We start from the raw sequence: 51,341 nt of genomic DNA, 5'->3' as shown, positions 1-51,341 counted from the left end.
AAAGGCGAGGGGTGGGTAAATTACTTTTTAGTACAGACTGGTATAAAAACGAAGATTTATTTACATCTGATTCAAATCAATTGTCTTGGAAATTGTTAAGCAAAGGCAATATTGAAGGTTCAACTAACAAAAATTATGTTGAAGAAACAAGATTTTTCAGAGAATATCTGAGACAAAATAACTTAGCAACTGCTGATGAATTGAATGAATGCAGTGATGCGAAACTAGCAGAACTAACTCAACTAATGGTGACAGATTGGAAAAAAGCAGCTAAGCAACTATCTGAATTAAAAATTAATCAAAAATACAGGATTAATCCGTTAGAAGTAATTTTTATTCACGCTGTCAATAAAAGCGCTTTAACAGGTGTTTATGCGAGGACTGCAAAGCGCTCGTCTGTTGGGAGGTTGGTTAGTGCTGGCGGCTGTGGTGCTGTTGGTGCGGATGTGAGTAGATGGAGGCCTGAGCCGGCCTATGACTTTGTGGGCGTTTCTTTCTCCCGCTAGTGCGGACGATTGGACTCTTGGTTCTTGAGTTCTTGGACACTTGGAATTTTTAAACCTTAAGATATTAATGATGTGGTTACAAAAAAATACCGAAAAATAATTTCGGTATTTTTAATCCTCTTTTGTCCTGTCGGACTCCCGAGGATGAATTATTTTTAGTTTTTTTTATTTTTAAAACTATTCTGCTTTGATTTTTTCTGCAAAAGATTGAACAGTATCTCCGCCGCCGACTTTGATTCTTGGTAATTTTAGTAATTGGCTGGTTTTGTGGACATTGCCATCTTCGGTTGTAAAAGCTGCTTTATATTTATTTTTTTTGATAACATTCAAAACATTATCATTATAGCTACCATATGGATAGGCGAAATAGTCAATTTTTGTATCCAGTCCTTCTTCTAAAGATGCTTTGTTAATCACGATCTCTTGTTCTAATTGTTCAGGAGTTACTTCAGTTAATTTCATATGATTTAAAGTATGTCCGCCAATAAAAACTCGGCCAGATGCAACCATGTATTTTAGGTGATACCAATCTAGATATTTTTCTCGGCCTAAAAAATTGGAAATGATAAAATTAGTAGCTGTTAAATGATTGTCGCGAAGTACTGGAAAAACTTCTTCAAAAAAATCTAAATAGCCATCATCAAATGTTAACATGATTGGTTTTGGTGGTAGAGGAGTCCCATATTTCAAATATTGATAAAGGTCATTAGGAGTAATAGTTGTATAATTTTCTTTTACTAAATATTCCATTTGTTGTTGAAATGTAGATGGAGGTACAGAAAGACCCCAGCCTAAATTGTCTGGTTGTGGAGCAATGTTTCTTACATAATGATAGAGAATAATTGGAACTCTTGTTTCTCGTTCAATAATTTCTGGATCAATTTTTAGATGTTTGATCAAAGCTCCGCTTGCATTTTGTGAATTTGTTTTGTTTGGCTTTTTCTGAGAGTAGGAGGTATAAATGACTGTTGCAAAAACAATTATTAAGCCAAAAATAATGAGGAATTTTTTCATTGTAAATTTAGTATAGCATTTTACTTAGAAATATGAAAATATAAAAAATAATTAAGAATAGGGAAGGGAATAGAGGTTAAAAATTTCCTGCACTTCCCTATTGCTGATTTTTTTATTTTCCGAATAAAATAATTTATTGATAAATATAGCTTAAATTCTTAATTTCTAATTCTAATTTTTAATAAATTTTAAATTTTTAATTTCTAAAAAATCTTTGTGGTTTTTTTGCGGTTTATATTTTTTGGTTTTTACAAAAAATTAAGAATTGTTTCCCATTTTGGTAGGTAGACATGGGTAAGGTAGAAATGACCTTAAAATTTGACAAAATCGTTATTATGTTATATACTTAAACAATTATGAAAAAGGCCTCAATTTTGACAATTTTAGTGATTTTCTTGGCAAGCGTGTTTTTGCCTGGTTTTGGCTTGGCTAAGGTAAATCCTATTCCATATAAAGATAGGGTCGGTTTGAATGTACATTGGGCTTTGGGTGGAGATGGCGATGGTTTAGATACTGATTATCAAACAAGATTAAAAGATAGCAAAACAAAGGTTGTAAGAGAGCATTTTCAGATGGAAACATTATGGGGTAATGATATTAATGCTTGGTTGAGACGTTACGATTTGATAATGGAAAATTATAAAAAACAAAATATTAAGGTGGTAGGCATGTTAGCTTATAATAAAGATCATGATGATTTTAGAGTGCCTAATCCAGTAATTTGGAGAGAATTTGTGGCATTAGTTGCGGATCGTTATAAAGATGATGTTGATGTTTGGGAAATTTGGAATGAACCAGACTCGCCTACTTATTTAACACCAAACAATCCAAAGGCTTATGGAATGATTTTGAAGCCAGCATATTCTGTAATTAAAATGATTGATCCAGAGGCAACTGTAATTACTGGCGGTTTGTCATGGCCAAATCCACATTTTATTGAACAAATGTATCAAAAATATGGAAATTATTTTGATGGGTTAGGCATTCATTTATATTATGCTGACCAATATTTTGCTGAAGGTGGAAGTTTGAATGCATTATTATCTGATTTAGATCGAGCAAGAAGAATTCAAGAAAAATATAAAAAGAATCAAAAAATTTGGATTACTGAAATGGGCGCATCAACTGGTGGAACTGGAATTACAGACGATATGCAAAAAGAATATTTTGAAAATGCAATTCCAGAAATGTTGAGACGTAAATATGTTGAAACAATTTTGCTTTATAATATTAGAGATTATGATTATCGCGGATTGTATGAAAATAATTTTGGTTTATTAAAAGATAATATGCAGAAGAAACCAGCATGGGGTTGGTATGCAAATATTAAAATTGGACCGTATGGAAAGAAAAAGATTGCGAAAGCAGAACAAAAAGTTCTAGTTGCTGAATTAACTAAAAATTTAAAGAAAGAATATTTTAAGACTAAAGAAGATCGCGCAAAATATTTGCCAGGAACATATACATGGAAATGGATTAATCTAAAAAATGCTTACATTTATGGAGGCTATAAAACTAAACAAATTGCATATTCTTTGAAATATGGAAAAGCTGTCAGCTATACAATTCCATTTAGATTATGGAAGGAAACCAAAGATTATAAAGAAGTCATGAAGAATACGTTTGGCGTGAATAAGGCGAGCGTGTCTGTGAAAAAGGCAAAAGTCAAAATTAAAAAGGAAAAAGCTGCAAGCAAAAAATCAAAAGTAACGAAGGAACACTTAAACACTAAAACACCTAAACACTAAAATAAACTGTTTTATTTTGTTGCAGTAGTTTGTTTTAGTGTTTTTTTGTTCGAGTGTTTTGTTGTTTGGCTTGGACTGCGAGGCGTGAAAGAGTAGTGCCTGGAGGCCAGCAGGTTAGAAGAGTAATTATTTTATTATTTGTTTGATTGAAAATTTCAAGATCTGATGGGCTGATGTAAAAAGTTTGAAAAGTTTTGTATTTATATAATTTATTTTTAAAGGCGATAAAGATTAGATCGTCTTTTTTTATTTGGTTTAAATTGGAAAAAATGGAATTGTATTCTCCCCTGTTCCATAAATAATTTGAGGAATGACCGATGTAGACTGAATTGCCAATTTTGTTTGGTTTGGCTGTATAAGGAAAATGAACAATCCCCTTTTTTAGATTTTCTAAAATTATATTTTCATTCTGATTTTTAATAAATTTTATTGGGACAGAAATTCCTAAGTTTGGAATGATTAAAGTATTATTTTCGTAGCTTTTATGATTTAAAATTTTGGTGACTTTTTTTATTTTTGTTTTTTTGTTAATTAAAAAATCAGTTTGTGATATTAGGGTTGGCGTGTTGAATAGGAGATAGGTTGCTATAAATATAGCTAAGATGATGAAGATGTGTTTCGTTGTTTTCATTATAAAAACTCTAAATTCTAAATCCGTTAAAAGCTTCTAAGGTCGCTTTTAACTCCTAAACAAATTTAAATCATCAAAATTCAAATAGCAATAGGTCTTTTATCATTTGGTAATTCTTATTTTGGATTTGTTTAGAATTTAGAAATTAGGATTTTTAATTTTAGTTCATTTCTATTATAATACATTTGGGGAGAGTATTCTTGTCCCTTGAAAAAAAGTCCACCTTCGCTTTCGGCTACGGTGGACAAGGAGGACTGAATGAGAAAGAAAATGGGAGGTTTTTTTATTGGGACAATTTTTTTGTTTGTGAGTTGTGTTGATAGTGTGATAAATGACGGAGTAATCCCAGAGGTTGAATTGCGAAATTATAATGCAAATGATACAAGTTTTGTTGAGCCAAAAAATGGTAATGAGGAATTAGAAAGTGACAATCTTAATGTGGACGTTGATGTTGAAAAAGATGATCCTTGGGATTATCAGAGAGTACAATATCAAATTAAAGATGCAGGATTCAGTTTTTCAAATTTGAATTATTGGAATATTTCTGAAATCAGTAATCTGGAATCAGAATATATTTTTATGATGGGTAATTTTGTTTTCGATGGTCTTGATCATCCAAAAGATGGTGAGATTGTTGTTGAAGGATTAAGTTTCTTGAATGATGAAAGATTGGATTTATGGCATTATGCGATTTTGAAACGTTCCGGTCTTCGTTGCAGAATAGTGGATTATGAAATGAATGATGAAAGTTTAAGATTATTGTTTGATTGTTTGGAAATTCCTGAAGGTTTTGAAGGAGGATGGATGACTGGATTTGTTGAAGATTATTATTTTGTAAAAGGAAATAAAGTTTACTTTTTTTCAGCTTCTGTTTTGAAAAATGATGAAAGTTTTTTGAGAGATTTTGATGACATGATGGAAAGCGTTGAAATTGATTCTTCTCCGTCTTCGGACTCTGACGGAAGAAGGGAGGCAGGGAATGAACGTTAAAAAAGTTGTTGTATTTTCTGGTTTGTTTGTTTTTGGAATTAGTCTTGATTCTTCGGCAGCGCCAATTGAGATTTGGGCTCCATGGGAAGTAGGACAGCGTTGGCAACTTGGTAATGCTGGAAGTTTTTATGGCGAAGGATATCATGTTGGAGCGAGCCATTTTTGTGTTGATGCAAATGCTGTTGATTCTGATGACATGGGGCAGGATCTTTTAGCAGCAGCTGATGGTACTGTTTCGCAAGCATTTTTTAATGATGGCTATGGTTGGATGGTTAGGATTGATCATGCAAATAATACGCAGACACTTTATGCGCATTTGTTGGAACAGCCTGTTGTTTTTGTCGGTCAAAGAGTATCGCATGGTGATGTCATTGGCAGATGTGATAATACGCCAGGCATGCCATTTTCAACTGGTTCTCATTTGCATTTTTGTTTATTTCAAAATGGAGTTTCTGTTCCGCCATCGCCAATGGAAGGACATGATATTTTTAATGGCATTATTATAACTTCACAAAACAGAAGCCAGCCAAGATATTCTTGCGAATATTATCGACAGGATCCTGAAGGATTGATTGAATTGAAACAAGGCGAGGAAAAGGATTTTGTTGTTGCTTTTAGAAATACTGGTTCAAATTCTTGGAGCAATGTGAGAGATAATAATAATTATATTGAGCTAAGGTCAGTAAATCATGATGGTCAATTAGCGCCTAGTTTTCTTTGTCATGAATCTTGGTTAGGAAATAATTGTCAACGCGTAACCAGTCAAACAGCAAATAGAGTTTCTTCTAGCGAGATTGCTTGGTTTAATTTTAAAGTTTTGGCTTCGGAAAATATTGAGCTTGATCATGAATACAAAGTCTATTTCAGAATTTGGCATAAATTAGCTGGATATTTGGATGATTGGGCAGAGATGCATTTTCGAGTAATTGTTAGAAGAATAATCGAATGCCAAGTTGGTCAAATTGAAACTAAGCCTTGTGATTTCTGCGGACAGCAGATTAGAAATTGTACTGATAGATTGTTATGGACTGAATGGAGTCAATGTGGATTATTGCCAGGATTAGAATGCGATCCAAATCAATTTGATATTCAGCCTTGCGGACATTGCGGATCAATGAGACGTGATTGCGATATCACATGCCATTATGGTCCTTGGGATATTTGCAGAGAGCAAGGTGTATGCGAGCCAAATCAAGTTGAAGAAATTGAATGTCCATTTAATATTGGAGAATGTAGAATTGGTCATGCTACAAGGACTTGTGGACCGACATGTCTTTGGGCTAGCATCTCTGATTGTGTTCCAGTCGGTCGAAGTCCAGAAGTATGTGATTTAAAAGATAATGATTGTAATGGATCAATTGATGATGGAGCGCATTGCAAGCAACAAGTTTTTCGGTATTATTATAATAATAATGGAGATGTGGCGCATCTGTATAGATTAGAAAACGATGGAGTTGATGGTTATCGATTTGAAGGCGCACAATTTAAAACCTATCGAGATAAAGTTGATGACAGATTGACAAAATTATTTAAATTAAGAAGAGAAAATCCAAGAGACCATTTTTATACGATTTCAGTAAATGAAAGAGACGGAGCTGTTGGTTATGAACGCAGAGGTGATATTGGCTATTGTTCAAGAGTAGAAGTGTCTGGATCAATACCGCTTTTTAGATTATATAATAATAATGCAACAGACCATTTTTATACAACAAGTAGAGATGAGCGAAATTATGCGAGTGAAAGTTTGGGATATAATAGAGAAGGTATTGAATGTTATGTGTGGGAGCCATAACGACAGATTTAACACAGATTTGTAACAGATGCTACAACAGATACACAGATATCCTAAAAATTAAAAAACGTTCTTTGTGAAGCTAACTGATGAAGTTAGCTTTTTTATTTGTTGATAACTTTTAAGTTAGAGACTCAGCCTTTTACTAAAAAGAAAGTGCAATGTTTTAAATTATGTTTGGTTTAAGAAAATGATTATATTGTTTAAGTAAAAGGCTGAGCCTCTTTGCGGATCTGTGGATATCTTCTTCTTCTTTTTCTTCTTCTTCGAAACTTGTGGTATAATATTGTTAACTAAATTTAATATATCCACTTTCGTTTAAGTTCGCTTAAGCTACGGTGGATCTTAATATAATAAAATAAAATAAAAACATGAAAAAATTGTATTTAATGCTGGCAATTTTAGGGTTGTTCTTTTTGCCTGCATTCGTATTTGCAGCGCCATTTGCATATATTGCAAATTCGATTGACAACACGGTCTCAGTAATTGATGAAGCTTCTTCTTCTGTAATTAAGACAATAGGAGTTGGTACTGCACCGCATGGTGTGGCAATCAATCCTGCTGGAACAAAAGCATACATCAGTAATTATGAAAGCAGCAATGTTTCAGTAATTGATGTTGCGTCTCAAACGCTCATTAATAATATAACAGTTGGCACTCATCCAGATTATTTAGCAAGCAATAGCGCTGGCACTCGGCTATATGTTGGCAACAGGGACAGCGATAATGTATATGTAATTGATATGACTAGCGATGCAGTCATTAGCATAATTTCAATAGGCGGTGAAGTTGGAGGAATTGCAATTTCTTTGGATAACAGCAAAGCATACGTTGTTGATAGTACAAATGATAGAGTGAGAATAGCTAATCTAGTAAATGATGCAAATACAATTACAAAAGATGTGTCAGTAGGAGTAGATCCACTAGGAGCAATAATCAGTCCAATAGGAGACAAGGTCTATATTTCTAATACATATGGCGGTGCAGCTGGCACAGTGTCAGTAATTGATGTAGCGACAGATACAGTTTCAGGAAGTATTGCAGTAGGGAATAATCCAATTGCAATGACGATAAATGAAGATGGATCACGTCTTTATGTGGCTAATTTTCTTTCAGGTTCAATATCAGTTGTTGATACGAGTATTAGATCAGTAATATCAACTTTTACTGTAGGAACAATGCCAATGGGAATTGATTTAAATTCTACAGAAGATGGACTATTAGTAGTTGATTATTCAGCTGATACAGTGTATCAAATTAATTCCTCAACTGGCGTATTATCAAATTCCATTACTGTAGGCAATGGTCCTGTTTCATATTACAATTTTGTGACTCCAACTCCAGCACCGACACCAACTCCAGAACCAACAACAGTTGAGATACAACAACAGAATCTAGTTGATGGAAAGAGAGTTAAATTAAAGAAAGCATTAAAGAAGCAAACAATAGAAGGTCAAGATTTAAAATTGTATTTTAAGAAATTGCCAACAAAATTAACTAAAGGCAGCAAGTATTATATGAAATGGAAGAAGACTAATAAATATCCAAAAGGAATTGAGAAAGTCAAGAAGACGGCGATGAAGAAGGTTTGGAAATTAAATACGAATCTTAAAAAATACAAAGCGAAAGTGAAAAAGCAGAATTATACAATTAAGACAACTTTTACGTACACAGATGCGGAATTTAGAAAATTGAAAAATGCTAATAGTAATGTTAGAGAAAATGAATTAGGACTTTTGGTTAGAAAGACAACAAGCAATACTTGGGTGCCGATTAATGATATTTGGAAGAATGTGACTCTTAAGCATAATGTTGAAAAAAATACTTTTTCTTTTAATATTACAAATTCAACTGAGCTTCCTGTTGTTCCTGCAAATTTGGAGTTTATGATTGTGGAGACTGGGTTTAGTAGTATAATAATTGATGATTCTATTAATGTTGGTCCTGTTCGGTCGATGGCGGTTTATCATGATAAGCTTTATATGGCTGGAACCTTACTTAAATCAACTCGTGATGATGTTTATAGAACTGGTATGGCAAGATATAACGGTCGTAATTTTACTAACATAGAAGGTCATCTTGAAAATGTATTAGATATTGATACAAGTTACATTGATCTCGTTTTTGATAACATGGTTGTATACAATAACGAGTTATATGTTTCTGGCACATATTATGCTGGTACACATCATAATGCAGAATTATTTAATTTTATAGCAAGGTGGAATGGTCGTGAATGGCGAACTGTGGGTGATCGTACTAATTTTGGTGGCAAAATGGCAGTTTATGATGGTGAATTGTATGTTACGGATACTGATAGAAATCAAAATTATCCAATTGAGAAATGGGATGGACATTCTTGGATTTCACTAGCTAATGAATTTCCTGAAAATATTTCTGGTTTTAGTACTGTTTCTGCGATGACTGTTTATAATGGAGAATTATTTTTTGGAGGAAAATTTAAAGATTCAAATTCGGAATGGCATGACTTATTGAAATGGAATGGGCGTTCTTATACGTTTATTGATGTAGGTTCAGAACATTATGGAGAAGATGTGAGATACTTTAAAATGTTAGTTTTTGATAATGAATTGTATATATCAACTAATGTTTATTTTGAAGAGGTTAATTCTAGTGGTGATGGATTATATAAGTGGAATGGAGAATCATTGAGTGTAGTTGATCTTTACAATGGTGCTGATCATGTAAATGGTACATATGTTAACAATATTGGTATCTATAATAATGAACTATTTATGATTGGGGGTTTTGTAGAAAATGATTTTGATTTTAAAGCTGCGAATTGGAATGGAAATTCTTTAACTGTTTTAGATTTAGACTTAAATAGTGATACTTATGATAATTTAATCGATTCAGATTTAATTGAGTATCATAATGATCTATATGGAGCTGATGAAAGTGTTTTAATAAAATATCATGCTCAGAATTAATTAAATGTTTGTTGCTGGTAGATTTTAAGAATTTTTAAGACGGATTTGAAAAAAAAGTTCACCTTCGTCTCCCTTTTTAGAGAGACTTTGGTGAATAAATCCGTCTTTTTTATTTGTTGATAACTTTTATAATAAAAGTGTTATAATATATTAAACATTATAGTTATTAAAAATAAATTAAAAAAATGAAGAAAATTATATTATCAAGCATTATTTTTTGTTTGTGTTTTGCATTTGGATCTATCAATTTTGCTGATGCAAAAATGTTTAAAGATCATTTGAATTCTATTGGCAATTATTTGAATCATGCAAAGTATGGCCAATTAGTTGATACTTATGCAAAATCAAGATCAACAGGATATTTAATTGGTACTTTTTTGTCTGAAGGACATTATTATTCAAAAAGTATTTTGAAAACAGAAATTAAACAGACAGATTATTTAGTGTTGCAAAAAAAGACTTTGACAGCGTCTCAATGGAATAGCTATTTTACTAGCGTTAATGCAAGAAAAAGAGGCATAGTAATCGCTAGAAAAGTTCCAACTTGCAGTATTTATCCACAAGCTGTTGTTTTTCAAGTTGTCAAAAAAAATAATGGTGTTGTAACTCTGAAAGGATATTTAGAGACTTATATTTCAACGTTGCATGAGTCTGGACTGCTATGATTTAGATAAGTTAGACTAGTTAGATAAGTTAGACTGGTTATTGTTTTCTTGTTTTTTTGTTTTATTGTTAAATTATCTTAAATAATATGAAAAACAAAATTAAATTTTTATTAATTTCCGTCTTGGTGATGAGTTGTGTTTTGTTGGTTTCAAATTTTGTTCTGGCAGCTGATGAGTACGTGCCAGATCAAATCATTGTAAAATTAAAACAAAATGTGGCGACAACTGCAGATGCAGTTGGAAAGATAGCTCAAGGTTTTAACACAACAATTTTAAGGACAGATGAATCGGCAAATTTTGCGGTTTTGAAATTGCCAACAACTGCGACTGTTGATCAAGCTGTTGCTTATTATAATAATAAAAAGTTAAGACCAGAAGTAGAATATGCAGAGCCGAATTATATTTATCATATGAGTTGGAGTCCGAATGATCCATATCGTGTTAATCAGTGGAATTTTAATGCAATAAATATGGCTGAAGCATGGGATTATGATACAACAGCTCCTTTGCATGGAGGCGATCCATCAGTTGTTGTTGCTGTAGTTGATACTGGTATAGCCTATGAAGATTTTGATATTTATTCTAAAGCTAGTGATTTTACAGGAATTTATCCAACTTTTGCTTCCGGATATGATTTTGTAAATAATGATACTCATGCAAATGATGATCAAGGTCATGGAACACATGTTGCAAGTACAATTGCTGAAAGTACAGACAATAGTATTTATACTGCAGGCATTGCTTTTAATTCAACGATAATGCCAGTTAAGGTTTTGGATTCAAATGGTTCTGGTGATGCAGCTAAGACAGCTTCTGGAATTACATGGGCAAAAGATCATGGTGCTACAATTATTAATATGAGTTTGGGATCAACTGCTTATTCACAAACTGTGGCTGATGCAGTAACAGCAGCTGCTAATGCTGGTGTAATAATGGTAGCTGCAGCAGGTAACGGTGGGCAGGATGGGGTTGGTGATCCTGAATTGGATTATCCAGCAAGATTGTCGCAAGTCATTTCTGTTGGATCAACAAGATATCATAACAATTTAAGATCGAGTTTTTCGAATTATGGAAATGGATTGGATCTTGTTGCGCCAGGTGGTCAGACAGACGAAGGTTATTTTATGGGAACATATTCTTTTAATGCAACATATGGAGCGCCTTGTACTTATGACCCTACTGGAACGTTTGGTGATCCTGGTTGTTTTATTGGTTCAGATGGAATTTTACAACAAAGCTTTGCTTATTTTTTCTTGCCAGTGAATTATGCAGGAAATGCTACAACAGTTGCTTGGTTAATTAATGGGACTTCTCAAGCAACACCTCATGTTGCAGGAACGGCAGCACTTTTGAAGGCTTATGGTGTGCCAAATAATAATTTAAGATCAATTATTGATAATTCAGCGACAGATCTTGGAACTTCTGGATATGATACAGAATATGGTCATGGACTTTTGAATGCTGCAAATGCTTTTACATTTCCAACAATAACATCTCTTTCAACATCTTCGGCAGATAATTCTAGCAATACAAATATAACTGTAAGTGGATCAAATTTTGTGGCAGGTGCAACGATGGCAATTGGAGCAACTGCTTTGACTAATGTTAATGTTGTTAATAGTTCAACAATTACGGCAATTGTTCCAAAACATTTATCTTCCGGTTCATATGATATTTCAGTAACTTCAAATGGCAAGACAACTTCAGCATCAAATTCATTTACTGTTTTAAATTCTGCTCCAAGCGATGTTTCTAATTTGAGAGTAAGGGCTTCAAATGGCAGAGTCTATTTTAAATGGAAAAATCCAACAACTTGGGATTTTGATAAAGTTAAAATAAGGAGAAAAAATAAATCATTTCCAACAAGCTATTCTGATGGCAAGAAAGTTTTTAATAAAAGTAAAACGAGTTTTACAAATAAAAATTTGAATCGAAATAAAAAGTATTATTATAAAATATATACTTATGATACAGCAGGCAATTATTCTTCTGGCGTGCCAGTAGTCGTAGTGCCAAAAAATAATTCTATAGTTTCAGAAAGTTCTAATAATTATGTTGCAACAGGCGATGTGAATAAAGATGGATTGGACGAAATGATTGTTGGCGCAAAAAAAGGTCATGAATCAAAGATTTATGTTACTAACAAAAACGGCGATAAATTATACAAAAAAAATGGTTTTTATCCATTTGGAAGTGGTAAAAGTAATTGTGGGATTAATGTTGCTTCTGGTGATTTGAATATGGATGGAACAGACGAGATTATTGCAAGTCAAGGCGCGCCTTGCAAATCAAGAGTTAAAGTTTTTAATAAATCCGGAAAATCAAAATTTAAGAAAAAAGGTTTTAAGCCGTTTAAAAAAGGAGTTGGCGTAACTGTTGCATCTGGTGATTTAGATGGTGATAATTATGATGAAATTATTGTTGGGCAAGAAAAAGATCAAGCAAAAATTTATATGTATAAATTGTCTGGAAATAGTTTTGTAAAAGTTTTTAAATCCAAAGGTTTTAAAGCATATTCAGGCAATAATGGTGTTAGAGTTTTTAGCGGAGATTTGGATTTTGATGGCAAAGATGAAATTGTAACTATGCCGAATTCAGCAAAAAAAGAAATTAAAGTATTCACAAAAACTGGCAAGAAAAAATTTAAAAGCTCTGGTTTTTTGCCGTATGGGAATTATACTAATTATGTGAGAACTTTTGTTGGTGATTCAAATACTGATGGATATTATGAAATTAATACATCTTCTTCTGGCAGTTCTTTAATAAAAGCATTCAGTTACAAAGGACAAAAATCTACTCCGAAAGTTATAAATAATTATACTCTGAATTCAAAAGAATTTGCAGTTGGACGTTTCTAATCTTTATTATTAATTTTTTAAAAATAAAAAAATATTATGAGCATTTTGAAAAGGACGAATGTCTTAAAAAGTTTGCGAATTGTTGCAGTAGTTATGTTTTTAATTGGCATAGCTGGATTATTTTCGTTTAGTCGTTTGGTATTTGCTTCTGATTATCGGTCTGATGAAGTTGTAGTGAAATTTAAAAAAGGTTTTTTCAAAACTATTACCGGAAATTTGTGTGCCAATTATGGAATTATTGTCAAAAAGAAAGGAACAGGCTATACTGTTTTGCAAGTTCCAGCAGGAAGGACAGTTGAAGAACTTTTAGCATTATTAAAAGATGATACTAGAGTAAAATATGCTCATCCAAATTATCAAGGAAAATTATCTTGGCGTCCTAATGATCCATATTATCCTGTGCAATGGAATTTTGATAGAAATCATTTAAATATGGAAAAAGCTTGGGGTAAAACGAGAGGCAAAAGCAGCGTGAAAGTGGCAATCGTTGATACTGGTGTTGCATATGAGAACTATAGTGTCTATAAAAAAGCGCCAGATTTGGCAAATTCAAAATTTGTTTATCCATATAATAATGCGATAGATTTTTTTGGGACAGTAAGCTATCATGCAAATGATGATTATGGACATGGTACGCATGTTGCTGGAACAATTGCTCAAAGTACTAATAATGGAATTGGTGTTGCTGGTGTTGCTTCAAATATTTCGATAATTCCGATTGATGTTTTTTATTCTGATGGCAGTACTTTGTCTTCGAATGTTGCTGATGGTATCTACTGGGCGATCAATCATGGAGCAAATGTAATCACAATGAGCTTGGAATTTCAATATCCAGTTCAAGTTGTTGAGGAGGCAATTCAGACTGCAAATGAACATGGAATTTTGGTAACTGTTGCTGCTGGAAATGGAAAAAGGCCTTGGCCATATGGCGATGGAATTGATTCAACTGGTGATTCTTCATTAGCTTATCCCGCGGCATATAAAGAATCATTTTCTGTAGGAGCAACTGATTATGCAGATTTGAGAACCTATTATTCAAACTATGGGAACAATCTTGATATTATGGCACCAGGTGGTGATACTTATGCTGATTTAAACAGCGATGGTTATTTAGATGGTATTCTACAACAAACATATACTGACCCAACTAAAAGTTACAAAAAATTCTCATTGCAATTATATCAAGGTACTTCAATGGCAACTCCGCATGTTGCTGGTGTTGCAGCATTGTTATTTTCAAAAGGAAAAACTTATTCACAAGTTAAAAAAGCATTAAAAAGAACAGCGTATGAAGGAATGACAAATTACAGCAAGTTTGAATATGGTGCTGGAAGATTAAATGCTGGAAAGGCTTTGAGCTATAAATTTTGTTCGAAAGCAACTTTACAAATATATAAAGATAATGTTACAAAATATACAAGATTGATGAAAAAATATAATGTTGGATCTAAAAAATATGAGTATTATAAATCTTTGAAAAAGAAATGGGAAAAGAAAGTAACTTGGTGCAAGTCGCATATGTAAACCACAAATTTTACACAGATTTGATACAGATTTAACACAAATACACAAATAAAAATACTGAGAATAATCTCAGTATTTTTTGCGTTTTTTTGTATTTTTAGTTTTTTGTATTTTTACGTTTTACACGAATTAAGCCAGAACAAGGAATAATCTTGATGCCTTTTTGTTCTAATTTGTCTAAGAATAAATTCATGCCTAAAGAATCTGATGAGATATGTCCGGCGACTAGAACATTGATATTTGCTTTTTCAGCAGCTTCTTTGTTTTCTTTTGACATATGCATAGCAACAGTTGTTCCAATACCGACATTTGCCATTTTTTCATAAATTTCTTTTGAGCCTTCTGTTCCGCCAGTCATTTCTGTAATTACAATTTTTCCAGCACGATGTTTTGGATCGCCGACCATTAGATATGGTCCGAAGCCCATTTTTTTAGCTTCTCGATATTCTGGAATTTTCAAAAGTGAATCTAAGGCTTCTTTGAGGTTATAGATTTTTTCTTTTTCAAAATGCTTTTTTAAGAAATCAACTGCTAAATTATCGCAAACAGTGTGAGTATTAATAAAGCCGATATTTAATATTTTTGCAGCATCAATTGTTTGATAATGATTGATTGGTTTTACAGAATTGGTAACTTCAGAAATTCTTTTTTCTAATAATTTTTCAGCAATGTTAGCTGGTAAGCCATAAGATTCTAAAACACCAGCTTGCATTTGCATGACATCTTCTAATCCATCAGCTAAAGATTTGCCAATTGGATGATGCATAATAATCAAATCTGCATTAATTTTATCAGCAAGCAATACTTCGCCAGTATTAATATCAATGCCAGTTAAAACTTTTTTAATTTTTTTGTTGGGCTTGTCAATTTGTATTCTGGTATCAGAATATGGATTGAAAAATTTGTCTTTGTCAAAATATTCTTTTTCTGATTTCGGTAAATTCTGATATTCTTTTTTGGCATCTGATAATACTCTATCAATATCTTCTTTATTTCTGAGATCAGCTTTTATGCCAAGTTCGATTGATAATTTGTAGATTTGTTCAATTGTCATAAAATTTACAATTTAAAAGGGGTAAAAAATATTTTTTTATTCGTTCTGTAACTTGATTAGTACTTTTTGCGAAAAGTACTAATCTTCGAACATGCATCACTCATAAAAAAATAATTTTTACCCCTTATGGATTTTATAATATTATTTATATTATTTTACAGTTTCAACAATTTTCTTGAAAATGTCGGTGTGATTAACAGCTAAGTCAGCTAAAACTTTACGATCTAATTCGATTTTGTGTTTTTTCAAAGCAAAAATAAATTTGCTGTAAGATAAATCGTATTGTTTTAATGCTGCACTAAGTCTGATAATCCAAACTTGTCTAAAATCAGCTTTCTTTTTTTTGCGATCACGAAAAGCATATCGTTGTGCATGAAGATAAGCTTCTTTGGCAGCTCGATATTTTTTTGATCGGCCAGTAATGTAGCCTTTAGTACGTTTTAAGATTTTTTTGCGTCTTTTGTTAGCTATTGTTCCTCTTTTAACTCTTGGCATTGTTTAAAAAGATATAAATATTTAATAAAGTTTAAACGTAAGGTAATGACTTTTTGACATGGCTAACATTGCCAGCAAAAACTATTTTGTCAGATTTTTTGATACGAGAATCTGTTCCATTTTCTCTTGCGTTAAAATGGTCTTGATTTGGAGTTCTCTGAGCAAATTTGTTTTTTCCTGTTTTCCAAAATCTTTTTGCTGTAGCTTTGTGAGTTTTTAGTTTAGGCATAAGTTATAATTATGAATATACGAAATTAAATTTTGCATTCCAAAATTTAATTTGCAAATGTTGCGAATATGCGAATTTGCGAATTCGTTTTTCTGCCGATAGACAGAATTTTGTTAAATTAAAAAATCTTTTTATTAGGTTAACACGAAATAATATGATTGACAAGGGTTTTAAGCCTTAGCAACAACCATAGCCATACCTAGTCTTTGTCTTTTTGGCTGTTGTTCAACTTTGATCTTAGTTTCCATAGTATCAACAAAGCGGTGAAGCGTTGCATTAACTAAATCCATATGAGCATTTTCGCGACCTTTGATGACTATTTCGATTCTGACTTTATTGCCTTCGCTTAAAAATTTATCAGCTTGTTTTGCTTTGAATTCTAAATCGTTATCAGAAATTCTAGGAGAAATTCGGATACCCTTTATTTCAACTTTTTTGGCTTTTTTCTTTTGTTGCTGTTCTTGTTTTTCTTTCTGATATTTATATTTTCCAAAATCTAAAAATTTACAAACAGGAGGATGAACATCTGGAGCGACTTCGACTAGATCAAAACCTCTTTCTTTTGCAAGAGAGATGGCTTTGTAAGTTGGTAGAATTCCTAAACTTTTGCCAGTTTCATCAATAACAGCAACTTGTGGCAATCTAATTTCTTCGTTAACCCAAGTTCGTTTGAATCTTTTTGGGTTGAATTTTTTGTAGTGTGATCGATACTTTATATGTTTGTGATTATAACAGTTAACAGTTAAAAGTTAACAGTTAACAGTTAAATGTTTAATAAATGGAGGTGGCGAGAATTGCACTCGCGTGTAAAAAGTTTGCTTAAAAAACTTTTACAAGTTTATCTGGTTTTGGTTGTCTCGAATAATAAACTTAAAACCAAAAAAATATTTATTACTCAAAGCCGTTAAAATTTTCAATATTTCCTAAGGCGAGAAAATATCTACATTCGTACGATGACACCTAATTCCCACACACGAATCTAGCGGGATAGATGGTAATCGGGTATTAAGCGACTACAGTTGAAGGTTGAAATGAAAAAGATTGAGCAAAAGCTTTTACTTTTTCAGAGACCTTTGATAATAAGTTTGCACTTATAATAATGCAAGAAGTTTAGAGAGTATCTTGCAACTCTACATGAATTTTTTAAACTACGCTCTTTAGCGAAGCTTGACACCCCCCGTGGCCTGAAATTACCAAATTCCAAATTCCAAACCTTTACTTCTACGATTTGGAGCGAAAAAGTCTTTGAGTTTCTCTTTGACTTTCTCTTTTTTTGATATCTTGTCTTTTATCAAATAATTTCTTGCCGCGGCAAATGCCAAGTTCAAGCTTAATTAATCCCTTTTTAGTATAAACTGAAATAGGGATAAATGTCAAGCCCTTTTGCTTTTTTAAGCCAATAAGTCTTAATACTTCATTTTTTTTAAGAAGTAATTTTCTTGATCTTGTTGGTTCGTATGATTTTAAATTGCCAGCAAATTTATATGGAGAAATGTGGGCATTTAAAAGCCAGGCTTCTGGTTGATGATTATGTCCAGTATAACTAATTGTGACATAGGCGCCTTTTAGGCTAATATTTTTTTGTTTAGCTGATTTTACTTCTTGACCTTGCAATTTTAAACCAGCCTCTAATTTTTCAAGAATATTATAATCGTGGAATGCCTTTTTGTTGACTGCTAGAATCATAATACAAATATACAAATTTATGCAAATGATACGAATATGCAAATTACGAATCGACTTCTGTTGATTATATTATACATATTAAATAATGTAAATCCAAATAAAAAACGCTAGAAAACTAGCGTGAATGAAAGATCAGGCGAGCCAAGCGAGGAAAAGATTGCGTTCTTTGTGACCACGAACATTGGACCACATTTGCGGTTTTTCAGGATGTTGCTCTCGGCCTTGGCAGCTGGTGCATTTATGGTCAGTCGAAAAATGTTGACTTGGCAAATGTTCTAATGCGAGTTCGTAAATCATCAAGGTATTGCTATAAGCTACTTGTCCAGATCTTGGTCCGTGGATTACTGTAACATGGTCATTGATTACAGAATATTTTTGATCACCGAAACGAATGTTGAGTTGGTGTGCGAGTTCAATATTCTTTGGATTTGAATGATCATAACCATTGCAACAAGGACCGATTCCGGCTCCGAACCAGAATTTGAGTTCTTCTGGTGGATTGCCAAGAGCAGAAATTGCTTGCTGAATGATGTCAGGTGAACCATCTTCTCGATAGAAACATTTCAGTCCAAGATGCATTAAAACAAAACGACGAGTTTTTTCATGATACAAAATTCCACAATGACAGTCGGCATTGAAAATGGCAGCTGGTGCTGCATTTTCAATTACAACTCCATCAGCAGGTGTAATAGTTCGGAAAAGGCCATTTTCTTCTTCGAAAACAAAATTGTTAAAGCTTTGAGGAACTACAGTATTGGTGAATTGAACTTTTGGAGCGATGACAGTATATTCGTGATGTCCAATCATTGCAAGAATTTGATTCATTCTTTCTTTGAATCCTACGCTCTTGGGATGAAAATTATCGGGACAGCCAAGATGAAGATACTTTACTTTGCCGTCGAAAATTGTCTGTACTTGTGAGAGAACGTGCTGTTCGTCCATTTTTCCTTCCTCCTCCTGCTGTGGGGATGCAATAAAATCCGCCTTCGTCTTGCGAGACTACGGCGGACAAAGTAGTATTACATAAAAATGTGATGAAGTCAATGTTTTGCTGATAAAATTCGAAACTCGGTTTTGTACAAAGAAAACATTATGTTTTATAAAGATAGTATTTATTAAAGATTTATAGCTAAGGAGTTAAAGACAGAAAACCGAGTTTCTTAAGGTTTTGCCTTTTATTTTTGGGAAATCTTGCTATAATTTGATTGATTAGTTATTAATTTGATATTTTTATTATGTTACAAGGTACAAAAGAAATTCCTTTTCATGTTTCTAGCGGTGGAGTGGTATATAGAAAAAAGGATAATAAGATTGAAATTATATTATTGCATAGAGATAAAACTGATACTTATCATTTGCCAAAAGGAACTGTTGAAGATAATGAATCATTGGAAGTTACAGCAAAAAGAGAAATACATGAAGAGACTGGATATGATGTAGAATTAAAAAGTTACTTAGGTTTTTTGAATTCTGAATTTGAAAGAGATAATGCAAAAATTAAAAAAGTAACGAATTATTTTTTATTTACTTTGATTGATGAGAAGCAAAATGATTTTATAAAAGAGCATGATCAAGTATTGTGGGTAGAAATTAGCAAGGCAAAAGAATTGGTTTTAAAAAATAGATTGGATTGGATGGAGAAAGAAAATGAAATGGTTAAACGGGCTGAATTAGTATTAAGTGACAAGTAATGAGTAAAATTATTATATATAGATTTTGTTAAAAAAATAATAATTAAATATTATGCCAAGATCACCTGAACGATTTGCCGATATCAAAGAATCTGGAACAGAAAAGCAAGCTCCTGGTTTTGAAATTGAAAAAGAAAAAAATTAGAATATAATAAGAATAGATGACTATAAATATTACATAGCAAATATACTTTTAGTAAATAAGCCAATTTAAAGTATGAATAAACTTAAAAAAATTGATCAATATCTATTTTGGGACGTAAACTTAAAAAATGTCGATCCAGAAAGAAACAAAAATTTTATCATTCACCGAGTTTTATCTTATGGGACAATGGATGATATTAGAGAGCTTTTTAAAATTTATCATAGAGAAACAATAAAAAATGAATTTTTAAAAGCTCAACCTGGAATTTATTATCCAAATATTTTAAAACTTTGCCAGCATCTTTTAGGCATTAAAAAAATAGATAAAAATAAATATTTAAAAAAAATAAAATAAGAACATATGAAATTTTATAAGAATGAAGTCTTAAACGAAAGAATGAAACAAGATTGGGACACATTGAAAGAATTCAAAGATATTGGCTTTTTAGGAGGGGGCACAGCCTTAGCTCTGCAGCTTGGGCATCGTCTATCGATTGACTTTGATTTTTTTTGTTCAAAACCAATTTCTAGCAAATTAATTTTAAAAGTAAAAAAATTTTTTGGCAAAATCAAAATTTTAATTAACAATTCTGATGAATTGACTTTTTTGACGTCGAACAAAGTTAAAATAACTTTTTTATATTATCCTTTCAAATTTAATAGCCATTTAATAAATTTTGAAGATATAAAAATTTTAAATATCCTTGATATTGCTTCTGCAAAAGCTTATGCTTTGAATCGCAGGGCCAATATAAAAGATTACATAGATATTTATACAATTTTAAAATCAGGCATTAAATTGCCAGAAATCATTAAAATGGCATCTAATGTTTTTGGTGAATTATTTAGTGAAAAATTATTTTTATCTCAATTATTATATTTAGAAGATATTAGTACAAAAAATTTTGATGAAATAGTTTTTATTGGAAAAAATAAACCGAGTTTAGAACAAATAAAAACTTTTTTTAACGATTTAATTAAAATATAAGATTATTATGCCAAGATCACCTGAACAATTTGCAGATATTAAAGAATCAGAAGAAGTAAAGAAAGCTCCTGGTTTTGAAATTGCAGAAACGCCAGATTCAGAACAGTTTGTTGCTGAGGCAGATAAAATTGCAAAAGCAATAGAAGGCGATAAGCCAGTTCAACTCGAAACAGTTTTAAAATTTAGAGAAGCATTAGAAAAAATGATTGAGTCGGATCCTCGAATTGAAGCAAAAAGACTATTTGGTGAAGGATATATGGGGCCAGATGAAATTGAAAAACATTTTACTTTAGAAAATGGCGAGAAGTTATTTGAGTATTCTAAAGAAGAAAAACAAAAAATTAATCAAATGTTGCGTGAAAAACTAGATGATCCGCAAATTAAAGATTTAATTAGAAGAACATCAAAAGAAGAATTGCGAGAAAAATTCCAGCTTTTTCTTTTTCCGGACAAATTCAAAGATGGCACACCTGTAACAATGAAAGCTCTTTATGAAAGATTCCAGCCAGAAATGGAAAGGCGAGGGGTGGGTAAATTACTTTTTAGTACAGACTGGTATAAAAACGAAGATTTATTTACATCTGATTCAAATCAATTGTCTTGGAAATTGTTAAGCAAAGGCAATCTTGAGGGATCGCAAGGCAAAAATTATGTTGAAGAAACTAGATTTTTCAGAGAATATTTAAGACAAAACAATCTAGCAACAGCTGATGAATTAGCTGAATGCAGTGATGCAAAACTAGCAGAACTAACTCAACTAATGGTGACAGATTGGAAAAAAGCAGCTAAGCAACTATCTGAATTAAAAATTAATCAAAAATACAGGATTAATCCTTTAGAAGTTATTTTTATTCATGCAACACAAAAGAGTGCTTTGACTGGTGCTTATGCAAGGACTGCAAAACGCTCGTCTGCTGGAGAGTTGGTCGATGTTGGGGACTGTGGTTCTAGTGGCGCGGTTGTGAATGGATGGAAGCCTGAGGGTGCCCTTGGCGGTGTGGGCGTTTCTTTCTCCCGCTAGTGCGGACGATTGGACTCTTGGTTCTTGAGTTCTTGGACACTTGGAATTTTTAAACCTTAAGATATCGATTTAAGAAAAAACTGGTTAATAGAGCTAGCCTTTAATTAGGTGTTAGTTTACCAGTAAAAATATGTTTTGTCCGCACTGCTTCTTGTTGCTTCTTATGACAAAAAAGCTGTTTGATTATTCAATCATCTATTGTGTATTTGGATAGGTAACAAGAAAAGCGTTCTTCTGATGGGAAGTTGGTCAATGCTGGTAACTGTGATTCCAATGGCGCGAATGTGAATAGATGGAAGCCTGAGAATGCCAATGACAACGTGGGTGTTTCCGTTTCCTGAAATGCGGACAAAAAATTTAAGAGAAGCTAAATGTAGCTTCTCTTTGATTTAGTGACTGATTTTATCCATCCGCTAATTTGGTTTTTAACGAAATGTTTATGATTTTTGGAAAATTTGGTTGGACAGTCTAAGTTTTTTTTACTATACTTTATTTATGATAAAAGATAAAATTAGAAAAAATTTAGAAGAGGCGATTAAAAAGACTGGTTTTGATTTGCCAAAAGAAATTGCTATTTTGCAACCACAAAATGAAGAATTTGGTGATTATTCCTCGAGCGTGGCGATGGTTTTGGCAAAGTTAGAAAAACAGAATCCGATACTTGTGGCAGAGAAGATATTGAAATATTTGGATATCAAGAAATTAAATATTTATAAAGATATTACTGTTGCCAAGCCTGGTTTTATAAATTTTTTTCTGTCTGAAAAATATCTACTTGATGAATTAAGTACTATTTTGAAAGTAAAAGAAAAATATGGACAAGGAAGGATAGAAAAAAGAAATAAAATTAATGTGGAATTTATTTCAGCAAATCCAACTGGTAAATTGCATGTCGGTCATGGAAGAGGCGCTTTTTATGGAGATGTGTTATCTAATGTTTTGAAAAAAGCAGGCTATGATGTGACTAGAGAATTTTATATCAATGATGCTAAAAATTCAAAACAAATAAAAACATTGGGTGAGATTTTACATGGTCAGAAAAATCCTTATGCCACTGAATTTGTGGATAAATTAATTAAAGATTTGGGTCAGACAGAAAATTATTGGAAAACAACACAAATTGGTGATGCTGGATTTCAATTGGCAGAAAAAATTCAATTAGCTAATCGAGAATTTATTGAACGAGATTTAGGAATTCACTTTGATGTTTGGATGTCAGAACAATCATTACATGATATGGGCTTGCCTGAAAAAACAATGAAATGGCTAAATACAATTGGTTTAACTTATGAAAAAGATGAGGCCTTGTGGATGAAGACCACAAAATTTGGTGATGATAAGGATCGAGTTTTAATGAGAAAAACTGGTGAGCTCACATATTTTTTTGCAGATATAATGTATCATTTTGATAAATTTGAAAGAGGTTTTGATGAGCTTGTTGATATTTGGGGTGCTGATCATCATGGATATATGGAAAGAATGCAGGCAGCAGTAAAAGCAATGGAACGAGAAGGAGATTTAAAAATTATCATTACTCAACTTGTTAGATTAATTTCTAATGGCAAAGAAGTGAAGATGTCAAAAAGAGCTGGAACTGTTGTGAATTTGGATTGGTTGGTAAAAGAAGTAGGACTGGATGCAACAAGATTTTTCTTTTTAATGAAATCAGTTGAAACACACATGGATTTTAATTTGGATCTAGCAAAAGAACAATCCAAGAAAAATCCGGTGTATTATGTACAATATGCTTATGCGAGAATTTCTAGTATTGAATCGCGAATGAGCACAAATGCCTTTCAGGCCACAAATACCACAAATTTTGGATTATTGAAAGAACCTGCAGAATTTGAATTGATTAAAATTTTGTTAAAATTTCCAGAAATTGTGGCTGATGTTTCCAAAAATTATGAAATTCAAGGATTGCCTGTTTATGCAATTGCAATTGCTGACAAGTTTCATAATTTTTATGAAAAATGCAGAGTGCTGACTGAAGATGAAGAATTGACTGAAGCAAGATTAGGATTAGTTGAGGCAACGAGAATTGTATTAGGTGAGACTTTGGATTTGATGGGAATTGAAAAGAAGACAAAGATGTAATTTTAAAATAATTTATTTTAAAAACAGGCTTGACAGAAAGTCTGTTTTTTATTGTTGAGTCTTGAAATTTGATTATTTTAATGCTAGTTTTAATCCATGAAAAATAATAATAAAAAAATTATTGTTTGGAATGTAACGAGCAAATGCAATTTAAAATGTGAATTTTGTTTTGGTCCTGAAAAAAGAATTGAAGATTTGAATACTAATCAGGCTAGAAAAATGATTGATGAGTTTAAAATGCAAGGTTTTGAAAAAATAGTTTTTACTGGTGGAGAGCCTTTGACAAGAAAAGATGTGTTAAACTTAATTGAATACGCAAAAGAATTAGGATTTTATACTATTTTGCATACGAATGGATTATTGTTAACAAAAGAAAAATTGGAGATGATAGTTAAATTTTTGGACCAGATAAATTTACCTATCGATGGATCTGATGAAAAAATAAATCAGATCATGCGCGAACGAGGTGTTTTTGCAAAAGTAGTAGAGATTTTAGAATGGTTAAAAGAATACCATGAATTAAAAATTGTGATTTCGACAGTAGTGACAAAATTGAACAAAAATTGTATAATAAAAATAGCTAAGATTTTGCCAAAAAATATTTATAAATGGAGAATTTTTCAATTTAAAGCAATTGGAAAAGCAGAATTGTTTAAGGATAAATACGAAGTTAGTGATGATGAATTTAAGAAAATTAGTGAAGATGTGAAGAAATTAGATTTGAATTTTGATATTCAATTTGTAGGAAGAAATGATGAATTTTATGAAAGTTACTTAATAAAGTAAAATTTATGAGAATTGGAATTGATTGTCGAACAATTTTAGATCCAGAACATGGAGAATCAGCAGGAGTTGGACATTATACTTATCATTTGATTGAAAATTTATTAAAAATTGATACAAAGAATAAGTATGTGTTGTTTTTTGATCGTCGAGTTGGCGATGCTGGACATTTCAAGCAAAAAAATTCGGAAATAAAGTTTTTTCCATTTATCGAATACAAAAATTTTTTGCCAATTGCATATTCTCATTTTTTGGCAGCTGCATATGTAACTCGTGAAAAACTTGATGTTTTTCATTCTCCAGCTTCTTCAATTCCATTAGCATATTCTGGAAATTCTGTAGTAACAATTCATGATATGGCGATTTATCAAAATAAGTCTTGGTTTCCAGGACAAATTTTTGCAACTAGAGTTGTTGTTCCTTCAAGTGTTAGACGGGCAAAAAAAGTAATTACAGTTTCAAATTATACTAAGCAAGATTTGGTGAAATTTATGCAAATTCCGGAAGAAAAAGTGACAGTAGTCTATAATGGCGTTGATATAAAAATTGATGAACGAGAATCAGCGCAAACAAGGAAAGATTTTTTGAAAAATAAATTTGGAATAGAAAAAAAATATATTTTGTTTGTCGGTACAATTCAGCCAAGGAAAAATATTATGGGAGTAATTCAAGCTTTTGATCGTTTGCGAGGAACAAGCGCTTACGAAGATTTTCAATTAGTTATTGCTGGTAAAAAAGGTTGGGATAATGACGATGTTTTTAGAAGTATCCGACAATTTGGTTTAACAAAAAAAGTGATTTTTACTGGCTACATTACATCTTCTGATAAAGCATTATTGATGAAAAATGCATCGTTATTTGTTTTTCCATCTTTTTATGAAGGATTTGGATTATCGATATTAGAAGCTCAAAAAGTTGGAACTCCAGTAATTACATCTGATATTACTTCAATGCCAGAAGTTGCTGATGAAGGCGCAATTCTAGTTGATCCATATAATATTGATGCAATTTCTAAGGCAATGAAAAAATCTTTGACTGATCAAGATTTAAGGAATTCTTTGATAAAAAAAGGATATGAAAATGTTGCTAAGTTTTCTTGGGAGAAATGTGCACGTGAAACACTCGACGTTTACAAAGAAATTGTGGGAAAATAATCGTTCGGATATTACGGATATTGAGATATTAGGATATTAAATATTGAATATTAAATATTATCTTGATGAAAAAGTTTTTGCTATTATTTTTTGGAATTTTTATTTTAATGGGAGCTGGTTGTAAGAATGACATTCAAAAAACTGCAAATCAAACTTTTGGTTTGGAAGCTTTGAATACTGAACAAAAATTACAAAAAGATTTAGCAGAATCAAAAGCAAAAGAATTGTTTGCTCAAAAAGCAAATCAAGATCTTGATTTATCAACTGGACCTTGTTTGGCTGAAGAAATAATTACTGATTGGTCAGTTGATATTGTTCATAATCCAAGAACAGCAGTTGATGAAAAGTCTGAAAATCAGTGTCAAAATTATATTAATGGCAAAACTCATCATTTTGTGGAGTTAGATTTAAACGGCGATATTGTTAATGTTCATTAAATCACTCGAATAAATTTTCGAATATTTGCGAATTATTTTGCGAAAAAAATTTTTATATATATGGCAATTAAGAAAATTAAAAAACCATTGAAAAAAACTGTTACAAAAAAACCTTTGAAAAAGAAAGGAACTGTTTTGAATTTGAAAAGAAAGATAAAAAAGCCTGCAAAGCCAATAAAGATTAAGCCGAAAAAAGTAAAGAAAATTAAAAAAGAAAAAAAAGGAAGTAAGATTTGGTTTATTTTGCCAATCATTATTTTAATTATTTTGGCTGGATATTTTGTTGTTGCAAATTTTTATAAGTTTTGGCCTTTTTCAAAAGATTATAAAGTTTTGGAAGAAAACAGAGTCGTGATTAAGAAAGATATTCCTTTAGGTGCTGCTCGTCTTGAATGGGATAATTTGCAAATTCAATCTGATGAAAAAATTTCAGATACAGATTCCGATGGTAAAAAAATATTAAGCTCTTCCTTTGCTTCTGATTCTTCGAGATTGGTTTTTTTGGATGAAGATAAAAGCTTGCCAAAAGAAAATGATATTAATTATCCATGGAAAGGAAAACTTTTTATTTTAGATAATAAAGAGAGAAAAGATTTAGCTAATTTTTTCTATAATACTTCAGCGAATGATTTAAAAATTATTGGTAAAACTGCAATTGAGATATTTAATAATGAAAGAAAATTAATTAAAACAAATTTTAACGGAAATGATTATGTAAAAATAGATTTAGATAAAGCTGTTAGTTATGACTTGTCTGCTGATGGCAGAAAAGTTATTTTAGTTAAAAATAATGGAGAAGTTCTAATCAAGGATTTGCAAACTGGACAGTCAAAAAGTTTAGGAAAAGAAAAAATAGGAGACAATATTATTTTTTTGAATCCGAGATGGTCACATGATGGAAAGAACATTGCTTTTTTGAAAAGATTGGACAATAAAAATATTTATCCAAAATATGAAAATTTTGAAATTGGAATAATTGATGCAACAAATGGGAAATTAGCTGATTTTAAGACTTTGGGAGTAACTTATATTCCTGATTCAGCAAATATTACTGTTGATGAAATTTGGTCAGCAAATGATAAATTTATTTTGGATAACGTTTCAAGCAATGTTTATTCAATTGATCCAGCAAAAACTTTGATTTCAAATGACCAAGATTCTTTTGCTCGAATGAAAAGCGTTTTGTCGCCAACTTCAGATAAAGTTTTAGTTTATGAATATTATAAAGATAATGTTAATGATAATCCAAACCATGCAATTTTTGATCTTTATGTTATGAATTTGGATGGATCAAAAAGAATTGAATTGTTGCGAAAAGAGGGCGATATTAATGATTCTCAATTATTAAATATTTTTGGAACTTGGTCGCCTGACGGAGAAAATATTGTTTATAATAATGATCGAAAATTATGGATGGTTGGATCTGATGGAACAAATTTAAAACAAATATCAAAAGAAGATAAAGATTATTCAAATTTATTATGGTCTGTTGATGGCAAGAAATTAGTTTATCTAGCAGGTAATGAAGTCTGGCTGATTAATTTGGGTGAAAATAATGAAAAAGCCGAAGCTCAAATTAGCAGCAATGAAAAAATATCAATTAAGTCTGATGAGCAATTAACGACAACTTCTGAAGAAGAATATTTAAAAGGTCAGACATTTTCAAAAGATAATAAAAATATTTTATCAGAAAGATTTTCAAAAAATAATGAGGGCGTTAATTCGCCCTTTGTTTATTATTATTTAACAAATTTAGAAAATAAAGAATCTAAAAAAATCAGCGATGAAATTTATTCATTGAGCAGCAGTTATAAAACAAGATGGTTAGATGATGGAACAGTTGTATATGATAATTTAATAAATAATAATTTGAATATAATTTGGTCAGATAAAGATGGGAATATTGTTGATAAAAAAGAAATAAATAATTGGAATAAGAATTGGTTTGGATGGGATATTTCTAACGATGGAAAGGAAGTAGTGACAATTGATTCAAATAACAAAATTAATTTATATAAAAAAGGAGAAGCTGATTCAAAGATAATTTATGAAGGCGATCCAAAAAGTTCGACAAATTGGATAAGATGGTCGCCAGATAAAAAATATATTGCTTTGTTAAAAGGCGATAAAGATGTTTGGTTATTGAAATTAGAAAATGATAAAGTTGTGGAAAATAAAAGATTAGGTGGAAATCAAATTTTTGGCAGAGACGGCGGATTTGATCCAGAAAGTTTTGTTTTGTGGTCGTCTGATAGTACAAAAATGATTGTTCAAGATTCTGGCAATGTTTTGGATGTTAGTAGCGGTTTGATTGCAGAAAAATTATTGCCTTGTTTTTCGGCTGAATTTGGCAGCAAGCCAATTTCATTTGATTATAAATGGTCGCCAGACAGTTTGTTTATTGCTTATAGACAAGATAATAATTTGTATGCAGTAAAACCTGATGGTTCTGATAAAAAAACTTTAGCAGAAAATAAAATATCTGCTTTTGATTGGAATTCTGATTCTAGTAAAATATTTTTTGCTGATGATAATGGAATTTCGGTTGTGAATTTAGATGGAAGTGAAAATAAAAGATTAATTGAAAAACCTGGAAAATATAGCTACATTAAATTATCTTCTGATAATACAAAGATTGTTTACGTAAAAGATGGAGAAGTGTGGATGGCGTATTTGGCAAGGTAGAGACGCCTAAATTGGGCGTCTGTACAAAGTAAAAAATAAAAAAACACTAAAAATATTTAGTGCTTTTTTAAAAATTTTTATTGATATTTTTATTAACGCTGTTTAGACGGCGTTTTTTTATTTTGTTTTATAGCCTTTCATTAATAATGCATTTAAGACAACACTAACAGATGAAAATGCCATGGCAGCAGCAGCAATCATTGGACTTAACAGCCAACCAGTAAATGGATAGAGTATTCCAGCAGCAATTGGAATGCCAATTATATTATAGATAAAGGCCCAGAATAATCCTTGTTTGATTTTTTTTAAAGTATAGCTGCTTAGATCAATTGCTTTTAAGACATCTCTTAAGTCATTCTTTATTAATATTATTTCACCAGTTTCTATGGCAACATCTGTGCCAGAGCCTAAAGCAATGCCAAGATCTGCTTGGGCAAGAGCTGGTGCATCATTAATTCCATCGCCAACCATGGCAACAGTATTTCCTTGTTGCTGAAATTTTTTAATTTCTTGCAATTTGTCTTGAGGCAAAATTTCGGCTGAGACATTTTCGATTCCAATTTTTTGAGCAATATTTAAAGCTGTTGCTTTATTATCGCCAGTAATCATGGCAACTTTTATTCCCATTTTTTTGAATTTGGAAATTACATCTGGTGTTTCTTTTCTTATTTCATCAGCAATAACAATTGCACCCATGACTTCTTTGTTATGATGGCCGACAAAAACAATAATTCCTTTGTTGGCATATTTGGAAGTCATAGAATTAGCCCATGAAGTATCAAGACCTTGTTCAGCAAGCATTTTAATATTGCCAACTAATGCAGGTAAATCATGAGTTGGACAATAGGCAATGACACCTTTACCTTGAATTTCTTTAAAATTATTGAATTCATCTAATTTGATTTGTTTTGATCTGTCATAATCAATTATAGCTTTGGAAATCGGATGATTTGAAAATTGGGCAATTGAGCCGGCAATTTTCATAATTTGTTCATTTGAAAAATTATATTTTGGATTTTGAATGATACCTTGAATTTTTAATTTTCCCAAAGTTAAAGTTCCGGTCTTATCAAAAACAATCATGTTTATTTTATTAGCAATTTCTAGAGCTTTGCTGGATCGTATTAGAATTCCATTTTGAGCAGCAAGGCCTGTTCCCATCATAACAGCGACAGGTGTTGCTAAACCTAGAGCGCAAGGACAGGCGACAATTAATACGGCAACAAAAATTGTCAAAGAGAATGCTAAAGTGTGGCCAGCAATTAACCAAATAATTAAAGCGATTATGGCAACAATAATTACGATAGGTACAAAATAAAAGGAAACTTTGTCTGCTAATTCTTGAATTGGAGCTTTTGAACCCATCGCTTGTTCAACAATTCTGATAATTTGAGACAACATTGTGTCATTGCCAACTTTTGTGGCTTGAAATTGAAAACTGCCAGTTTTATTGATTGTCCCTCCGATAATTTTATCGCCTAATTTTTTTTCAACTGGAATGCTTTCACCAGTGATTGCTTTTTCGTCAATGGTCGAAAAACCTTTTGTGATAATACCATCAACTGGAATTTTTTCGCCAGGTCTTATTAAAATAATATCATTTACTTTTACATCTTGTGTTTTGATTTTTATTTCTTGATTATTTCTAATAATCGTTGTTTCTTTTGGACTCAAGCCAATTAATTTTTTTATTGCTTGGCTAGTTCTACCTTTTGTAACTGTTTCTAAGTAATCGCCTAAAGTTATAAAAATTAAAATAAAGACTGAACTTTCATAATATAATTCTGTTGGTTGAACATTTTTGTTAATCAGTGAAATGATTGAAACTATTAAGCTATAAAAATAAGCAGTTGCTGTGCCGATGAAAACTAAAGAATCCATATCTGGTTGAAGTCTGAATAATGCTTTAAAACCTCGAATCCAAATTTTGAAACAAACAAGTATAACTCCTGTTGCTAAAACAAATTCGATATAAATTAAGTAATTTTCAAAAAAAGATGGAATTGGAAGACCAAGCAAGCCACCCATTGCAATATAAATAAGTGGTAAGCCTAAAATTAAAGAGAAAATAAATTGATTTCGTAATTTATTAATTTCTGATTTTTTTTCAATATCAGCATGAGAATGATAACCATGTCCTTGATGTTCCATTTTTTCTTGCTCTGATTTGTAGCCAAGTTTTATTATTTTTTCTTGAATTTTTTGTACATTAATTTTGTCTTCATCAATTTCAATTAAAGCTTTTCCATTAGCATAATTAATATTGATGCTAATTATACCTGGATCTTTTTTTAAAGTATTTTCGATGTTGGCAGCGCATGATGCGCAATGCATGCCAAAAATGTTGAGAGTGGTTTTTTTGTTCATAAATATATTTTATACATTTATAATAACAGATTTTTGACAAATTTTGTATTTCTGATAAGCTATTTAAATTGATGATTGTTCCTTGCAAAAAAGGAGGAGAGAAAAATGGGTAAGAATTTTGTTTATGATGTAGTCAGAAGAAAAAAAGATGAAGCTATTACTTTAAAGATGTGTGCAACTATTGTACAACAAGTGGCTGCAATGCAAATGGAGTTAGAGTATTTGTTTGCATTAGGGTATTGGTTTCCTGATATTGAGGGTGAAGAAAGTGAAATAGAATTCGGGTTTTTGTTTCGACGTCCTGTACCTGTAGATGAAAAGATTTGTTATGAATATGATAGGTCTCATACAAGATTGAATGAGGATCAGGAAATCTATGATTTTGTTTTAGAAGATATTGTGATTTTGTTGAACGCTTTGATTGAAAGATGTAGTAGATCAATTAATGATCTTAGATTATATTCTTATCCATATCTTACTATTGGTCTTCTTGACGGATATCTTGAGGCGTTGATGGAAGAAAATAAAGATGTGTGGACAGATAGTCTTTTGGAAAAGGTTAGATTGTATATTGCTGATCCAAACATGAACAAATTTACTCAGAATGAGATTGAACTAATAACGGTATTGCGAGATCGCATTTCAAGAGAAATTGATGCAAGAAGAGAATTGGATTCAATATTGGGTGGGTGATTTTGAAGAATGTGATATGATAATGAACATTGTATGTAGTTAGAGCCTTGAGCTCTATTTTTTTATTTAAATTTTGACAAATTTTGTATTTCTGATAAAATAAGTGTGTAAATTTTAAAAACGTTTGAGTTTGGTTATCGCCAGACAAGTTGGTGAAAGAAAGCTGAAAGTTTCTACCTTGCCCCTGCCTTCGTTGTTACTACGGCAGGCAGGTATGGTAAGGGCGTACCTCCGCCATGGGCGGAGTAGAAGTCTTTAGGGAGTAGATTCACTCGGGTAAGCCCGTTATAGCTGAAAAACAAGGGATATTAGATATTGGAAATTAGAAATTAGTACTTTTCTAATATCCAATTTCCAATTTCTAATTTCCGAATTGAGGTGGTACCGCGAATTTTATCGCCCTCTAATATTTTTAGGGCGTTTTTTATTTGAATCACGAATTTTTACGAATGCCCTACGGTCACTAATATCATGAATAATTATGATCAAATTAATTTTTGTCAGGCATGGTGAAAGCGAGAAGAATACTTTAGATATTAAATCTTGTAGTTTGGATAAATATCCTTTGACAGAAAAAGGTAAGAAAGAAGTTGAAAAGTTAGCTAATGAAATTACTGATAAAATAGATTTAATTATAACTTCGCCAGTTTTGAGAGCGCGAGAAACAGCTGAAATTTTGAATAAAAAGTTTAAAGCTAAAATTTTAATAGATCCTTTGATTTCGGAATATGATTACGGACAATGGAATGATCGGACTAAAAAAGATCTTTTGGAAAATGATGAAGATTATCGTAAATATAGGCAGATGGAACCAGGTGAAGAAAGATACAATTTTAAATTAGGAAGTACTGGAGAATCAAGAAAAGAAATTGAGGAAAGAGTTAGAGAATTTATTGAAAAGGTTAAAAAAGAATATGTTGATAAAAATATTTTAGTCGTAAGTCATGGCGGAATTAATGCAGCGATTTATAAGGTTTTGAATAATAGTAGTATTGAAGAATATTTTGAATCAGAAAGAATCGGATATAGCGATATACAGACTTTTATAATAAAATAAAAAAACCACGTTAGTGGTTTAGTGAACAGAGAGCCATTTTTTCAAATTGATTGTAGTTTCATCCAATCCGACGAAACTGCCCTTCAAGACGCCAGTTGGTCCTTTGATCTGTTTCCCAACCTTTGCGTTCTGAATTGCAGCGAGGACTGGAAAAGCGTATTCACCTTGTTTTGTGCAGAAAGATCGAGCCAATTTGCTGACAGATGCCAGCTCTTTGTCATTGTTTGCCTGCCAGTATACAAACTTCCAGCCGGCGGGTGCTGACTGGTTTTCCCAGTAATGCTTGGCAATTTTGCAGGGTTCACACCACGTTGCACTGAACATGACGATCACATTTGGAGCCGAATAGATCTGCTTCCAGAATTCCTTTTCAGAATGAATCTCGATCCAGCGCACACCGTCGTATCGGCGAGAACCTTCCGGGAACACGATCTGTTCTTGTTGTACTTCTTGAACGTACTGAGGTTGCTGAACCTGTTGTACCTCTGCGACTGGAATGCAGGAGGTGAGCATGAGGGTGAGAGCTAGAACGAGCAGTTCGAGTTTCATCTGTTTCTCTCCTTTGTCGTTGCATGTTGTTTCGTGGCTTGGGAAAGACATTTTTTGCCTATATATTATATTATCATATTATTTAATAATTGTCAATAGAAATAAAAAAACCACGTTAAGTGGTTTAAAATAAAGGTTCGGGTTCTTTTAATTTTGATGGTTTTGGAGGATTTGGATCAAGAATGTTTCCGATTACGCCAAGAATAAATGCTCCTACCATAAGAAAACCTTCCTGATTCATTTCGTAATTGAGCCGGGAATATGTTATAGTTTCGCTAGAAAACAAATTCTGAATGTTGTGAAAGTTGCCGACGACAAGCCAAAGTATGAAAAGTACAGCTCCTGAATATCCGAAGATTTTGGATATGACCAGTCTAGTTTTTTTCACCTATTTCCTCCTGTGATGCCACTTTCGTGGCTTAGAAAGAACATTTTGTTTGTAAATTACATTATTATATTAATTAATATTTGTCAACTATGTTTAAAAAAGTAGATCCAAGACAAGATTTTATTAAATTAGAGCATGATGTTCTTGATTTTTGGAATAAAAATCGCATGTTCTATAAATTGCAAAAAAAGAATCATGGCAAAGAGCCTTGGTCTTTTATTGATGGTCCAATTACTGCTAATAATCCAATGGGAGTGCATCATGCGTGGGGAAGGACATTGAAAGACGTTTTTCAACGCTACAAAGCAATGCAAGGATTTGATCAGCGTTGGCAGAATGGTTTTGATTGCCAAGGATTATGGGTTGAAGTAGAAGTTGAAAAAGATCTAGGATTTAATTCAAAAAAAGAGATTGAAAAATTTGGTTTGGATAATTTTTCTAAAGCATGCAAAGAAAGAATAGAAAAATATTCTGAAATTCAGACTGAACAATCAAAGAGATTAGGACAGTGGATGGATTGGCGAAATTCTTATTATACTTATTCAGATGATAATATTGAGGCAATCTGGACTTTTTTAGAAAAATGCAAAAGAAATGGTTGGTTGTATAAAGGATATTCAGTAATGCCTTGGTGTACAAGATGTGGGACAGCATTGTCACAACATGAATTGTCAGATGATGGTTGGAAAGAAGTTGTTCATGAGGCAGTATATATTAAGTTAAAAAGAAAAAGTGAAGAAGCTGAAATTAACGAATACTTTTTAGTTTGGACAACAACTCCTTGGACATTGCCAGCAAATGTGGCTTTGGCTGTAAATCCAAAAGTAAAATATGTTCGGGCAATGAAAGATGGTGAGACATATATTATTGCTAAAGCTTTGGTTGCCAAAGTTTTGGGTGAAGCTGAAATTATGGAAGAGGTTGATGGTAAAAGTTTATTAGGTTTGCATTATGAAGGTCCATTTGATGAATTGCCTGTGCAATCTGGAGTCGAACATAAAGTAATTGCTTGGGAAGATGTTGGTGAGGATGAAGGTACTGGAATTGTACATATTGCTCCTGGGTGCGGTGAAGAGGATTATCAATTATCAAAAACAAATAATTTGAAGATTATCGCGCCAATTGATGAGTTTGGTAATTATGTTGACGGTTTTGATTGGCTGAACAAAAAAAATGTTCACTCAATTAAGAAAGAAATTTTTTCATCTTTGAAAGAAAAAGGCAATTTTTTAAAGACTGCGGATATTAAACATCGCTACCCATTTTGTTGGAGATGCAAAGAAGAATTAGTATTTAGAGCTGTTTCAGAGTGGTTTATTGATGTTTCAGAAGTAAGAGAGCCAATGAAAAAAGCTGCTGAAAAGGTTGGTTGGTTGCCAGAATCTGTTGGAAAGAGAATGCAAGATTGGCTTGATAATATGGGCGATTGGGTAATTTCTCGTAAACGATATTGGGGTTTGCCATTGCCTCTTTATGAATGTGAATGTGGAGAAGTAACTGCTGTTCAATCAAGAAAAGAGCTTTTAGAATTATCAAATCAGCAATCAACAAATTTAATTTTAGCAAGGCATGGGAGAAGCGAGTGGAATGTTGAAGGCAAGGTTGATTCAATAATGCCAGGTTCAAACTTAGATTGGAAAGGACTAGAAGAGGCAGAACAATTAGCATTGGAAATGAAAAAAAGAGGTGTTGATGTAATTTACACATCATCGTTTTTGCGATGCAAAAAAACTGCTGAAAAAGTTGCTCAAATTTGCGGCATTGAATTAGTTGAAGATGAAAGATTGAAAGAACAAAATTTTGGTGAATGGTCGGGACAGAAAGTCTCTAATTTTGAAAAAGATTTAACTGCATTCTTTGAGCAAACTCAAGATATAAAAGCTGGAAAAAATGGCGAAACAATAAAAGATCTTTTTTCTCGAGCACTTTCTTTTTATGAAGAAATAATTGCCAAGCATAAGAATAAAACAGTTGTAATTGTTTCTCATGATGGTGTATTAGCTGCTTTGGAAGCAATAATGAAAGGTAGAGACAAAATGAGAAATGTAATGAAAGTTACAGCACAAAATGCAAAAGCGCATGAATTTAATATTTTAGGAAATGGTACGGTAATTCCTGAATTGCATCGTCCTTGGATAGATGAATTAAAGATAGTTTGTCCAAAATGTGGCAAAGAAGTTTCAAGAATCAAAGATGTTGGAGATTGCTGGCTTGATGCTGGAATTGTGCCATTTTCAACTTTAAAGTATTTTAGTGATAAAGAATATTGGGCAAAATGGTTTCCAGCTGAATTTGTTTGTGAAATGCGCGCTCAAGTTAGATTGTGGTTTTATTCGATGTTGTTTATGGCTGTAACATTGGAAGATGAGACGCCATATAAGCAAGTATTGGCTTATGAAGAGGTAAGAGATGAAAAAGGCAAGCCAATGCATAAATCATCGGGCAATGCGATTTGGTTTGATGAAGCAGCAGAAAAAATGGGTGCTGATGTAATGAGATGGATGTATTGTGTGCAAAATCCAGCTTACAATCTTAGATTTGGTTATAGATCGGCAGAAGCGATTAGACGCAAATTAATTTTGTTATGGAATGTGTATTCCTTTTTTGTGTTATATGCGAACATTGATAACTTTAAACCTGCAGAAAATAGTAAATTAATGCTGAACAATAAACTTGATCAGTGGATTATTTCGGCTTTGAATGCTTTGATTGCTGAATGCAATAAAGAAATGGACAAGTTTAACGCGCAAAGAGTAATGGAAAAATGCGAGAAATTTTTGGATGATTTGGCAAATTGGTATGTTCGAAGATCAAGAAGAAGATTTTGGAAGAGTGAAAATGATGATGATAAAAATCAAGCTTATCAAACGCTATATACTGTTTTGACTAATTTTGTGAAACTAATCGCGCCTGTCGTGCCTTTTGTGTCTGAAGAAATGTATCAGAATTTGGAGCGTCAGAGCGTCGGAACGTCAGAAATCGGAAGCGTACACCTTTGCAACTATCCAAAAGCAGATTTGAGTTTGATTGATGCGAAATTAAATAATGAAATGGATTTAACAAGGACAATTGCGAAATTAGGCTTGGCAGCACGTGCAAAAGCGCAGATGAAAGCACGACAACCATTAGCAATGTTAAACGTAAAAAGTGGAAAAGTAAGTGATGATCTTGTAGCTATTTTACAAGACGAATTGAATGTGAAGGCAATTGAATTTGTAGAGAAAATTGATTTTGAAGTTATTGAAAAAAAGAATAAGAAAAAGTATATTTCTAAGGAAAAAGGTTTTGAAGTTGAAGGCGATGGCAATGTAGTTGTTGCTCTGCAAACAGATTTGACTGAAGAATTGGAATTAGAAGGTTTAGCTCGTGAAGTTGTTAGACAAATTCAATCTATGCGTAAAGAAGCTGATTATCAGATTGCGGATAGAATTAAAGTTTGTTTTGAATTAGGCGATAAAGGCAAGAAGGTTTGTCAAAAATTTGAGAAATATATTGAGAAAGAAACTTTAGCAACTGAACTTGAAGAGGGTAAGAAGGAAGTTGATTTGGGTAAAGATGTGAAAGTTGGAAAAGAAGAAGGATGGATTGGAGTGAAGAGATAGCTGAACAAATAATTTGAACAGATAAAAAGACAGGTAAATAATTAATTATCTGTCTTTTTTTATTGATTTTTCAATTAAAATTAACTATTATAGATTTAGATAAGAACGTCGGAAAAGGAGGAGGAGATGAAAGGATTGTTTGTTCTTTTATATAATTGTATTCGTTGTATGTCAAAATTTTTGTTTTACCAAGCATTGATTACTGAAATTTTTGCCATTGCATTTATGATTGTTTTCTTTTTTATTATTCTTTTTCCTTGTAGTGTATGTAGTGTATTTTTTTCTAGTTCTATTCCGAAAGATATTGTTTCGAATATTTGGCTTTATTGTTCGATCTTTTGGGCAGTTGTTTGTGGTCTGGTTTGTAATGTATATTTGTGGTATGCCGATTTTCAGCAAATTAAAAAGTATCCTTACTGTAAAACATATAGCGATGTACTAGCACATATTGCCAGCTAATTTTGAAATGCTGGTTTTTTTATTTAAGGCTAAAAAGTTGACAGGTAAGTTACTTGACCATCTTGTTTATGCTATAATAATTTAGTTATTTAGCATTTAGTTATTTTGTTATTAATTTGTGCCTACATACAAGACAAAAGGAATTATCATAAAAAGAGTGAATTATAAAGAAGCAGATAAAATTCTGACTATTTTTACTCCAAATATGGGAAAAATATCGGCTTTAGCAAAAGGAGTTAGAAAGACAACTTCTAAGCTTGGTGGGCATTTGGAATTATTTGGAAGTGTAAATTTGATTTTGGCTGAAGGCAAAGGTTTTGATATCGTAACTTCTGTAGAAAAAAATTGTCATTTTAAAAATTTGTGCTTTGATTTAGATAAAGCTTCGCATGCTTATTATGTTTGCGAATTAGTTGATAAATTTACTCACGAAAATTTTAAGGATACAAGATTGTACGATTTATTGTTTTTAACTTTAGATGCAGTAAATTGTGAAATTGCGTTAAATAAAAAATTGGATTTAATTTTGAGCAGCTTTAAGATTAAATTATTGCATATTTTGGGATTTTTGCCTGATTTGAAAAAGTGCGTTAAATGTGGTAAAAAGGATAGGGAAAATTATTTCAGCTCATTTTTAGGCGGTTTGATTTGCAAGGATTGTTTTGATGTAGATCGCGAGAGTTTAAAGATATCTTTTGAATGTTTGAAAGTTTTGAATTTTTTGGAACTTAATAATTTTGAAAATATCAAAAGATTAAAGATTGAAAGAAAATTAAGTTTGGAAATTGAAAAAGTGCTAGATCAATTTATTAGATTTAATTTGGAAAGAGAATGTAAGGCAAAGAAGTTGTTAAATGATGTTGAAAGGCTTAATGTTAAATTGCTAAATGGCTAAATTGTTTCAAGTTAATAATTAAATAACTGAGCAACTCGATTTATTATATGAGATTAATTAAATTATTATTTATAACTGCATTGTTATTTTCATTACCTTGTTTTATTTATGCTGAAGATTTTCCGGAAAAATCCGATAAGCTAGTTAATGATTATTCGAGAATTTTTAATAATGTAGATAATATAGAACAGAAGTTAGTTGATTTTGAGAGAAATAATCAAGCTAGAATGATAATTGTTGTTTTGCCGGTAAAAGGAGATATGAATGATTATGCTGACCAATTATTTTCACAATGGAATGTTGGTGGAAGAGAAGATAAAGGAATTTTGTTTTTAATTAGTTCTGAAAAAAAAGAAGCAGCTTTGAAATTAAGCTATGGTTTAAGTGAAAATTTAAAACAGGAACAAATTGATGACTTGGTTTCTAATGGAATAAATCCGGCATTGTTGGAAGGCAATTATACGCAAGCAGTTGATTTAGGAGCAAAAAACCTAGAAAAGATTTTAAAAGGGGAGTATAATGGCGTACAGTCTAAATCAAGCAATAATTTGGTTTTCGGAGTAATATTTTTGTTTGTTGTATTGTTTATAATTATTGCTTCAGCTTATGGAAGACAAGAAAGGCGAAGAATAATTTATAATAAAGAAAAATGAGTTTTAAATTGATTGGAAAAAAGAATAAAGCGAGGATCGGTATATTAAAAACCGCACATGGAGAAGTAAAAACTCCTTTTTTTATGTCGATTGCAACATCAGGATTTATTAAGGGTTTGACTACAGATGAGATGAGAGAAATTAAAGCGCCAGTAATTTTAAGTAATACTTATCATCTGATGCTTAGGCCAGGTGAAAAATTAATTAAGAAAGCCGGTGGTTTGCATAAATTCATGAATTGGAATGGTCCAATATTGACTGATTCTGGTGGTTTTCAGGTTTTTAGTTTGGCAAAATTTAGAAAAATTTCTGATGATGGTGTGAAATTTAAATCAAATATTGATGGTAAAGAATATTTTTTAACTCCTAAAAAGGCGATTCAGATTGAACAAGATCTTGGTTCAGATATTATGATGGTGCTTGATGAATGTGTGGAAAATCCGGCTAGTTATGATATTGCACGAGAGGCTGTTATGAGGACGACAAGTTGGGCTGATCTTTGTAAAAAACAACAAAGCAAAAAAACAAATAAACAACTTCTTTTTGGAATTGTGCAAGGATCATTATATAAAGATTTGCGAAAGAAAAGTGCTGAAGATTTGATTAAAATTGGATTTGATGGTTATGCAATTGGTGGATTGGCAGTTGGTGAATCAAAAAAAGAAATGAATAAAATGGTTGAATATACTGCGAATTTATTACCAGAAAATAAGCCAAGATATTTGATGGGCGTTGGATATCCTGAAGATATTGTTAAGGCAGTGTCTTTGGGTGTTGATATGTTTGATTGTGTTATTCCAACTAGAAATGCAAGACATGGAATGTTATTTACAGATTTGAAAAATGTAAATTTAAAAAAAGGAACTGTGAAATATAAGGCAATGCATATTACGAATGAAAAATACAAAGAAGATTTTAAACCTGTTGATAAGAATTGTGATTGTGAATTATGTAAAAATTATTCAAGAAGTTATTTACGGCATTTATTTATGTCAAAAAGTTTTTTGGGACAAAGATTGGCAACATTACATAATTTGAGATTTTATATAAGATTAATGGATGAGATTAGAGAGAACGTACTTTAGACAATGTTCGTTTTTGCTTTCGTTTAGCTAGGTGGACAACGAGTTCGCCTTCGCTCTGCGGAGCTAGGTGGACAAATTCCGCCTTCGTTCTGCGGAACTTCGGCGGACAAGGGAGGAAGGAGATGCCAGACAAGTTCGATGTTGTGATCGTAGGTGCTGGGCCGGCTGGTTTGTTTGCAGCGTATGAGTTGGTTTCGATGAGGCCTGATTTGAAGGTTTGTATTGTTGAGAAAGGTAAGCTGGTTCAAGATAGAACAAAGAAAGACATTATGAATGGCGTAGGTGGATCAGGGACTTTTTCTGATGGAAAGCTTCATGTGACGCCTGTTTTGAGTCATGAGACAATGTTGAGTTTAGTTGGATTGTCAGAATACCAGAGAGTTGTTGATGGCGTTGATAGGTCATTTACAAAACATGGTGCTCCAGAAAATTATTTTCCAAAAGATGAAGATCAAGATGTAGTGAGAAGATTGGTTGATGAAGCATTGATTCAGGGAATGAGGTTGGTTCCAAGAAGAGTTCGACATGTTGGTTCGGACAAATTGCCTAAAGTAATGCAAAGTTTTCAGGATCATCTGATTGCACACGGAGTTGTTTTTCGCACTTGTTGTTTTATTGAGAGACTTCATGAAGTTGAAGGAAAATGCAAGGGTGTAGTAATAAGTGGTGGAGATATTATTTTGGCAGATAATGTTTTGTTGGTACCTGGTCGTCCTGGAGCAACTTGGCTACAAAGATTGGCTAAGCATTTTAATCTTGGTTTGAGCTATGAAAAGGTGTTGATTGGTGTTCGAGTTGAATTTCCAGAAGTAATTATGAGAAAATATGCAGATGTAATGTATGAAGCAATCTTTTTAATCCAAACTCCTACTCATGATGATTTGGTCAGGACTTTTTGTCCTTGTCCTGGAGGTAAGGTTGCAACAGAGAATTATGATGAAGGTTTTGTAGGTGTCAATGGTCATTCAAGTTCAAAGCATGATTCTGGCAATTCAAACTTTGCTTTTTTGACAGAAGTGCAATTGGATGCGCCAATAGAGAATACAACGCTTTATGCTCAAGCTATTGCGAAAGTTGCGACGACTTTGGGTGGAGGAAGACCAGTTTTGCAAAGATTGGCTGATTTGAGAGCAGGTAGGAGAAGTACGTGGGATAGAATTAGAAAGAGCAATGTTCGTCCAACTTTGGAGGATGTAACGCCGGGTGATATTGCAATGGCATTGTCAGGAAGGATTGTGACAAATCTATTGGAGGGATTGGAAATTTTGGAAAGAGTAATGCCTGGTATTAATGATGGTTCAACTCTTTTGTATGCACCAGAATTGAAACCTAGGTCATCAAGAATTGGTACTGATGTAAATTTGATGACAAAAATGCCTGGACTTTTTATGGCTGGTGATGGTGCTGGTGTTTCTGGAAATATTGTTGGAGCAGCTGCAACTGGAGTGATTGCAGCTCGTGGAATTTTGAAGAACTTTTCGTAATACTGGATTTCATTGATGATCCAGTTTTTTTATGGTAAAATTTAGTTGTAAATTTATAAACAAAACCTAAAATACTTGATTGTTTTTTTGTTTCGAGTGTTTTAGTGTTTAAGTGATTTATATGGAAAATTTAATGGATAAAATTGTATCATTAGCAAAAAGACGCGGATTTATATTTCCGTCTTCAGAAATTTATGGTGGATTTTCTTCTTGTTATGATTACGGTCCAATTGGAGTTGAATTAAAAAATAATATTAAGCAACAATGGTGGAAAACAATGGTTCATGATCGAGAAGACATTGTCGGATTAGATGCTTCGATTTTAATGTCGCCAAAAGTTTGGTATGCATCTGGCCATTTGTCAGCTGGTTTTGCAGACCCAATGGCAGAATGTAAAAAATGCAACAAAAGGTTTCGCGCAGATCATTTGAAGGAGCAAGCAATTACAAAATGTCCAGAATGTGGTGGTGAATTGGGCGAGGTTAGAAAATTTAATTTAATGATGAAGACATTTGTTGGTCCACTTGAAAATGATTCAAGTATTACTTATCTTCGGGCTGAAACTTGCCAAGGTATTTATGTTAATTTTAAAAATGTTTTAGATACAATGAGACCAAAGATTCCTTTTGGTATTGCACAAATTGGAAAAGCTTTTCGCAATGAAATTACACCAGGTAATTTTACTTACAGAATGAGAGAATTTGAACAAATGGAGCAACAATTTTTTATAAGACCAGGTGAGAATGAAAAATATTTTGAAGAATGGAAAAAATTGAGAATGCAATGGTATGTTGATCTTGGCATAAATCCAGAAAAATTAAAATTTCATGAACATGCAAAAGAAGATTTAGCGCATTATGCTAAAGCTGCTTTTGATATTGAATATGATTTTCCTTTTGATAATAAAGAATTAGAAGGTATTCATGATCGTGGTGATTGGGATCTTTCTAATCATGCAAAATCTTCAAAACAAGACCTGTCATATTTCGATACTAAGCTGAACACAAAATTTGTTCCGAACATTATTGAGACTTCAGCTGGTGCTGATCGAGCTTGTTTAGCATTTTTGGTAGATGCTTATCATGAAGAATCCGTTAAAGATCAAGTTAGAGTGGTATTAAAATTTCATCCAAAAATTGCACCTATTAAAATTGCAGTTTTACCATTAGCAAAAAATAAAACTGAAATTACTGATTTGGCAAGAAAAATATTTAATGATTTAAAAACAAAATTTGTTTCAATGTATGATGATTCTGGAAGTATTGGAAAATTATACAGAAGACAAGATGAGATTGGGACACCATATTGTGTGACTATTGATTTTGATAGTTTGGAAGATAAAAAAGTGACTGTTAGAGATCGAGACTCAATGGAACAAGAAAGAGTTGAAATTGAGGGATTAAAAGATTATTTTGAGAAAAAAATAGGATATTAAAAATATTTTAAAAACCGCTTGAATATTTTGAGCGGTTTTTGTTTTACATTATGAATAATTTTTAGTATAATTTGATTATAAAATATAATTGAAAAAATATGCCAACAGGTGATGTGCCTACATTTAATCCAGAAGAAGAAAGAGGAGAAGAAGGAAGAACTTTTACAAGACCTGGGATCGAAGAAGTTCCAACTACTGAAGAATTGGAAGATGGAGGAAAAGGAGTAGAGGCCAGAGAAGCGAGAAGAATTTATGTAGATTTAATGGAAAGACGATTTGGTCCGGCTATTGCAAAAAAGGGTGTGCCAGAGGATGTGTTTAGAGAACAGCTAGAATCCTTGAAGGAACAAGCTCGAGAAATGGCTCAAGAAAGAATTAATGGCGAAAAGGATGAATTAACTGGTCTTTGGAGAAAAGAAACTTTTGCTAGATTGTTTGATGTTGAAATTGAGCATATGGATAATTATAAGCCTGGTGAAGTTTTGGTGTTATTAGCAGTTGATTTGGATAAATTTAAAAAAACAAATGATATTTTAGGTCATGATGCTGCTGATCTTAAAGTCGGAGAATTTGGAGAGGTTTCGATGTCAAAGAGAAGGAAAACTGATTTTGGCGGTAGAATGGGTGGAGGCGATGAATTTTGTTTTGCATTAACAAGAGTAAAGGAAGGAGATATTGATAAAGTAATGAATCGTTTCATGGATTCTGTTCGTTCAATTGATTTAGGGCATGATTTAGGTAATTTAACTGCAAGTATTGGAGTAAAAATAATTCATAAAGAAGATAGTAAAATGCCATTTGTTGATGAAAGAAAAGATGCTGATTTTGCTGCTTATATGGCAAAAAGAAATGGAAGAAATAGATGGATAAGAACAGATAGTGAAGAAATGAAGGAAAAAGAAAAAGGCGAAGATTGGTTTTTGATGAATTTGAGGGAAGATAATGCGAGAAAATTGGATAGATATGCAGCCTATCCAGATCTTTTAGCCAATTTTGAAGAAACATTAAAAATTCAGGCAAGGCTTGATTATCAATTATATTTAAATGAAAATTTAGCAAAAAAAGAGACATAAAATAAATAATAATTATGTATAAAAAAACAAGTTTAAAATCAGGTTTGAGATTTATTCATGTGCCTGTAAAAGATATTGATACAGCAACTTTTTTAGTTCTTTTTGGAGTTGGTTCAAAATATGAAACTGACAAGATAGCTGGATTATCGCATTTTTTGGAGCATATGTTTTTTAAAGGTACTACAAAAAGACCAGATTCGATGGCAATTTCAGAATATTTGGATGAGGTTGGAGGAGAATACAATGCTTTTACTTCAAAAGAATATACTGGATATTATGCCAAGGTTGCTTCTAAGCATATTGAGCGAGGCGTTGATTTTGTTTCTGATATTTTATTACATTCTAAATTTGATGCTAGTGAATTGGAAAAAGAACGCGGTGTTATAATTGAAGAAATGAATATGTATCGTGATATGCCAGCCAATTATGTTTCTGAATTATTTGAAAAATTGTTGTATGGAAATACACCAGCAGGAGAATTAATTGTTGGACATAAAGAATCAATTTTGGGAGTCAAGCGTGATGATTTTGTAAATTATTTTAAAAGTCACTATTTGATAAAAAATGCAGTTGTCTGTATGGCTGGAAATATTGATGAAAAAGAAAGTATGGATTTGGCAGAAAAATATTTAGGTGAGTTTATCGATGGAAAAAAAGTTGATAAAGAAAAAGTTATTGAAAAGCAAGAAAAGTCAGAGATTTTAGTTTTTAATAAAAAAACTGATCAAACGCATTTATGTTTAGGAGTAAGAAGCTTTGATATGTTTTCGGAAAAACGTTATCCATTGTTATTGTTGTCAGTAATTTTAGGTGGCGGAATGAGCTCTAGATTATTTTCGGAAATTAGAGAAAAAAGAGGATTAGCTTATTATGTTCGGGCAAATTCAGAGGAATATACTGATTCTGGATATATGGTTGTCCAAGCTGGTGTTAAAAATGAAAATGCTGATGATGCAATAAAGGTTTGTATTGATGAATTTAAAAAAATAAAAGACGTAAAAGTTTCTGAAAAAGAATTAAAAAAGGCAAAAGAATTTATTAAGGGCAGGACTTTGATTGGCTTGGAATCTTCTGATGAAAAAGCAATGTTTTTTTCAATGCAGGAAGTTTTGAAAAATAAAATAGAGACCATAGAAGAAAAATTTAAAAAAATCGATGCAGTAACAGTAGAAGATGTTCAAAAAATTGCTCAAGAAATTTTTGTTAACGAAAAATTGAATTTATCAATCATTGGACCGATAGAGAATAAGGATGAATATTTAAAATTGTTGAGTTTGTAATTTTAATATAAATTTATATGCAAAAATTTTTAGATCGTAAAGTAGTTTTTGATGTTTCTTACGCTACTTTTTTGAGGGCAGTGTTGATAGTTTTATTGTTGATGTTTTTATTTGCAGTCAAGGATATTCTGCTATTGATTTTTGTTGCTATTGTGATTGCTTCTGGATTAGATCCAGTAATTGATTGGCTTCAGAAAAAAAGAATTCCTCGTGGTATCAGTTCTCTTTTTCTTTTCTTGATTTTACTTGGCTTGATTGCTTTGATTTTTTATCTTTTAGTTCCGCCATTGATTGAGCAGACAAGGCAACTAATTGAGGTTTTGCCAAATTATTTCCAAACTGTTTTTGAAAAAATTTCGCAATTTACGGGGTATTCTCAAGAGCAGAGTCTAGATAAGGCAAAAGAAATCCTGACTTCATTAGAGGATAAAGTAGGAGGTGCAGCATCAAGTGTTTACGGTTGGATTTCTGGTTTATTTGGTGGAATTTTATCGGTTGTCATGATTTTTGTTTTGTCATTTTATTTTATTGTTGAAGAAGGAAGCTTTAAAAAATTTATTAGATCAATCGTGCCATTCCGCCATCGTCCTTATGTTGAAGATTTGGTTGGTAGAATGCAGCTTCAGGTTGGTAAATGGTTGAGAGGTCAGTTGTTATTAGGATTAATTATCGGAGTTGTAATATATATAGGTTTATCTCTGATGGGTGTTAAATATGCTTTGGTATTAGCATTAGTTGCGGGTCTTTTAGAGGTTATACCTTATATCGGTCCAGTAATTTCTGCTATTCCAGCAGTTTTGATTGCATCAGCACAATCTCCTTTGTTGGCTTTGTTTGTTATAATCTTATATTTTTTAGTTCAGCAATTGGAAAATCATCTTTTAGTTCCGAAAATAATGCAAAAGGTTGTTGGATTAAATCCGTTAGTGATTATTTTAGTTATATTAGTTGCTGTGAAATTAGCTGGAATTTTGGGTGCAATAGTGGCTGTTCCAGCTGCAACTTTATTGTCTGTTTTTTTACGAGATATGTTTGACGAGAGAGATAAAAAAGATGAGGACAAGTTAAAAACAGAACTTTGTGAACCAAAATTAGCAGGTGTAAAAGTTGAAAAAGAAGATATTACGAAAAGGACAACAGAGATTCCGCCAGAGAAGAAAGATGTTTCGTAGAAGCGGATTTGACGCTGATTTCGAACGCTGATGCGGCGCTGATTGCTAACATTGATTTGACGCTGAAATAAAATTAATATTGTCATTCTGAGGATTAAATTTGTTGATATCAACAAATTTAATGCCGAAGAATCCCGTGATTTTTTGTTGATTAACGGGATCCTTCGCTACGGTTCAGGATGACGAGTTAAATTATGGGAATATTGTATGTGGTTGGAACGCCAATTGGAAATTTGAAAGATATTACTTTGCGCGCTTTAGAGATTCTGAAGAGCGTTGATTTGATTGCTTGTGAAGATACTAGAGTGACTTCAAAATTATTGGCGAGGTATGAAATTAGTAAAACATTAATTTCTTATCATCAATATAGCAAATTGCAGAAAATTGATTTGTTGATTAATGAATTAAAAAACGGCAAAAATATTGCTTTAGTTTCTGACGCAGGAACGCCAACTATTTCTGATCCTGGAGATGTTTTGGTTAATGAAGCGTATAAAAATAATATTAAAGTAATATCTATTCCTGGAGTTTCAGCTTGTATTTCGGCTATTTCTATTTCTGGTTTTAATACTAATGAATTTGTTTTTTTGGGTTTTTTGCCAAAGAAAAAAGGCAGAGAAACAATGTTTAAATCTTTACAGACAGAAAAAAGATTGATAATATTTTATGAGTCGCCATTTAGAATCAAAAAAACATTAAATGATATTTTAGAGAAACTTGGCGATAAAGAAGTATTTGTGGCTCGTGAATTGACAAAAATGTTTGAAGAAGTGTATCGAGGAAAAGTTTCAGAAATTATGGATAAAGTTAAAGAAAAAGGAGAGTTTGTAGTGGTAATAAAAAATTAATATTTATGACAAAGAAATTTTATATAACAACTCCAATTTATTACGTGAATGACAAGCCTCATCTTGGTCATGCTTATACAACGATTGCAGCTGATATTTTAGCTAGATATCATCGCTTTATTGGTGACGAAGTATTTTTTTTGACTGGCACTGATGAGCACGGCGCAAAAGTAGCAAAGTCTGCTGAAAAAGTTGGCAAAACTCCAAAACAATTTTGTGATGAAATTTCTGCTTTGTATACTTCACTTTGGGATGCATTAAATATTTCCAATAACGATTTTATTAGGACAACAGATGAACGTCATGAAATTGGAGCAAAGAAATTTATTGAAAAATTGAAAGAAGCAGATGCAATTTATGAAGGATCATATGAGGGATTATATTGTACTGGTTGTGAAAAGTTTTTGACTGAAAAAGAATTAGTTGATGGTAAATGTCCTGATCACAAAATTTGTCCAGACAAAATTTCGGAAAAAAATTATTTTTTCAAATTAGACAAGTATGCTAAAAAGGTTCAAGAATTAATTGAGACAGATAAAATTAAGATTGAGCCAGAAAATATTAAGACTGAAGTATTGGGATTATTTAAGCAGGAGTTAGAAAATTTTTCTGTATCTCGTGAAAAAGTAACTTGGGGTATAAAAGTGCCATGGGATGAAAGCCAAGTGATTTATGTTTGGGTTGATGCATTATCAAATTATATTACTGCTTTAGGATATGGAAATGTTGATGATTCAAAATTTAGAAAATATTGGCCAGCAAATTTGCAGCTGATGGGTAAAGATATAATTAAATTTCATGCGATCTATTGGCCAGCTATGTTATTAGCTTTAAATCTTTCTGTACCAAAACAAATTTTTGCTAATGGTTATTTTACTGTGAACGGTCAAAAAATGAGCAAGACGATTGGTAATACAATTGATCCAAATGATTTGGTAAAAAAATATGGTTCTGATGCAACGAGATTTTTGATTATTTCTCAATTTCCTTTTGGTCAAGATGGTGATGTTAAAGCAGAAAAATTTGATGAACAATTTAATGCTAATTTGGCAAATGGTTTAGGAAATTTGGTGAGCAGAGTTACAGCAATGTATTTGAAATTAGATTTGAAAAAAAATAAAAATAATGTTTTGGCAAATAAAGAAGCTGTAAGATTGGTTGCTAATGCTTGGAAAAATTATGAAAAATTCATGGAAGAGAATAAAGTTGATCAAAGTTTGAAATCAACGTTTAGTTTAGTAAAATTTGCTAATGAATATATATCTGTTGAAAAACCATGGGAATTAATAGGATCGGATGATGAAAAGGCAACAATGGTTTTGTTAAATTTAATTGAAATAATTAGACATGTTGCTTGGATGATTTATCCATTTTTGCCCGAAACAGTAGAAAAGATTTTGACACAATTTTCGATGTGGGAAGAGGAGAGTAAATTAGAGTATGCTAAATTGAAAAAGTGGAAACGATTTGATTTAGATTTACAAGTTAAAAAAGGCCAAGCTTTATTTCCACGTATTTAATTTTAGGTACTTAGGTTCTTAGGAACTTAGGATTATAAAATACAATTAATTATAATAATGTCATTATCACCAGAACAATCACCGCAACTAGCCGATATTAATGGGCCTGGAAAAGAAAAACAGACTCCAGGTTTTGAAATTGCAAAAACAGAACAATTAAATCAGTTTGTTGCTGAAGCTGATAAAATTGCAAAAGCGCTTGAAGGAGACGAGCCAGTGTTGCTTGAGCAAGTTTCAAAATTGAAAGAAGCATTAGAAAAAATGGTTGAATCGGATCCAAGAATTGAAGCAAAAAGACTATTTGGTGAAGAAAATTATATGGGACCAGATGAAATAGAAGCATATTTTACAGTTCAAGATGAGAATGGAAATGTTGAAAATCTATTTGAATATACACCAGAAGAAAGACAAAAAATTAATCAAATGTTACGTGAAAAATTAAATGATCCGCAAATCAGAGATTTAATCAGAAGAACATCGAAAGAAGAATTGCGTGAAAGATTCCAGCTTTTTCTTTTTCCAGATAAATTCAAAGATGGTACGCTTGTAACAATGAAAAGTTTATGGGAAAGGTTTCAGCCAGAAATGGAGAGACGAGGTTTGGGAAAATTGTTTTTTGGTGAAATTGGTACTGATAAATGTTGGTTTTATAATGACAGTAACAAAGAAGATTTTTTTACAGCTGATTCAAATCAGTTATCTTGGAAATTATTAAGCAAGGGTAATATTGAAGGATCTAATAACAAGAACTATGTTGAGGAAACGAGATTTTTGAGAGAATACTTAAGACAAAACAACTTGGCAACAGCTGATGAGTTAAGTGAATGCAGTGATGCAAAATTGACAGAATTAACTCAGCTTATGGCAAGAAATTGGAAAAAAGCAGCTGAACGATTATCTGAGCTTAGAATCAATCAGAAATACAGAATTAATCCCTTAGAAGTTATTTTTATTCATACAGCTAAAAAAAGCGTTTTGACGAATGCTTCTGCTAGAACTGCAAAGTATGCAAAGTGCTCGTCTGGTGGGGGGTTAGTTGGTGTTGGTTTTGGTGGCTCTGGTGCTCAGGGTGCGTTTGTGGTTAGGTGGGGGCCTGTTAATGCTGATTCTGATTTGGGCGTTTCTTTGTCCCGCTAATATATTTGAATCCTTGACACTTGGTCGCTTGAACGTTTGACATTTTAAACCTCAAAATTTTTTTAAATAATATTAGAATTAAATTAAGGAAAAAATTATATGATAGAAAGATATGAATTTGGTTTAATGTTAATTGATGGCAAAGAATATAAATCAGATATTGTGATTAAGCCAGGCGAAATTTTGGCAAAGGAATGGTTTCGAGAAGAAGGGCATGAATTAAGAGTGATTGATGTAAAAGATTATATTGATGAAGAAGATAAATTTGTGGTAATTGGTACAGGCGATGGAGGAGAAATGCAAGTACCTGATGCAACAAAGGAATTTTTTAAAGAAAAAGGATTAGAAGTTATAATTTCTGATACTACGAAAGCAGTTGCAGAATATAATAGATTGGAAAAAGAGGGTAGGGATGTTGTTGGATTTTTCCATATTACTTGTTAGTTTCTTAGGGCTTAGGATTTTTTAACTCAAATAACATATAAAATTATGAGAAAAAAA

43 protein-coding genes and 1 other RNA gene (1 of these 44 only partly in view) are annotated in these 51,341 nt (G+C 32.0%); 33 read left to right on the top strand and 11 right to left on the bottom strand.

Annotated elements, in window-relative coordinates; translation table 11 throughout:
* Nucleotides 1-506: hypothetical protein (locus WC663_03780; protein MFA6296448.1), on the top strand; the 506-nt coding region annotated here is incomplete at its 5' end.
* Between the two features lie 177 nt (nucleotides 507-683).
* Here the strand turns inward: WC663_03780 and WC663_03775 are convergent.
* Complete coding sequence (locus WC663_03775) at nucleotides 684-1,520, bottom strand: polysaccharide deacetylase family protein (protein MFA6296447.1); 837 nt, start codon at nucleotides 1,518-1,520, stop codon at nucleotides 684-686.
* Nucleotides 1,521-1,876: 356 nt separating this feature from the next.
* On the opposite strand from WC663_03775, the gene WC663_03770 reads away from it, so the two are divergent.
* Nucleotides 1,877-3,268, top strand: coding sequence for a glycosyl hydrolase (locus WC663_03770; GenBank protein ID MFA6296446.1), 1,392 nt, complete (start codon nucleotides 1,877-1,879; stop codon nucleotides 3,266-3,268).
* Nucleotides 3,269-3,302: 34 nt separating this feature from the next.
* Here WC663_03770 and WC663_03765 read toward each other — a convergent pair whose 3' ends face one another.
* A complete protein-coding gene (locus tag WC663_03765; protein MFA6296445.1) occupies nucleotides 3,303-3,899 on the bottom strand; it encodes a sortase in 597 nt (198 codons plus the stop codon).
* A gap of 258 nt (nucleotides 3,900-4,157) precedes the next feature.
* Between WC663_03765 and WC663_03760 the strand changes: the two genes are divergently transcribed.
* The 6 genes from WC663_03760 (at nucleotide 4,158) to WC663_03735 (ending at nucleotide 14,679) form a co-directional block, all read left to right on the top strand.
* Nucleotides 4,158-4,889, top strand: a complete 732-nt coding sequence (locus WC663_03760) for a hypothetical protein (protein ID MFA6296444.1) — start codon at nucleotides 4,158-4,160, stop codon at nucleotides 4,887-4,889.
* Nucleotides 4,879-6,681: a peptidoglycan DD-metalloendopeptidase family protein gene (locus tag WC663_03755; GenBank protein ID MFA6296443.1), complete on the top strand. Its 1,803-nt coding sequence runs from the start codon at nucleotides 4,879-4,881 to the stop codon at nucleotides 6,679-6,681. Before WC663_03760 ends, WC663_03755 begins: the two co-directional genes overlap by 11 nt.
* A gap of 371 nt (nucleotides 6,682-7,052) precedes the next feature.
* Complete coding sequence (locus WC663_03750; protein ID MFA6296442.1) at nucleotides 7,053-9,632, top strand: YncE family protein; 2,580 nt, start codon at nucleotides 7,053-7,055, stop codon at nucleotides 9,630-9,632.
* 185 nt (nucleotides 9,633-9,817) lie between these two features.
* Complete coding sequence (locus WC663_03745; protein MFA6296441.1) at nucleotides 9,818-10,297, top strand: hypothetical protein; 480 nt, start codon at nucleotides 9,818-9,820, stop codon at nucleotides 10,295-10,297.
* 86 nt (nucleotides 10,298-10,383) lie between these two features.
* Entirely contained in the window at nucleotides 10,384-13,155 is a 2,772-nt protein-coding gene (locus tag WC663_03740; protein ID MFA6296440.1) for a S8 family serine peptidase, read from the top strand.
* A 36-nt stretch (nucleotides 13,156-13,191) separates the two neighbouring features.
* Nucleotides 13,192-14,679 (top strand): S8 family peptidase, encoded by a 1,488-nt coding sequence (locus WC663_03735; protein ID MFA6296439.1) that lies wholly within the window; start codon nucleotides 13,192-13,194, stop codon nucleotides 14,677-14,679.
* A gap of 97 nt (nucleotides 14,680-14,776) precedes the next feature.
* On the opposite strand, the gene WC663_03730 is transcribed toward WC663_03735, so the two are convergent.
* From WC663_03730 to WC663_03700, 7 genes are all read right to left on the bottom strand, one after another.
* Nucleotides 14,777-15,733: a Nif3-like dinuclear metal center hexameric protein gene (locus WC663_03730; GenBank protein MFA6296438.1), complete on the bottom strand. Its 957-nt coding sequence runs from the start codon at nucleotides 15,731-15,733 to the stop codon at nucleotides 14,777-14,779.
* 150 nt (nucleotides 15,734-15,883) lie between these two features.
* Nucleotides 15,884-16,228 (bottom strand): 50S ribosomal protein L20, encoded by a 345-nt coding sequence (rplT, locus tag WC663_03725; protein ID MFA6296437.1) that lies wholly within the window; start codon nucleotides 16,226-16,228, stop codon nucleotides 15,884-15,886.
* A 31-nt stretch (nucleotides 16,229-16,259) separates the two neighbouring features.
* Nucleotides 16,260-16,457, bottom strand: coding sequence for a 50S ribosomal protein L35 (locus WC663_03720; GenBank protein ID MFA6296436.1), 198 nt, complete (start codon nucleotides 16,455-16,457; stop codon nucleotides 16,260-16,262).
* A gap of 170 nt (nucleotides 16,458-16,627) precedes the next feature.
* Entirely contained in the window at nucleotides 16,628-17,173 is a 546-nt protein-coding gene (gene infC, locus WC663_03715; protein ID MFA6296435.1) for a translation initiation factor IF-3, read from the bottom strand.
* A 60-nt stretch (nucleotides 17,174-17,233) separates the two neighbouring features.
* Nucleotides 17,234-17,635, bottom strand: a transfer-messenger RNA (tmRNA) gene (ssrA, locus tag WC663_03710).
* A 43-nt stretch (nucleotides 17,636-17,678) separates the two neighbouring features.
* Nucleotides 17,679-18,143: an SsrA-binding protein SmpB gene (smpB, locus tag WC663_03705; GenBank protein ID MFA6296434.1), complete on the bottom strand. Its 465-nt coding sequence runs from the start codon at nucleotides 18,141-18,143 to the stop codon at nucleotides 17,679-17,681.
* A 132-nt stretch (nucleotides 18,144-18,275) separates the two neighbouring features.
* Entirely contained in the window at nucleotides 18,276-19,085 is an 810-nt protein-coding gene (locus tag WC663_03700) for a laccase domain-containing protein (protein ID MFA6296433.1), read from the bottom strand.
* A 293-nt stretch (nucleotides 19,086-19,378) separates the two neighbouring features.
* Between WC663_03700 and WC663_03695 the strand changes: the two genes are divergently transcribed.
* From WC663_03695 to WC663_03655, 9 genes are all read left to right on the top strand, one after another.
* Nucleotides 19,379-19,834 carry an NUDIX domain-containing protein gene (locus WC663_03695; GenBank protein ID MFA6296432.1) on the top strand — a complete coding sequence of 152 codons (456 nt, stop codon included), beginning with the start codon at nucleotides 19,379-19,381 and terminating at the stop codon, nucleotides 19,832-19,834.
* A 217-nt stretch (nucleotides 19,835-20,051) separates the two neighbouring features.
* A complete protein-coding gene (locus tag WC663_03690; GenBank protein MFA6296431.1) occupies nucleotides 20,052-20,333 on the top strand; it encodes a hypothetical protein in 282 nt (93 codons plus the stop codon).
* 6 nt (nucleotides 20,334-20,339) lie between these two features.
* The gene (locus WC663_03685) at nucleotides 20,340-20,966 is read left to right on the top strand and encodes a nucleotidyl transferase AbiEii/AbiGii toxin family protein (GenBank protein MFA6296430.1); all 627 of its coding nucleotides are present in this window, start codon (nucleotides 20,340-20,342) and stop codon (nucleotides 20,964-20,966) included.
* A gap of 7 nt (nucleotides 20,967-20,973) precedes the next feature.
* Entirely contained in the window at nucleotides 20,974-21,987 is a 1,014-nt protein-coding gene (locus WC663_03680) for a hypothetical protein (protein MFA6296429.1), read from the top strand.
* A 495-nt stretch (nucleotides 21,988-22,482) separates the two neighbouring features.
* A complete protein-coding gene (argS, locus tag WC663_03675) occupies nucleotides 22,483-24,084 on the top strand; it encodes an arginine--tRNA ligase (GenBank protein ID MFA6296428.1) in 1,602 nt (533 codons plus the stop codon).
* 96 nt (nucleotides 24,085-24,180) lie between these two features.
* Nucleotides 24,181-24,870, top strand: a complete 690-nt coding sequence (locus WC663_03670) for a radical SAM protein (protein MFA6296427.1) — start codon at nucleotides 24,181-24,183, stop codon at nucleotides 24,868-24,870.
* A 5-nt stretch (nucleotides 24,871-24,875) separates the two neighbouring features.
* Nucleotides 24,876-26,021, top strand: a complete 1,146-nt coding sequence (locus WC663_03665; protein MFA6296426.1) for a glycosyltransferase family 1 protein — start codon at nucleotides 24,876-24,878, stop codon at nucleotides 26,019-26,021.
* A 65-nt stretch (nucleotides 26,022-26,086) separates the two neighbouring features.
* On the top strand, nucleotides 26,087-26,458 hold the full coding sequence (locus WC663_03660) for a hypothetical protein (GenBank protein ID MFA6296425.1): 372 nt from the start codon (nucleotides 26,087-26,089) through the stop codon (nucleotides 26,456-26,458).
* Nucleotides 26,459-26,518: 60 nt separating this feature from the next.
* Nucleotides 26,519-29,143 (top strand): hypothetical protein, encoded by a 2,625-nt coding sequence (locus WC663_03655; protein ID MFA6296424.1) that lies wholly within the window; start codon nucleotides 26,519-26,521, stop codon nucleotides 29,141-29,143.
* Nucleotides 29,144-29,260: 117 nt separating this feature from the next.
* Here the strand turns inward: WC663_03655 and WC663_03650 are convergent, their stop codons facing one another.
* A complete protein-coding gene (locus WC663_03650; protein ID MFA6296423.1) occupies nucleotides 29,261-31,510 on the bottom strand; it encodes a heavy metal translocating P-type ATPase in 2,250 nt (749 codons plus the stop codon).
* A 105-nt stretch (nucleotides 31,511-31,615) separates the two neighbouring features.
* Between WC663_03650 and WC663_03645 the strand changes: the two genes are divergently transcribed.
* Nucleotides 31,616-32,203 (top strand): hypothetical protein, encoded by a 588-nt coding sequence (locus WC663_03645; GenBank protein MFA6296422.1) that lies wholly within the window; start codon nucleotides 31,616-31,618, stop codon nucleotides 32,201-32,203.
* A 481-nt stretch (nucleotides 32,204-32,684) separates the two neighbouring features.
* Entirely contained in the window at nucleotides 32,685-33,260 is a 576-nt protein-coding gene (locus WC663_03640) for a histidine phosphatase family protein (protein ID MFA6296421.1), read from the top strand.
* 18 nt (nucleotides 33,261-33,278) lie between these two features.
* Here the strand turns inward: WC663_03640 and WC663_03635 are convergent, their stop codons facing one another.
* Nucleotides 33,279-33,860, bottom strand: a complete 582-nt coding sequence (locus tag WC663_03635) for a thioredoxin family protein (protein ID MFA6296420.1) — start codon at nucleotides 33,858-33,860, stop codon at nucleotides 33,279-33,281.
* A 426-nt stretch (nucleotides 33,861-34,286) separates the two neighbouring features.
* On the opposite strand from WC663_03635, the gene WC663_03630 reads away from it, so the two are divergent.
* From WC663_03630 to WC663_03565, 14 genes are all read left to right on the top strand, one after another.
* Nucleotides 34,287-37,799 (top strand): class I tRNA ligase family protein, encoded by a 3,513-nt coding sequence (locus WC663_03630; protein ID MFA6296419.1) that lies wholly within the window; start codon nucleotides 34,287-34,289, stop codon nucleotides 37,797-37,799.
* 577 nt (nucleotides 37,800-38,376) lie between these two features.
* Complete coding sequence (gene recO, locus WC663_03625) at nucleotides 38,377-39,153, top strand: DNA repair protein RecO (protein ID MFA6296418.1); 777 nt, start codon at nucleotides 38,377-38,379, stop codon at nucleotides 39,151-39,153.
* A gap of 47 nt (nucleotides 39,154-39,200) precedes the next feature.
* Nucleotides 39,201-39,806 carry a TPM domain-containing protein gene (locus WC663_03620; protein ID MFA6296417.1) on the top strand — a complete coding sequence of 202 codons (606 nt, stop codon included), beginning with the start codon at nucleotides 39,201-39,203 and terminating at the stop codon, nucleotides 39,804-39,806.
* Nucleotides 39,803-40,891: a tRNA guanosine(34) transglycosylase Tgt gene (tgt, locus tag WC663_03615; protein ID MFA6296416.1), complete on the top strand. Its 1,089-nt coding sequence runs from the start codon at nucleotides 39,803-39,805 to the stop codon at nucleotides 40,889-40,891. Before WC663_03620 ends, tgt begins: the two co-directional genes overlap by 4 nt.
* 122 nt (nucleotides 40,892-41,013) lie before the next feature.
* Entirely contained in the window at nucleotides 41,014-42,375 is a 1,362-nt protein-coding gene (locus WC663_03610; GenBank protein ID MFA6296415.1) for an FAD-binding protein, read from the top strand.
* A 121-nt stretch (nucleotides 42,376-42,496) separates the two neighbouring features.
* Entirely contained in the window at nucleotides 42,497-43,810 is a 1,314-nt protein-coding gene (locus tag WC663_03605; GenBank protein MFA6296414.1) for a glycine--tRNA ligase, read from the top strand.
* A gap of 98 nt (nucleotides 43,811-43,908) precedes the next feature.
* A complete protein-coding gene (locus WC663_03600) occupies nucleotides 43,909-44,883 on the top strand; it encodes a GGDEF domain-containing protein (GenBank protein MFA6296413.1) in 975 nt (324 codons plus the stop codon).
* Nucleotides 44,884-44,897: 14 nt separating this feature from the next.
* On the top strand, nucleotides 44,898-46,163 hold the full coding sequence (locus tag WC663_03595; GenBank protein MFA6296412.1) for a pitrilysin family protein: 1,266 nt from the start codon (nucleotides 44,898-44,900) through the stop codon (nucleotides 46,161-46,163).
* 17 nt (nucleotides 46,164-46,180) lie between these two features.
* Nucleotides 46,181-47,335: an AI-2E family transporter gene (locus WC663_03590; protein ID MFA6296411.1), complete on the top strand. Its 1,155-nt coding sequence runs from the start codon at nucleotides 46,181-46,183 to the stop codon at nucleotides 47,333-47,335.
* A gap of 200 nt (nucleotides 47,336-47,535) precedes the next feature.
* A complete protein-coding gene (gene rsmI / locus WC663_03585; GenBank protein ID MFA6296410.1) occupies nucleotides 47,536-48,183 on the top strand; it encodes a 16S rRNA (cytidine(1402)-2'-O)-methyltransferase in 648 nt (215 codons plus the stop codon).
* A 5-nt stretch (nucleotides 48,184-48,188) separates the two neighbouring features.
* Nucleotides 48,189-49,703 (top strand): methionine--tRNA ligase, encoded by a 1,515-nt coding sequence (metG, locus tag WC663_03580; protein MFA6296409.1) that lies wholly within the window; start codon nucleotides 48,189-48,191, stop codon nucleotides 49,701-49,703.
* Nucleotides 49,704-49,760: 57 nt separating this feature from the next.
* Entirely contained in the window at nucleotides 49,761-50,840 is a 1,080-nt protein-coding gene (locus tag WC663_03575) for a hypothetical protein (protein MFA6296408.1), read from the top strand.
* 99 nt (nucleotides 50,841-50,939) lie between these two features.
* Nucleotides 50,940-51,284 (top strand): MTH938/NDUFAF3 family protein, encoded by a 345-nt coding sequence (locus WC663_03570; protein MFA6296407.1) that lies wholly within the window; start codon nucleotides 50,940-50,942, stop codon nucleotides 51,282-51,284.
* A gap of 45 nt (nucleotides 51,285-51,329) precedes the next feature.
* Nucleotides 51,330-51,341, top strand: the beginning of a protein-coding gene (locus tag WC663_03565) for a hypothetical protein (protein ID MFA6296406.1). It continues 312 nt past the right edge of the window; only the first 12 of its 324 coding nucleotides appear in the window; its start codon is at nucleotides 51,330-51,332; its stop codon lies beyond the right edge, outside the window.

It is taken from the genome of Patescibacteria group bacterium (genome assembly GCA_041662665.1).
GTDB lineage: Bacteria > Patescibacteriota > JABMPQ01 > JABMPQ01 > JAQVVF01 > JAQVVF01.
This window is presented reverse-complemented; position numbering and strand designations above follow the sequence as displayed.

What these genes read in the sequence shown, in the direction of transcription:
- WC663_03600 (MFA6296413.1), top strand. Translation starts at nt 43,909, where the DNA reads ATGCCAACAGGTGATGTGCCTACATTTAATCCAGAAGAAGAAAGAGGA.
- WC663_03620 (MFA6296417.1), top strand. Translation starts at nt 39,201, where the DNA reads ATGAGATTAATTAAATTATTATTTATAACTGCATTGTTATTTTCATTA.
- argS (MFA6296428.1), top strand. Translation starts at nt 22,483, where the DNA reads ATGATAAAAGATAAAATTAGAAAAAATTTAGAAGAGGCGATTAAAAAG.
- WC663_03645 (MFA6296422.1), top strand. Translation starts at nt 31,616, where the DNA reads ATGGGTAAGAATTTTGTTTATGATGTAGTCAGAAGAAAAAAAGATGAA.
- WC663_03695 (MFA6296432.1), top strand. Translation starts at nt 19,379, where the DNA reads ATGTTACAAGGTACAAAAGAAATTCCTTTTCATGTTTCTAGCGGTGGA.
- WC663_03680 (MFA6296429.1), top strand. Translation starts at nt 20,974, where the DNA reads ATGCCAAGATCACCTGAACAATTTGCAGATATTAAAGAATCAGAAGAA.
- WC663_03605 (MFA6296414.1), top strand. Translation starts at nt 42,497, where the DNA reads ATGGAAAATTTAATGGATAAAATTGTATCATTAGCAAAAAGACGCGGA.
- WC663_03685 (MFA6296430.1), top strand. Translation starts at nt 20,340, where the DNA reads ATGAAATTTTATAAGAATGAAGTCTTAAACGAAAGAATGAAACAAGAT.
- tgt (MFA6296416.1), top strand. Translation starts at nt 39,803, where the DNA reads ATGAGTTTTAAATTGATTGGAAAAAAGAATAAAGCGAGGATCGGTATA.
- WC663_03630 (MFA6296419.1), top strand. Translation starts at nt 34,287, where the DNA reads ATGTTTAAAAAAGTAGATCCAAGACAAGATTTTATTAAATTAGAGCAT.
- WC663_03740 (MFA6296440.1), top strand. Translation starts at nt 10,384, where the DNA reads ATGAAAAACAAAATTAAATTTTTATTAATTTCCGTCTTGGTGATGAGT.
- WC663_03720 (MFA6296436.1), bottom strand. Translation starts at nt 16,457, where the DNA reads ATGCCTAAACTAAAAACTCACAAAGCTACAGCAAAAAGATTTTGGAAA.
- WC663_03665 (MFA6296426.1), top strand. Translation starts at nt 24,876, where the DNA reads ATGAGAATTGGAATTGATTGTCGAACAATTTTAGATCCAGAACATGGA.
- WC663_03595 (MFA6296412.1), top strand. Translation starts at nt 44,898, where the DNA reads ATGTATAAAAAAACAAGTTTAAAATCAGGTTTGAGATTTATTCATGTG.
- WC663_03650 (MFA6296423.1), bottom strand. Translation starts at nt 31,510, where the DNA reads ATGAACAAAAAAACCACTCTCAACATTTTTGGCATGCATTGCGCATCA.
- WC663_03745 (MFA6296441.1), top strand. Translation starts at nt 9,818, where the DNA reads ATGAAGAAAATTATATTATCAAGCATTATTTTTTGTTTGTGTTTTGCA.
- WC663_03775 (MFA6296447.1), bottom strand. Translation starts at nt 1,520, where the DNA reads ATGAAAAAATTCCTCATTATTTTTGGCTTAATAATTGTTTTTGCAACA.
- smpB (MFA6296434.1), bottom strand. Translation starts at nt 18,143, where the DNA reads ATGATTCTAGCAGTCAACAAAAAGGCATTCCACGATTATAATATTCTT.
- WC663_03610 (MFA6296415.1), top strand. Translation starts at nt 41,014, where the DNA reads ATGCCAGACAAGTTCGATGTTGTGATCGTAGGTGCTGGGCCGGCTGGT.
- WC663_03575 (MFA6296408.1), top strand. Translation starts at nt 49,761, where the DNA reads ATGTCATTATCACCAGAACAATCACCGCAACTAGCCGATATTAATGGG.
- WC663_03590 (MFA6296411.1), top strand. Translation starts at nt 46,181, where the DNA reads ATGCAAAAATTTTTAGATCGTAAAGTAGTTTTTGATGTTTCTTACGCT.
- WC663_03690 (MFA6296431.1), top strand. Translation starts at nt 20,052, where the DNA reads ATGAATAAACTTAAAAAAATTGATCAATATCTATTTTGGGACGTAAAC.
- WC663_03750 (MFA6296442.1), top strand. Translation starts at nt 7,053, where the DNA reads ATGAAAAAATTGTATTTAATGCTGGCAATTTTAGGGTTGTTCTTTTTG.
- WC663_03635 (MFA6296420.1), bottom strand. Translation starts at nt 33,860, where the DNA reads ATGTCTTTCCCAAGCCACGAAACAACATGCAACGACAAAGGAGAGAAA.
- WC663_03640 (MFA6296421.1), top strand. Translation starts at nt 32,685, where the DNA reads ATGATCAAATTAATTTTTGTCAGGCATGGTGAAAGCGAGAAGAATACT.
- WC663_03670 (MFA6296427.1), top strand. Translation starts at nt 24,181, where the DNA reads ATGAAAAATAATAATAAAAAAATTATTGTTTGGAATGTAACGAGCAAA.
- WC663_03730 (MFA6296438.1), bottom strand. Translation starts at nt 15,733, where the DNA reads ATGACAATTGAACAAATCTACAAATTATCAATCGAACTTGGCATAAAA.
- WC663_03755 (MFA6296443.1), top strand. Translation starts at nt 4,879, where the DNA reads ATGAACGTTAAAAAAGTTGTTGTATTTTCTGGTTTGTTTGTTTTTGGA.
- WC663_03660 (MFA6296425.1), top strand. Translation starts at nt 26,087, where the DNA reads ATGAAAAAGTTTTTGCTATTATTTTTTGGAATTTTTATTTTAATGGGA.
- WC663_03655 (MFA6296424.1), top strand. Translation starts at nt 26,519, where the DNA reads ATGGCAATTAAGAAAATTAAAAAACCATTGAAAAAAACTGTTACAAAA.
- WC663_03735 (MFA6296439.1), top strand. Translation starts at nt 13,192, where the DNA reads ATGAGCATTTTGAAAAGGACGAATGTCTTAAAAAGTTTGCGAATTGTT.
- WC663_03760 (MFA6296444.1), top strand. Translation starts at nt 4,158, where the DNA reads ATGAGAAAGAAAATGGGAGGTTTTTTTATTGGGACAATTTTTTTGTTT.
- WC663_03700 (MFA6296433.1), bottom strand. Translation starts at nt 19,085, where the DNA reads ATGGACGAACAGCACGTTCTCTCACAAGTACAGACAATTTTCGACGGC.
- WC663_03570 (MFA6296407.1), top strand. Translation starts at nt 50,940, where the DNA reads ATGATAGAAAGATATGAATTTGGTTTAATGTTAATTGATGGCAAAGAA.
- WC663_03765 (MFA6296445.1), bottom strand. Translation starts at nt 3,899, where the DNA reads ATGAAAACAACGAAACACATCTTCATCATCTTAGCTATATTTATAGCA.
- metG (MFA6296409.1), top strand. Translation starts at nt 48,189, where the DNA reads ATGACAAAGAAATTTTATATAACAACTCCAATTTATTACGTGAATGAC.
- WC663_03770 (MFA6296446.1), top strand. Translation starts at nt 1,877, where the DNA reads ATGAAAAAGGCCTCAATTTTGACAATTTTAGTGATTTTCTTGGCAAGC.
- rplT (MFA6296437.1), bottom strand. Translation starts at nt 16,228, where the DNA reads ATGCCAAGAGTTAAAAGAGGAACAATAGCTAACAAAAGACGCAAAAAA.